This is a genomic window from Vibrio sp. B172a, assembly GCF_030248355.1.
Classification (GTDB): Bacteria; Pseudomonadota; Gammaproteobacteria; order Enterobacterales; family Vibrionaceae; genus Vibrio; species Vibrio owensii.
On the sequence record NZ_JAHGAC010000022.1, the window covers coordinates 230687 to 288357 of the forward strand.

Here is a 57671-nt window from a genome sequence, read left to right on the forward strand (position 1 = left end):
ATGAATGCAGATTCGTCATTGAAGCTAGATCTTTCTCAATACGCCAACTTAACCGAGCAAGAATACGAAGAGTGGGTGCCAACACAATGGGGAGGAGAGCGTCCTTTTGCTGATGGCGTCTATTCGCACCCAGATGGTAAAGCGCGTTTTGTCGTGACCAGTGAATCTCCAACGCGTTTAGAGAGAACAAAAGGTTGGTGGCTCAATACGGGCAGGCAACGCGACCAATGGCATACCATGACGCGCACAGGGCATATCGCACACCTTGCCGCCTCTGAGTTAGAGCCAACCGTGTACATGAACACACTCTCTGCTACTCAAAATCGCTTAAAAGCAGGACAACTCACCAAGCTGTTTCAGCCTACTTCAAACACCGGTATTTATGCCAAAGTTGCCATTGATGAAGGTTTAGGTTTTCAGGAGCTGTTTATGTCAATGCACTGGGCGGGTCGATATGGCGGTGAAAGCAGTGTTAACGCGATAGTAAACAGCGCAAAAGACCCTATTTCCGGGCAGCCTGCGTTTAAGTCATCTTATGTTGAAGTGCAAGACGCAGCGGTAAAAACCTACGGTATGTTCATCGGTACACAGTTTGATTCCGGCAAGTTTCTCTACAGCGCATTTCAAGCAGAAAGCAATTTGGGCATTTGGCGCTTTGCACACGATAAGCGACCAAAGAAGCAGAGTTTTTGTCGAACGGAAAAGAGCCGCAGAATTACGATAGATATTGCCCAGGGTTGGCTCGCGGTGGATTACGACCTTGTTGGAGACGTTCGTATCATTCGCTCTGTTTTAGTGGTGTCTAGCGAACCGATTCAAACCGGCTACACGAACTTTACTGGCTTGATTGGCAAGCCGATGGAGCTATCGCAACTGCTTACCATCACTCAATCGCAAAGCTGCGCCAAACTGGTTTGTAGTTGTTTCCGCGTCACCGATAAACAAATACATGACGCGATGGAGAAACAAGACTGCACTTCATTGACCCAACTTCAAAACAAACTCAAATGCGGCACTAACTGTGGCTCGTGTGTTTCTCAAATCAAACAAATGGTCGACAGCCATCAGCATCAAAAGGGCAAACAGCAAGCGAACCAGCAAAGTCTGGCTATTCAAATAAAGTAAGTCATAAAGAGGATAAGCACATGGAAGCGCCTTATCAAAAGTCTTGGTTTAAGAAAGGACAAGCGAGTCAGAAACAAGAACGCTCGTCTCGTTTTTCTAAGCATGACCAAGCAAGCAAACTGAACCAACTTTTAGAAGACCATTCAGTAGACCTCGACGCGAACCACAAAGGTTTTGTCTCGATCGTCGGAGCAGGACCGCACGATCCAGACTTGCTAACCTTGAAGGCTGTGAAAGCGATTATGTCGGCAGAGGTTCTGCTGTACGACCGTTTGGTTAACAAAGATATTTTGGAGTTGGCTTCGGCACAAGCCGATTGGATTTACGTGGGTAAACGATGCGGACAACCTAGTATTGGTCAGGAAGAAATCTGTGATTTGATGGTGTCGCTCGCTCAACAAGGAAAGCGAGTTGTACGCTTAAAAGGGGGAGATCCATTCGTATTTGGCCGTGGAGGCGAAGAGGCCTTAGCACTAGTCAAACACTCAATTGCTTACGAAGTCATCCCCGGCATTACCGCTGCGATTGGGTGTTCTGCAAACAGCTTGATTCCGCTGACTCATCGTGGCGTTGCTCGCAGCGTTACCTTTGTGACGGGGCAAGTGGTAACAGGCGCATTTGAAGCGTGGAGCCAATTGATGCAAAGCGGACAAACGTTAATCTTCTATATGGGGTTAGAAAAGTCATCGCAAATACAAACGGGTTTGATCAACTCCGGTTTGAGAGCAGATTTCCCTGTCGCGATCATCACTCATGGTTGCAGCCCTCAACAACGAGTGCACGTTACACAACTCAATCAGCTCAATGATTTATCGATTACACTTAAAGGCGTGAGCCCAGCATTGATTGTGATGGGAGAAGTTGTCAAACTGCGCGAACAACTAATAGAAACCGTACAGTCAGTGACGGAATACGAGGGAATATGAGCAGCATTTTGGAATGTATTAGAACAGTCGGTCGTGGCGAACGTGGTAGAAAACCACTGAACTTTGACCAAGCGTTTCGAGTTATGGATGAATACCTAAACGGTGAGTGCGACGACGATCAGATGGCGATGTTATTGATGCTGATCCGCGTACAGAACGAAACTCAACAAGAAATCGCTGGCTTTGTGAAAGCATTCCAATCCCGTATGCCAGCTATTGGTGCAGATATTGATTGGCCATGTTATGCGGGCAAACGTGAAGCAGCAGGTCAGCCTTGGCATCTGTTGGCAGCGAAGATCCTCGCCGATAATGGTCATAAAGTGTTGATGCATGGCTATCACGACCGTCAATCTGGACGTTTACACGCAGAAGATTACCTCGACAAGTTTGCTATCGAGAAAGCGGAATCAGCCGAAGACGCAAAGCGTGTCTTAGAAACACAAAACATTGTGTATCTGCCGCTGAGTGCGTTTGCGGCTCAAGCAGAAACCATGATCGGTTGGAAGAATCGCTATGGGCTTAGAACGCCGATTAATACCGTGGTTCGAGCACTGAATCCGGGGCAGGCGACGGTTGGTATTCGTGGTAGCTTCCATCCGGGATTCCAACAACTTCATGCTGAAGTCGAATACGAGATTGGTCAAACCGCTCATGCCGTTGTTTCATTTAAAGGGCAATCTGGTGAGTCAGAATACAACCCGAAAGTAAGCCAAACAGTGTGGTTAAGCCAAACAAGCGGCGTGACATCGCATTACTGGACGGAGCAAATGCTATCTGAGGTGCCAATGCCTGCGAACTGCCCGTTTGGGACGTCAGAAGACGACATGAACCAAATGGCGAATACGGTTCTCGCTACGATGACAGTGGTCTTGTTTGCACAAATGCACGACAGAGAAAAAGCATTCGAACGCGCCTTCTCTTACTGGCAAGTCTATTGCGGCCAGCAATAACGCACTATTGTCAATTAATGTAAAACCAACGACGCAAAGTTGTTGAATCTGAATCCATTATCTATTGTTTGAAGAAGGTAAAAGATCCTAGCTCGCCAATGATGTGTTTCACCACCTTGCTCCGTATCAGAGTGGTGAAACCGCAGTTTTAGCCTCAATCGCGTTCGTTTTTAGCTTCGCGTTTGAGAATGAGAAAATCCCATATGGTAAGACACAGAGGACATGGATAATGGTTCTAAAGCATACCACTCCTAGTGAAAAGGCTTCTCATCCGATCCCGCAAGAAGCCTTCGATTGGTACGACGAATACGCCCACGGAAAAATCTCGCGCCGTGAGTTTCTAAATAGGCTGGGTGGCCTTGCTGTGCTTGGCTTTAGCATGACAGCACTGGTCGACGCGCTAACCCCGAATTATGCACTCGCAGAGCAAGTTTCATTTAACGATCCTGACATCAAAGCAACTTACGAAACCTTTCCATCTCCAAATGGGCATGGAGAAGGGCGTGGTTATTTGGTGATGCCACAGAAGAAGACCTTAAAATCGTCGACCGTGTTGGTGATTCATGAAAATCGAGGTCTGAACCCTTATATCAAAGATGTCGCAAGACGACTTGCAAAGGACGGCTTTATTGCTTTCGCTCCAGACGCGCTTTATCCACTCGGCGGCTATCCGGGGAACGACGATGAAGGTCGCGCCATGCAGAAAGAGATGGACAGAGCCAAGATCGAACAAGACTTTATTGCAGCCGCTAACTTCCTCAAACAATACGAGGGTGGCAACGGTAAATTGGGCGCGGTTGGATTCTGCTTCGGTGGATACATTGTCAACATGCTTGCCGCGGTAATGCCAGAAGAGCTCGATGCAGGTGTGCCTTTCTATGGAACACCAGCGGCGCAAGAGATCCAAAAGCAAGTCAAAGGACCGTTAATGATTCACTTTGCAGGGCTCGATAAGCGTGTTAACGACACATGGCCTGCTTATGAGCAGCAATTGATCGCGACCGACGCACAGTATCAAGCGTTAATGTATGAAAACGTCAACCACGGTTTCCATAACGACTCAACGGCACGCTACGCACCGGAAGAAGCAGCGCTCGCTTGGGAACGTACACTCGGCTTCTTTAAAGAACATCTCGCCTCTAGTTAAAACGCTTCAACCTTAGTTGGCACATTCCTTGTTATGTCTCTCTTAGTGAGTGAGATATAAACAAGGAATGTGCATGACTCAATCAACGTCAAAAACACCCATCATAGTATGCTGTGATAGCCTCGAAGAGCAGGCTCGATTGTCCGGCTTATTGAGCAAAGATTACGACAACATCATGGGTTGCCAATTGGCACAACTAGAAACGCTTATGCAGCGAGAACCGTCAGCAAGCGTTGTGGTTGGATGGCAGCAACCAACCGCGGAACTGCGTTTGATCGTCGATTTCTGCCGCAGAAAATCGGCACCACTTCTTATCGTCTTAAAGCAATTATCATCCAATGATATCAATCGGTTATCAGAAAAAATGGACTATGTTCTTATGCCGCACGATAGTGAGTTTGCACTTCAACCTTGGATTGAACATGCGACATTAGTGAGAGCGAAGTTCGAAAGTATGCAATCGGAAATTGAATTACTGACCAATAAGATTGAAGAGCGCAAGCTGGTGGAAAAAGCCAAAGGTCTGCTGATGAAGATGCACAGCGTTGATGAAGATCAGGCTTATAAAGCGCTTAGAAATTCAGCCATGCAATCCAGCCAAACGCTCGCACAAGTTGCCAAGAATTTGATAACTACTTTGGAAGTGCTTGATTAGTTTTTCTACCACTTTGGGGTTAGGGTGCGTTTTCTAACGTGGTGCGTGTTGCACTATCAGCAAGCAATAACAGGGAATTAGAAATGGTAGAATAAACTAATTCATTGTATTTACTGTGAAAAATAAGTTGGCACAGTAATTGGATTAGAAGAATTGGGTTTATTGTTGAATCGCTTATCTCAATTATCAACGGCGGTAATTGTAGACTTAGCAACGGCGCTACTGCTCTTCGGAGTAGTGGCGCTTTTTTTATGGGAGCAAACCAATGAAATGGAGTTCGATGCTGAAAGTGTCAGCAATTTCGTTATCGGTATTCACCACGGTCAGCGTAAAGGCAGAGTTGGGTGAGCCAGAAATTGAAGACCTGAAGTTTGGTTTTATTAAGTTAACCGATATGGCACCGCTGGCGGTTGCTTATGAGAAAGGCTTTTTTGAAGACGAAGGCTTGTACGTCACTTTAGAAGCGCAAGCAAACTGGAAGGTGCTTTTAGACCGAGTCATCGATGGTGAGCTTGCGGGCGCGCACATGCTTGCTGGTCAGCCATTGGGCGCGACGATTGGTGTCGGCACAAAAGCAGAAGTGATTACCGCGTTCAGTATGGATTTGAACGGCAACGCAATCACGGTTTCCAATGATACTTGGGAGCAGATGAAGCAATACATTCCAAAGCAACCAGATGGCAAGCCAGTTCACCCAATCAAAGCGGACGCACTGAAGCCTGTGGTCGACAGCTATCTGGATAAAGGCAAACCGTTCAACATGGGCATGGTGTTCCCTGTATCGACGCACAACTATGAGTTGCGATACTGGTTAGCGGCAGGGGGGATTCATCCAGGCTTTTACGCACCAGACTCAGGCGATAACAGTGGCCAGTTGGATGCTGATGTTCTTTTGAGTGTTACACCGCCACCACAAATGCCAGCCACAATGGAAGCGGGCACGATCAAAGGGTACTGCGTAGGCGAACCATGGAACCAACAAGCCGTATTCAAAGGCATTGGTACGCCAGTCGTGACCGACTACGAGATCTGGAAGAACAACCCAGAGAAAGTATTTGGTGTTTCCAAAGCTTGGGCTGAGAAGTATCCAAACACGCACATTCGCGTAGTGAAAGCCTTGATTCGAGCGGCACATTGGTTGGATGAAAACGACAATGCCAACCGCCAAGAAGCAGTGAAGATGCTATCAAAAAGCGAGTACGTCGGAGCCGATGCCGAAGTTATCGCCAACTCAATGACCGGCACATTTGAATACGAGAAAGGCGACAAACGAGACGTGCCAGATTTCAACGTGTTCTTCCGTCATAACGCCACTTATCCGTATTACAGCGATGCGATTTGGTACCTGACCCAAATGCGTCGCTGGGGACAGATCTCAAGCGAGAAATCCGATGATTGGTACATGGATGTCGCAAAAGAGGTTTACCGTCCGGACATTTACCAACAAGCGGCTCAAGCACTGATTGAAGATGGTGTGTTGAGCAAAAAAGACTTCCCGGATTTTAGTGCTGAAGATGGTTTCCGTGCGCCACAAACACACTTTATCGACAACATCGTTTATGACGGCCGTGAGCCAAATAAATATCTAGAGAAGTTTTCTATCGGGCTTAAAGGAAAAGACAAGGTTTAACCATAACGATAAACGCCACAGGCGAGGGGGATTCGCTTGTGGCAACAAGGATGTAAATTTCTTAGGAGTGAGTATGTCTAGTAATGTCATTTCCCTGTTTCCTGCTAAGCAGGTAGTGAACCGAAGTCGGCTGGTGCTTTTGCCCGTCATTGGCTTGCTGATCTTTTTGGCAATGTGGCACTTAGCAGCGAGAGAAGTGCAAACTTCATTAGGTACGCTACCGGGACCTGTGCAAACTTTTCAGCAGTTCAGCAACCTTGTCGATGACCATTGGCAAGAGCGAGAAAAGGAACAAGCGTTTATCGAACGTCAGGAAAAACGTAATGCTGCGAAGTTAGCCAAGAATCCGGACGCGGAAGTGAAGATTCGTCCCTACACAGGTAAACCGACGTTCTTCGACCAAATCATAACAAGCTTAGTGACCGTAACTGCGGGCTTTTTGCTGGCGACGGTTATCGCGATTCCGCTTGGCATCGTGCTTGGTCTTAATCAAGGGCTGTATCAAGCGTTCAACCCAATCATTCAACTGCTCAAGCCCGTATCACCTTTAGCTTGGCTGCCCATCGTTACCATGGTGGTAAGTGCCACTTATGTGAGTGATGACCCGATGTTTGCTAAGTCGTTCATCAACTCTCTGATCACTGTGGCGCTGTGTAGCTTATGGCCGACGCTGATTAACACCGCTGTGGGGGTAACGAGCGTTGATAAAGACTTAATCAACGTGAGTAAAGTGCTTCAACTTTCGTGGTGGCAGCACATTCGCACTATCGTTTTACCTTCTGCCATTCCAATGATCTTCACAGGTTTACGTCTCTCTTTAGGTATCGCTTGGATGGTGTTGATTGCGGCAGAGATGCTCGCGCAAAACCCAGGGTTAGGCAAATTTGTGTGGGATGAGTTCCAAAACGGCAGCTCGGCATCATTGGGTCGTATTATGGTTGCAGTCATCACAATCGGCTTTATTGGATTGATGCTCGATAGAGGCATGTTGCAACTTCAAAAGTGGCTGTCTTGGAATAAACAACAAGCGTTGAGATAAGGGAAAAGATCATGGAAAAAGCATTATTAGATCTAACGCGTTTAGGGATGCGATTCCCAACGCCAGATGGCGAGTTCATCGCGCTTAAGAACGTCGATTTACAAATCAATAAAGGTGAGTTTGTATCCCTAATTGGCCACTCTGGCTGCGGTAAATCAACGGTATTGAACTTAGTTGCGGGTCTACACATGCCAACAGACGGCGGCGTGATCGTCGATGGGCGAGAGGTGGCAGGGCCGGGACCAGACCGCGCAGTGGTGTTCCAAAACCATTCATTGTTGCCTTGGCTCACCGTATATCAAAACGTTGAGCTCGCAGTAAAACAAATTGCCGGCAAAAAGGGCAAAGCGTGGATTCAGGAGCAAGTGAATCACTATTTGGAGTTGATTCAAATGCAGCATGCCGCGTACAAAAAGCCGGATGAAATCTCGGGCGGTATGAAGCAGCGAGTCGGCATCGCGAGAGCACTGGCACTTCAACCAAAGGTTTTGCTGATGGATGAACCATTTGGCGCGTTGGATGCGTTGACACGTGCACACCTACAGGATGCACTGATGAAGATCCAAGCCGAGCTAAACAACACTGTCATCATGATTACCCACGACGTGGATGAAGCGGTGCTGCTATCCGACAAAATCGTGATGATGACTAACGGACCGGCGGCAACCATTGGAGAAGTGTTAGAAGTAAATCTACCTCGCCCTCGTGAGCGTGTCGCACTGGCGGATGATGCGCAGTATCAAAAGTGTCGACAAGCGGTGTTGAAGTTCCTTTACGAGAAGCAATCCAAAGTCGAGATTCCTGCTTCGAAAGAAGACAAACCCAAAACCGCAGCGCAAACGGCATAAGGAGGCAACGATGAACAGTCCTTTAACGATTCCAGTAAAGAACGCATTGAGCCACATCGTTGTGGTAGGCAACGGTATGGTCGGGCAACACCTCGTCGAGCAATTAGTGCAGAAAAACGCGCATTTGGAGCACCGAATTACTGTGATTGGTGCAGAGCGCTTTATCGCGTATGACCGTGTACAGTTGTCCTCTTTGTTTGCGGGTAAGTCTCATGATGATTTGATGCTGAGCAACCAAGAATGGTACGACATGCATGGCATCCAACTCGTACTTGGCAGCCAAGTAACAGGTATCGACAGAGAGCAAAAGCGCATTCTGCTTGATGGTGAAGATGTGCTGGGTTACGACGAACTTGTGCTCGCGACTGGTTCTTACCCATTTGTGCCGCCAATTGAAGGTAAAGACCGAGACAACGTGTTTGTCTATCGCACGCTTGATGATCTTTCACAAATCAAAAAGGCATGTGAAGGCGCAAGAACAGGCGCAGTGATTGGCGGCGGCTTGTTGGGTTTAGAAGCGGCAAACGCACTCAAACTATTGGGGCTAGAAACTCACGTCATTGAGTTTGCACCTCGCCTCATGCCTGTGCAGTTAGATGATGGTGCTGGCTTAGTGCTAAAAGAGAAGATTGAAGCGCTAGGGCTAACCGTGCATACCTCAACGGGGACGGAGCGAATCTGCGATGGTGAAACGGCTAAGCATCGTATGGTGTTTAAAGACAAAGATCCTCTCGAAGTGGATGTGATTGTCTTTTCCGCAGGGATTCGCCCTCAAGATGAGCTGGCAAAAATGGCTGAGCTAGAAGTAGGCGAGCGAGGCGGTATTGTGATTAACAACCAATGCCAAACCAGCGATGAGAATATTTATGCGATTGGCGAATGTGCTCTTTGGGAGCAGAAGATCTTTGGTTTAGTCGCACCCGGTTACACCATGGCAAGAACTACTGCCGATGTCTTGACTGGTATGCCAAGCGAAGGTTTTAAAGGCGCAGACATGAGCACCAAGCTCAAGCTACTTGGGGTGGATGTGGCGTCTATCGGCGATGCACAAATGCAAACCGAAGGCGCACAGGAAATGGTGTTGCAAGATGCGGTTGCAGGCATCTACAAAAAGCTGGTGGTTGATGCGAGCGGCACCCAATTGCTTGGTGCGATTCTCGTCGGTGACAATAGCGACTACGATGCGCTCTTACAGTGTTATTTGAACAAAACGGTCCTGCCAGACCACGCTGCGAACCTGCTATTTGATACCGGAATGCTGGACGGAGAGATGCCAGACAGCGCCATCATCTGTTCTTGTCACAACGTCACAAAAGGCGACTTAGTTGCCGAGATTCAAGCTGGCACTACCAACCTGACGGACCTTAAAGCCAACACCAAAGCTGGTACTGGCTGTGGTGGCTGTAGCAATATGGTGAAGTCGGTATTGGATACTCAATTGGCAGCCATGGGGGTAGAGGTTAACAACCACCTTTGTGAGCACTTTGAGCTCAGTCGCCAAGAGATGTTCCATATTTGCCAAGTGGAACAAATCAAAGACTTCGACACCTTAATTGCACTGCATGGCAAAGGGCATGGGTGTGATATCTGTAAGCCGACAGCAGCATCTGTGTTTGCTTCTTTGTGGAATGAACACATCATGGAGCCTCAACATCAATCTCTGCAAGATTCTAACGATGCCTTTATGGCAAACCTGCAAAAAGATGGCTCTTACTCAATTGTACCTCGTGTTCCGGGCGGCGAAATTACACCAGATAAACTCATCGTGCTAGGCGAAGTTGCTCAGCAATACGATCTGTACACCAAAATCACTGGCGGTCAGCGCGTGGATTTATTTGGTGCGCAGTTAGAGCAACTCCCAGAAATCTGGCAAACCTTAATTGATGCTGGTTTTGAAACAGGGCACGCCTACGGTAAATCGGTGCGCACCGTGAAATCTTGCGTGGGTTCTACTTGGTGTCGTTATGGTGTTGATGATTCAGTTGGATTAGCCATTGAGTTAGAGAACCGCTACAAAGGATTGCGAGCGCCCCATAAGCTTAAGTTTGCCGTATCGGGCTGTACTCGCGAGTGTGCAGAAGCGCAAAGTAAAGACATTGGGGTGATCGCCACTGAAAACGGCTGGAATCTATACGTTTGCGGGAATGGCGGCATGAGACCAAGACACGCAGATTTGTTTGCATCCGACTTATCCAAATCCGAGTTGATCACCATGATCGACCGAGTATTGATGTTCTACGTCAGCACCGCAGATCGCTTGCAGCGCACGTCGGTGTGGATGGAGAACATGGAAGGGGGCTTAGATTACCTTAAACAAGTGATTTTGGATGACTCTCTAAATCTATGTGATTCTTTGGATGAACAGATGGCGCGCGTCGTAGATACTTATCAATGTGAGTGGAAGAGTACGTTGGATAATCCTCAAAAATTGCAACGCTTCCGTCCTTTCTTGAACAGCACGTCGGGCAGCAAAGTCTTACCGTACCAACGTGTGCGTGGTCAGCGTATACCCGTGAAACAGGAGGTGTAAATGACAGCTTTAACCAAAGTGAAATTGTGTCAGCTTGATGACCTAATGCCGTTCATCGGTGCCACGGTGTTGATTGAAGGCGAGCATGTCGCGTTATTCTACATTCCTGATAACGGTGTTTACGCCGTTCAAGATTGGGACCCAATTGGTAAGGCTTATGTGATGAGTCGAGGGATTGTCGGTGATATTGATGGTGAGATGTGTGTTGCATCGCCACTGTATAAACAGCACTTCAGTTTAAAGAGTGGGCAGTGTTTGGAAGACGAATCGCACGGTCTAAAAACGTGGCAAGTAACGATCGACGATAATCAGGTTTGTTATTTAGTCGAAGAATGATCCTAGAAATTTGCCTGCTCGATATGAGTAAATTCTTAGCGTAAGAGATAAGCGAATAAAGCTCCAGAGACAGCACAGTATGGCTCTGGAGCTTTTTACTATTTGGAAGGATTCACTTGGAGTTCGGTATAGCCAGTCGAGTCGTCCATCGCTCTGGTAAACTCAAGTTTTGAGTAAGAATGGATGATCAATTCTGCGGTAGTATCAATCACTGTGCCTTCCAACAAATGCCCACCCCAAACTCGTCCTTCACGATCAGACACCGAGATATGAACGTGTTGATGTTCAGGCGTTAGGGTTCCCATCAACGAAACGATTTCAAATGGCTCTTGTTTGGTTAACGTACTCTCTGCACCTGCCAAACGAAGGTTGAGGTCAGAGACACAGCCAACGCATGAAGCAATCGAGCCTGCTTTGATACCATACTGCTCGACCAATTTCGCTAGGTTCAGCTTTAAGTCCATGCCTTTGGTAAGACGTACCGCTATCACTTCAATCGACATGTCACTTCCTAATCAAAACCAGCAAGCAGGAAAGCGCCGTATCCAAATCGGAATAACGTTTGGCTTTGCCAAGCACGCGCATGCCTTGCATGTTGTTGAGAACAAAACGAGCAAGCTCTTCTGGTTTCAGCGTTTTCGGCACTAAGGTTTCTTTTTGCGCATTGATCAGCGCATCCGCAATGATGTCGATAAGATGGTCAAATAAGAAATGCCCTTTACGCAGTACGTCATCGTCTTCACCTGCATGCTCAATCAACGCATTTTGAATAAAGCACCCACAGTTGCGTTTGCGTTGCAGCTCAGCAAAAGATTTAAGGAACGATTCCAACTCAGGTAAAGACGCGTCGTCTTTTTCCAAATCATTGAGTGACGGTAGCGAGACCTTTTTTAAGTAAGTATCGAGCGCTTCGTAGTAGAGCTGTTGCTTGTCACCATAGGTGTTATAAAGACTGAAGCGGTTGATGTTCAACTCGTCGGTGAGATCCGAGATCGACGTGTTCGCAAAGCCCTTGCGCCAAAACACATCCATAGCCACGAGAAGCTTTTCATCTCGGTCGAAGTTGGCTTTTCTTGCCATAAGTTACCTGCCTGGGTCTGCTTATCGGGTAATTAAATTGCTTTGGAGGGATGGTACAGAGAACCTCTAGCGTTCGAACTGAACCAATATGATGAATACCCATCTATTCTTGGGTATCAGCCTCCAAATTCATGTGAACTCACAAACGGCATCAAAAATCTCGCTCAGCAAACAGACCCACAACTGTTTGAAAATTTTTGATAGTGAAGTTCTTGACTGATCGTTTATAAACTGGCTACAGTATATCCTAACCAATCGGTTAGAAAAAGATAAAAGGATGTGAAATGAAGCTCTATGAAACCGCAATGACTCCAAGTTGTAAGCGAGTTAGCATTTTTCTAAAGGAAATCGGTGGCGAGGTTGAGCGAATTGCGCTGAACGTTCGTGAGGGCGATAACCTATCTGAACCGTTTAAATCGAAAAGCGTGAATGGCAAAGTGCCTCTGCTGGAACTGGATGATGGTACGACGATCTGTGAAAGCGTGGCGATTTGTCGCTACCTAGATGAAGCGTTTGAAAATGATCTTGCGCTGTTTGGTGCTAACCAGCTCGAACGTGCTCAGGTGGAAATGTGGCATCGCGTTGTCGAATTCCAAGGTTTGTACACGGCTTTTCAGGCGTTTCGCAATATCACCGCAATATACCAAGACCGTGAAAACTGTGTGGCTGCGTGGGGTGACGAGTCGAAATCCCGCGTATTAGAATTCCTGCCAATTCTCGACAAGCGTCTGTCAGAGAGCGAGCACATCGCCACGGACAACTTCACCATCGTAGACATTACCGGCTACATTTTTGTTGGTTTTGCCGTAAATGGTTTGAGTATTGAAGTGTTCGAAACCTACCCGAATATTGCGCGTTGGTTTGAACAAGTATCGGTGCGTGAAGCGTTTCAAGGCTAACTTCTAGCGTGATTTTTCTAAGCAGCAAGGCTTTTGTAGACTTGCTGCTTTTTGTCGTTTTAAGCGCAAAGATCTTCAATTTGTTCAGGTTTTCTCTTCTTTTTCTGCCTTTCTCCTATAATTAACTCTGTTAATGAAACAACATCAATTGGCTCTCACGGCGTTTTGGAACCTTGAGTTCTTAGTTTGTAGACGTCCCAATCATTATTGGACTTCACCAAGTAATGAAGGACACCAAGCGACAAGGAGAGGTTATGCGTGTTCGAAGTAAAACCATCAATGGCGTGTTGTGTACGCTGCTCGTAGCGTCCGTGTGCGGACTCGTTGCCATGTATCAGAACCATAGTCAGCAGCATCAACAAATCGAGTTGCTGCGTGGGCAATTGATGGAAAAAGAAAACCAAATCGTCATCTCGAATGAGGCGTTGTCTTACACTCGTTATCAACATCAACTTTTAGCGGAAGATTACAGCCGTTTCAGAGATGCCCAATCCATGAGTAGCGTACTGCAATAGAACAAACAGGCAAGGAGAGGTATGAAGTCCATATTGTTGGTCGACGACAGCAAAACGGTCCTGCTCTACATGACCAGTGCATTGCAAAAGCAAGGGTACGAGGTCATTGCCGTTGAAGATGGTGAGTCTGCGTTAGAAGTGCTGACTCACCGAACTGACATTCAGTTTGTCCTCAGTGATTTGATGATGCCGGGCATCAGTGGTATTGAGCTTTGCCGTGAGCTTAAATCGTCGGCGTTTTCCCGTTATATCTTCTTTGTGCTTCTCTCTTCCCGTAACGATCAAGAATCCATCATCAAAGGCATGGATGCAGGCGCCGATGACTTTGTCGACAAGAAAACGTCTGTAGAGGAACTACAAGCGCGTATCCGAGCGGGCTTTCGTACCTTAGAACTGCACAATACGCTCATGACAAAAAACCAAGAGCTCGATTTAGCGTATCAAACCATTCAGCAGGATTTGGACTCTGCTGGAGAGTTAATGGGGCAACTGTTGCCAGTGGAAGAACAAATTCACACGGCACAATTTAGCTTCACTTATGTTCCTTGTACCAAGATCGGTGGGGATATGTTGGGCTATGTCGAGCTCGATGAGTCCCACGTTGCGTTTTATGTCTTCGATGTTTCCGGGCACGGTATTTCTTCGGCGTTAATGGCATTCTCGATTCAACAAACTTTGTCACAACGTAACAAATCGGAGTCGATAACGTTAGACTGGAGCGACAACGAGTACCGCATCAGTGAGCCTGCTGCCGTGATTGAAAGGCTTAATCGACGCTACCAGCAAACGCAAAACAGCAAGCTCTATTTCACTATCGAATATGCCGTGTTGAACACCGAAACTGGTGAACTGAACTATTGCACAGCAGGGCACCCTAAATTTGTTTGGCAACAGACGGAACACAACTGCTTGGAACTTGTTGGCGACAACAACTTCATCGTCGGGGCATTGGAGCCGATGATGTACCAAGGTGGAAGTATCCAACTCAAGCCTAATGACGCGCTTTGGTTTTTCTCCGATGGCTTATTGGAAGCCAAGCAAGGCGAGGAGCTTTACGGCATTGACCGGCTGCTATCCAACATCGAAGAGAGTAAAGCGATGCCAGAAAAGGCACAGACCAATGCCGTTTTGGAGCAAGTGCAAAACTGGCAAGGAAAACCAGAAATCGACGATGATGTGAGCTTGTTGAAAGTGCAATGGTTGGGCTGTGCACAATCGCAAGCTGTTAGGTCGACAAGTTCGGTATTCCAGAAATCCTATCAAGCGTCTTTAGAAGCTTCACGCCAAGCGAGTCTCGAATTGGTTGAGTTCCTTCAACAAACTTCGGTTTCTTCTCACGTCACGCAAACTCTAGAGTTATGCGTGGTTGAGTTGATGAACAATGCTTTCATCCATGCCTATCAAGAACAAAGCGGAAAAACGGTTGAGTTAGAATGCGAACTAACACAAGGTGAGCAGCACAACATAGAAGTGCGCGTATTTGATTATGGCAATCGCATTTCTGATGAAACCTTTCAAAGTTACACCTCAAAGCAAATTGAGACGCCAAATCTATTCGATGAAGAGAGTTGGATGCCTTCAGGACGAGGCTTGATGCTCATAGCCCAAATGACAAGCGGGTTTTCTGTATCACATCAAGGGGATCGCAATTGTTTTACGGTCGTAATGGCGTCGAAATCGTAACTTTTTGCTTGTGATACTGCTTAAATCTTCCTCTTACACGCATGTTTTTGTGCGCGCTAATCGATTGCCTAAACTTTATTTTTTCTGCCCGTTTTGAGTTAACCCTGCGTTAACTTTCCCCGTCGTATATTCGCCGTCAACCGATGGAGAGTCAGGGCTTCTGCCTCTTGTCATCGTGATTTTTCTCTCGTTTGTAGTTGGGAAATAAAAAATGAAGGCGAAAGGTTTTACCTTAATTGAGTTGGTCGTGGTCATTGTCATCTTAGGTATTTTATCTGTGACGGCAGCGCCTCGATTCTTGAATTTGCAAGATGATGCGAGAAACGCGGCAATTGCTGGGTTAAGAGGGGCGATGAATGGTGCGATGGGCATTGTTTACGGCAAAGCGGCGTTGATGGGTGTAGAACGCGCAAAAGAGGCTAATCTAGATACTGATGGCACAGGTACGCTTGATTTGGCTATCGCCTACGGATACCCAAAAGCGACCTTAAATGACCTATCTATTGTGGTGCAAGGCTTGAGAGAAGACTGGGCACATAAAGAAATCCCTGGCAGCGCTTCAATTCATTTCGGCATTGCGGGTTATGACAAAACTTGTATCAAGTACACGCAAGCCGGTGCGACTAGCGCAGCAACAGCCGTGGTTATCAAAGATCCGGCAGAGTGCAGTGGGTTAACAAAATGATTCTTAGAGCCACTTTTTAAAGTGGCTTTTTTGTGCTCAAAAGTTGTGCGTATTCCCTTAAAAAGTTCCCTTAAAAGCCTCTTAAAACATACCGTTATGGTGACGATAAAAATTAATCATTAAAACGGGGGCTGGCGTTAACTTAGCGTTAACCATGAGAAATTTAAGATATGACTCATATCACACACTGTGCCTCTTAAAGCGTTGGCTTTGAGATGGAATTTAACCTTGTTAATGATTAACAGGAAGTAGAGGCGAGTGTCATTAAACGTGTTGGTCAGCGAACTACGTGAATACCAACTCAATAAAAACACTTATAAAGGTCTCTTAATGTCAGATTTCAACTTGTTGTACCAACCAAAACTAAAAGATGGCGTGATCGTTGGTCTTGAAGCTTTGCTACGACCAGTCGACGTTGAAAAAACACTACCTGAATTTTTCGCCGAAGTGAAAGACAACATGGCGCTTGATCTAGCTGTGATGAAGCGTTGTTTGGAAGACATCGCGAAGTTTGACATTCAAATTCCGGTGTCCATCAACATCTACCCAACCAGTGTTTTGAATGATTACTTTGTCTTCAGTGCGATCAAGCAGCTAAAAGGAAAGAACGTTTCTTTAGAGTTGGTTGAGCATCAAGGTGTTGAGCTGAGTGACGAATTTCTTAGTCATGTGGCGCTGCTAAAAGACAACGGGATCAAGCTGTCTATTGATGATTTCGGTAAAGATTTCGCGAGAGCGGATTTGGCGCTTACTATCGGCGCGGATGAAGTCAAATTTGACCGTTCGTTGGTTCATGACATTGAGAAAAACTACAGCAAATTTAAGCACCTGTCGTTTTTGTACTCAAAGATCAAAACGCTATGTACACACAAAGTTGTTTTTGAAGGTGTTGAGAATAAGCGTCAAAAAGAACTGATCGAATTGTTTGCCGAAAAGCCAACGATTCAAGGTTTCTACTTCTATCCAGCAATGCCGCTAGAGGAGATTGTTGAGCTAGATTGCTTTTCCAACCTTGAGCAAGAGGCACCCGTAGAAGCACTGCTGCGAATGAGCTTGGATTTAGATTACAAGCTTTATAACTTTCTGATTGAAAACAATATTGAAGATGTACAGAGCGAAGAAGTGAATCGCTTTATTGAAGACCATGACATCTTGGGAGTCGTGCACAACGAAGACGTGAAAACGACTCTGAGCAACCTAAGAGACATCTATTTCAATAATACATCGATTATTGCGAATGGCGTTGTGTCGATGCTCGATTCAGCTGAGAAGCTGGTCATCATGAGAAACGAGCAAGGTGTGGTGATTTTTGATAACGCGGCACACCGAGAGTTGGTCGGAACCAGTATCGTTGGTGTGAAACCGCAAGAGATCATCCACGAAAACGAAAGCTACCGTTTGTGCTTAGAGAAAGATAAGAACTTGCTGCAAGACGAACATCTTATGTTCCACAAAGACAAAGAGTTTTTCGAGGGCATTGAGTACGACACGATTCGCGAAAAGATGGTCTACAACGGCAAGAAATTCATCATTGCAACTGTTTGTCCGTCGAATACTGGACTAATGGATGTAACCAAGGATGAGTTGACCAAGTGTTATACCCGTTCGTTCTTAAAGTACCACTTAGCGTCATACGATAATCGTATCGTGGCTTTTCTTGATATGAATGGCTTTAAAGCGATAAACGACAACTATGGACATCGCATTGGTGATAATTGTTTGGTGGATTTCGCGTGTTTATTACGTTCATCGCTGCGCGAAAAAGATGTGGTGATTCGCTACGGTGGCGATGAATTTGTGATTGTCTTTGACTCTTCAGCATACGAAGACATTGAAAATCGATTGAACGCACTAAACGCGAAAATGGCGCGTTACTTTGTAGAAAAAGGTTTTGATTTGTCATTCGCGTACGGCTTATCAAAAGTCGTGAATCACGATATTGATGCTGCGATTGAGTTAGCTGACAAGAACATGTACTCGGCAAAACGACGCTTTAAGCGCCAATTAAGTGTGGATTACGTTATCTAAAACTTTCTAACAGGGATGTTGTAAATGTTAGGAGTTTTAAATGAAAAACAAAGGTTTTACTCTCATTGAAATGATCGTGGTGATTGTGATTTTAGGCGTGTTAGCGGTGACAGCGGCTCCTAAGTTCATGGGATTACAATCCGACGCGAGAATCGCAACACTGCAAGCGACCAAAGGCGCTATTGAGTCCTCGTTTGCTATGTTTTCTGCCAAGTCAGAAATACCGTCTACTGAGATTCAACCTTGTGATTACCACAAGCAAATGCGCTGTATGGTCATTGATGGTCAGCAAATTCGTTTAACCAATGCTGATAATTATCCATGGTTTGATGTCTTTCCGAATCAAGCGTTGTCACAGTTCAAAGCTTTGGTGAATGTTGACGTTTCTCCTCTTAACGATGATTTGCACGGTGAAGACAAACTCAACTTTGAAACGGATTACGACGGCGGCTTTTGGATCTTCCCACAGTTTTATGGCGATTGGAGTGAACTCGATACACTGCGTTGCCGAATCCACTACACGCCAGCAACGGCAAGTAGAACAGGGCACAGTATTACAACACTGGAAACTGAAGATTGTTAATAACGAGCGAAACGTAAATGGAAGTCACGCACAAACATGTTCTGCTGGTGGACGACAATGTTGAACTAGCAAAAACCATTATGGAATATCTGGAGCTGCATGGTATTCACAGCGACCATGCAGCCAATGGGGTCATGGCATTACAGTTGGCACGATCGGATGAATACGATCTGGTGATATTGGATGTGAATTTACCTCATTTATCCGGCATCAAAGTCTGTGAAACCCTTCGTGCTGATGGCATCGATTTACCCGTCCTGATGCTCACCGCAAGAAGTGAACTCAGCGACAAGCTTAAAGGGTTCAGTGCTGGTGCGGATGACTACATGGTAAAGCCCTTCGCGCTAGAAGAGTTAATGGCCCGTGTTCTTGCGCTGTTGAAGCGAAGTAGCGGTACGCCAGATCGTTTAGTGGTGGACGATTTGGTGTTAGATATCACCCAGAGGCAAGCTTATCGGGCGGGAATCGCTCTAACGTTATCACCGACTTGCTACAATATTTTAAAAGTGATGATGAGCGCTAGTCCTTCACCAGTAAGTCGAAGTAAGATAATGCGATTGGTCTGGGGCGATGCGTCACCAGAGAGTAACAGCTTGAAAGTTCACATGTTTAAGCTGCGTCAGGCGGTGGATAAGGGGCAAAACACCAAGCTTATTCATACGCTTCCTAACTTTGGCTATGTGCTCAAGTCCGAGTCGCGGCATCAATAGGAAAATCATCAGTGAAGATCAAAGACAGTCTTAGAGTGTACGTCATCACCGTCTCTGCGGTGTTAGGGTTAATCCTTGCCGTTGTTGCGGGCTCTTATAGCACCTATAACCTCTATACTGGTATCGATCTTGTGACCAAAGGTGTCATGCTGGTGAAAGCGGAAACGGAAGAGCCGCAAGCAGGCAAACCCATCATCAACCCGCCATTTATCATCACGGCCAACTGGGATGATTTACCCTTGGCATTTCAACTCAAGTTTGTTGAAAAAGAACTCGCGGTAGGGAAGTTATTTAAAGCGACTGAGACTGAGTATCGCGCAGGGAGAAACGCCAACCGCTTTATCTATCTGTTGATCAAAAGTGAAGTGGATGCCCAAACCAAATTTGTCGCAGTCAAAATCAACAAAAACGCCTTCGATGATTTCGCCGACACGCTAAATATCAACTTGCTGCCTCAATTAGATTACATCGTTGTTTTTGTTACCGTACTGCTGATCTTCTTTTTGGTTGGGGTATTTACCATCATCAAGAGAATCACCAAACCGGTTGAAGAGCTGAAAAACTGGGCAATCAATATTCGAGAGAAAGACGATTTATCCAAGGTTCCGGACTTTAAGTTTTCTGAGCTCAACATGATGGCGCGAGTTATCAACTCCTCGGTTTCGGCGGTCCGAAAAAGTGTCCGTAAAGAGCAAGACTTCATTCGTTATGCCAGCCATGAGCTAAGAACGCCAATTGCGGTTATTCGCTCTAATTCGGAATTGATGAAAAAGATGATCGCCAGTGATATGCCTAAAGAGCGTTTACTGAAGAATCTACAGCGAATCGAAAACAACAGCTTAGCCATGTCCGATTTGTGTGACAGTTTGTTATGGCTCAACCATGAAAAGTCAACAGAACTCAGAGAAACGATGACCAGTCTGGGCGTATTAACCGAACAGGTCGTGAACGAGCAAAGATACTTGTTATCTGGAAAGAAGGTAGAGGTTGAAACCTCGGTCGATAGCTTTGAATGTTTGCACTTAGAAGGAATGTGCAAAATCGTGATTACCAATCTTGTGCGCAATGCCTTTCAGCACACCAATGAAGGTGAGGTCATCATCAAACAGCAAGGGCTGGAAGTACAAGTGATCAATCGAGATAAACAAAAAGACCTGACTCATGAAACGACGGGGTTTGGTTTGGGTTTGCTGATCATCAAGAAAATCTGCGACAAGTATTACTGGCAGTATGAAGAACAAGTGCTGGAAGATGGTCGCGCAGTGAAAGTGACGTTTGTTTAAAGGGCAATTCTTAGCATGAAAACAAGTGTAGGCATGAAAAACAAAGGCTTTACATTGATTGAACTCGTTATCGCTATCGTGATTTTGGGTATTCTCGCCGTGGTTGCTGCGCCGAGATTCCTGAACCTGCAAAAGGATTCAAAGGTTGCGGTTATGGAGACGGTTGAAGCAGCAATGCGAGCAGGTCTAGAAATGGTGCATACGCGTGCCATTGTCGAAGGTTTGGATCAAGGTGAGCAAGAGATCGTCATCAATGGTGTTGTGGTTCCGCTTAGAGATGGTTACCCACGCGTAGACGGTAATGATTCATTCGATGACATGAACAAACAAGTCTTAGCTTGGCTCAATATTGATGCGGTGTCTTTAACTACGGCTCAAAAAGATCCCAATGCTGCTGATCTGTTTACTGACAAAAGCACGCCAAACAACCAAATCTATATTTTCTTCACTTCTGATTTGGATAAGAAAAGCGTCAACTTCCAATGCCAAGTGATGTACCAAAACATCACCACTCCAGAAGTAAGATTACTGACTGACGCTTGCTAGATATCGTTGAGGGGTTACTTCAAGACAAACCCAAAGTTTTTGATGGTTTGGAGTAGCTTCTCTTCGTAATTATCATCAAGTGCGTGCCTTAATTTGAACATGTGCACTTTTAAGCTGTTGGTGTCTGGCTGTTCATCTCCCCATACCTTCTGGATTAAGTCTTCACGACTGATGGGATTTGGAGTGGCGCGCAGCAAGACTTCTAGAATGCGATAGCCAGTAGGAGAGAGTTTGAGTTCATCGCTACCACGCATGACATGGCGCTCTTTCACGTTCATTTTTAAGTCTTTCAACTGCAGAAGGTTCACTTCGCCACTGCGTCGTCGAGAGAGCACTTTGACGCGCATTAACAGCTCTTCAAAGGCAAACGGTTTGGTGAGATAGTCATCAGCGCCAGCTTCAAAGCCAACGATTTTGTCATCTAGCGTGTCCCGCGCAGTCAGCATAATAATGGGGACATCACTGCCTTGTTCTCGTAATTTCTTACACACCTCTATGCCGGACATGCGTGGCAAATTCAGATCCAATATCACGACATCGTGGTGAGTCTTGGCTATTAACTCTAAAGCGGCTACGCCGTTCGAGACATGATCACAGCTAATGTCTTCAAGCTCAAAGTGTTCGACAGTGGTTTCTGCCAGTTCCAAGTTATCTTCGACCAAAAGCAATTGAAGTGTATTTGAGCGCGTCACATTTTTCTCCAGCAGAATGCGGTAAGCGAAGTATAGATTATTAAGCCAGAATCGCAGAAAAACAAATACTTAAATAGAAATTTTAGGTCACGATAACGGTCACTTTAACCAGTTGATAACCCACGAAATGCTAATTTAGCAACCAATTGAATGAATGGAGTTTGCAATGAGACGCTCTACTAACTTTAAGGTGGCATTGTTGGCAACGTGCAATATGCTTTTCTGGGCGTCGATTGCTGTGTCTACGGTTGCGCTATCAAGGCCGAACATTTCTATAGAAGTTCTAGTCTCACTACTTTTTATTGCAGGAGTCTTTACGTGGGCAACGATATATTGGTTGGTTCATAACTGTGTGAAACCCATTACGTGCATTACCAATGATATCGAGCGTATGAATCAGACTGGAAGCGTTGTACCTATCGCCAATATTTATGGGGAAGAATATGAGGCATTGCTTGTGGCGGTGAACAAAGCGATGAGATTGGCACAGGGTGAGAAACAAGAGCGCTAAGTGACCATAATCAAACAAATTCTGGTGCTATGCTTTAACGATGACATAAGAAAGGTAAGGGGCCATTAAACATGTCGCAAATCGAAATCAAATTGGAGCGTCCACGCGTCGAATTGCTGTTTGCCAAATATAAAGATCAAATCGGAGATGACTTTCCGGGCTATCGTAATCATGTTTATCGAACCATCACTTATGCGATGCATTTCCTCGGCAATGATGAGCAGTACGAGCAGTTAGTTGAAACGGCATTTGTTTATCACGACATTGGTTTGTGGACTGACCATGAATTGGCTTATCTCGAGCCTTCTGAAGCGGTTGCTTTGGCAGATAATGAACACTTTGAGTGGGGGTTAGATCCTGATGCTTTGCGCGGTGCGATTCATTGGCACCATAAGATTTCGCCGTATAAAGGGCCGCACCAGAAAGTTATCGAAGCATGCCGAAAAGCAGACTGGATTGATGCAACCAAAGGCAGCGTTCGTAAGGGGTTGAGTAAAGAAGTCATTGCAGAAGTGGAAGCGGCATTTCCAAACTTGGGCTTTCATGACACTTTGCTGCGCCTTGCAAAAGACTATGGCGGTTCAACGCTCGTAGGCGGCGTTAAAGTGACGTTGGGTATCGTTAAGTGGTAATTCGTCTTCTGCCTTAACCGTGAGTAAATATAAGCACGAAAATATAGATAACCAAAAAACAGAAACAACTACGAAATCAAAAATGCCGAGGTGATGCAGTTCACTTCGGCATTTGTCTTTTTGAATAGGGAGGTTATGCGCTGACTTCTTGCTGCATGATTTGTTGATTGAAAGCGAGAGGGTCTTTCAAGATGGCACGCCCAACAGCTGCCAAATCGAGCCAACCGTTGTTTACTGCTTGGTCGATGTACTCTGCGCTTTCAATTCCACCAACACCAATGATAGGAACACCCAAGTCCGCTTGCTTGAGGAAGGTGGACTCTGATACCAGATAGCCTTCGCCGCGGCGATCTTTAGGTCGATTCCATCCCCCAATGCCAGATGACACATCAATGATGTCTATGCCTGCTTTGATCAGCAACTGGCACACTTCTACCATGTCTTCTTGGGTTAATCCTTCTGGGTAAAGGTCTTGACCGGGGATTCGCACCATTACCCCAATGTTGCTATTGGCTTTGATTGCTTCGATGATCTCGACCACCAAACGAGTACGGTTTTCTAATGAGCCACCGTATTGATCATCACGCTGGTTTGTCACTGGAGAAAGAACTTGGTTCAAGCCATACCCGTGGGCACAGTGCAGTTCGACAAAATCAAAACCGGCCTTGTCCGCACGAAGCGCAGCGTCGATAAAGTTCTGACGCCAAACAAGCATGTCTTCCAACGTCATTGCTTTTGGCTGTGGCAACTCGCGATCGTAAGCGGGAACGGTTATGCCGGAAGGTCCCATTAAATCAGGGCATACCTCTAACTGCGCTTTACCGCCGCAATGAGTGATCTGAAAGCCTGCTTTTGCACCGCGAGCATGAATGACTTTTGCGATCGATTGCATTCCCTCAATGCAGTCATCGCTGTGTGCACCTAACTGGTTCGGTTCACTTCGGCCAGTAAAATCCACAAAGCTGTATTCCACCATCACAAGACCCGCACCCGATTGCGCCAGTTTGTCATAGTGTTGAATAGTGGTTTGGGTGGCAATGCCATCGGTTGTCGCGGTTTGAGAGGCCATCGGTGGCACAACCAAACGATTGTTGAGTTGGTGTTTCGCGACGTTCAATGGAGTAAAGCGAGTCATACGATCCCTCGTGATATCGAAATAAGAGCAAACATTCTATGTCACTTTGCCAAGAATATGAGTGCGAATCTTCTGTTTCAATCCGAATACTTCGAATTTCTATCTTACATTTTCATAAATTACGCTAATTTAATTTTACTCATTACCGATCTTCGCTGAACTGAAGCATCACGTTTTTGTGCGTCGACAATAAGCACGATGACAGAAGAAAGAACACCGGAACCCGATAAAAGAAGAGGTGTGTATGTGGAAGGTTCGTGAGGTCAGTCCGACAGATTTTGAAGCTATTAACCGGCTTAACTTCGAGCAGTTAACTGGGCATTGTATGTTTCAATCGAGTTCAATATCTAGCTCAATACTTGAAAGCGGAAAGAACGAGAAAAAGTCACGTAGGGCGCTCGATTTTAGCCAATCTCGGATCACCAACCTCTATTACACGCCAGAGACGTTTTGTGCACAAATTCTCGACCAAGGCGTGTTGTTCTGCCTTATCGAAAATGCGCGTAATCGGCCAGCGGGTTATCTCTGCGTTCGGATGTGCAAACCTGATGGCAAGCAAGTTTATGCGTCAGGAGTGATGGTTTCTAACCTCTATTTTTGTGTAGAGCGTTTTTATCTCTCGCGCCGAGATAACCATCCGGAACTCGGAAAAAAGCTGTTTGAACACTTCGAACAATGGCGTGCGCGAATCTTAAATGTTCAAAAGCAATAACATAAAGAATTTGGAAAAACGCAAGATAGCTTAAGCCGTTATATCGCAGCAGTACCACGTCCCGAATTCATCTCTTCCATCGTTCAATCACAAACTCTCTCAATCACCACTGTCAAAGGAGCACCATATGGTGAAAACAACACGGTTAAGCTCATCAGAGCAAGAACAGAGCGGCCTATCCAACGAGGAGAAGGTATCGCTCTACAATACGTTTACACAACTCGTCTATGAAATGTCATCGAATCTACCGCCAGTCTGTAACGTGAAATTGCTTCCCATTGCTAAAATCAAAGCAAATGGCTATAAGGCCAATACGATGGAGCCGGCGGAGCGCGATTTGCTGAAACGTTCTTTGCTCATAGATGGGATCACATCCCCGATCATTGTGAACAAAATCGACAAAGGAAAAGCGTTTACGATTATTGATGGTGTTCATCGATTTGAGCTAATACAGTCACATCCTGTTTTACAACCTATCCCTGGTTATGCGCCTTGCGTGGTATTTGATACCTGCCTACCGAATTGCATGTCCTCGTCTATCCGGCATAACAGCGCCCGAGGAACCACGGACTCTGAGGCCTTTGCGGATCTTGTCATCAACCTCGTTCAACTAGGTTGGAGTAACGAGCGTATCAACCAAGAAATAGGAATGCTCGACGGCGAAATATCAAAGATGCTTCAGGTTGGCGACCTAGGGGAGTATTCACGACAAACTAGCCTCTCTGCCTACTTGGAGTAATCTCGCTAGCACAAGAGAGCAGGGTAGATTACTGCTGATCCCAATAATCGAGTTTTCCGTTGATTGTGCCGACGTGTACGTTGTATCGCGGAAAGTTCTTAAACAAATACACTTTGTCACCATGACGTTTAGAGTTATAAAAAAGCACACGATAACCTGATGTTACATGGTTAAAGTGGTCATTAGAGTCTTGCAACCGATCATCGACTATCGGATCTCGACTGTAGATGAAATGAATGACTTGATCGCCTAGCTTAAATTGCCTTGCCTCCACCTTCCATTTAGATAACAAGTCTCCATGCTCACTCTGTTTTGAATGCATGGCAACAACCTTACCTCGATAGCACGTCATAAAAGTATCTCTCTCATCGGTTTTAAAGTTGATGGAATAGCGACATGTTGCTCCATTAATAAACGAGTAAAGAATCGTTAGAATAATGCATACAGTTAAAAGTAGAGCGAGTGACATAACGGTTCTATTTATCATTTGCTTGTTCCTCATTGTTTAATTCAATTAAGCCAGAACGAGTAGAGTAAAAATAATTCCCTGTTTTATTTTTAGTTAAGATTGAAGGTGGATTATCTCCTTCAATATGGCAAATTTGACCTGTTTTAAGTTCTTTGCATTCTAAATTCACCCATGAAAGCCACCAAAAGAACAATATATAAACACAAACAAAAATCATGAATATCGAGAGAAAGAACTTTCGCTTTTCGCAACGACAACTTTCTACGGTATGGGTCACTAACGCATCGACTTGAACATTAGAGGGTTCACCAATCAAAGAATCTTTGTCTTTATTCTTTACGTCTGTATTTTGTTTGGGTATTTGGATCCGATAGCCTTTCTTAGGCACATTAAGGATTTTTATATTGTCGATTTCTAGCACCTTCCTTAAGTTGGTTATCGCGACCGGCAGCGAATTTGGACCGATAATCTCCGCACTTCCCCAAGCCTCAAGAATCAATTCATCCTTCACGACAACGTCACCAGGGCTTTTGCATAAACGATCTAAGATGCAACTCTCAGGTATGGTAATCGAGAACGACTTGCCATTTCCCAGAATGAGCTCAGCGCCGGATTCGGTTCGCTTCAGCGTGCAGTTTCCTATTGGCACTTCAATGCTGTCTATTTGTTGAGGTCTCATAAAGCTCCACCTTTATTATTTAGTTTTGAACGCTGATAAATGGTATGAAAGTTCACCCTTATGGTGTTGGTTTAATGTTAAATATATAAGTAATTAATCATTAATTTACATGTTCGATTGTTGTTTATAGGGATCTTGCCCACAAAAAAATGGACTATTTATTCATATTTGTTAAATGTCGTCACCCTTTATTATCCAACCGATCTCAGGCATATATATGAAGAATTTCTTCGCACAATTTCAGTCAATTGGTTGCAGTCAACAAGATGAAGAAATTAGATATGGTTATTTAATGTTTAGGAATGAATCTGAAAAGTGAAGATATTTTAGGTAATCGCAATCAGGGCATGGTCGTTGAGGGGATTACTTATCGTTCCATGCATTCTAACGTTTCAATTATTAATTCTTATTTAACGATGATTAATTACCTTTATTGAGCGAGGTAGAGGATGCTTGCATTTCTAACATAGGTTTTTGCGCTTAATAAACATGATTGTGGAATGCATATCACGGAGCGAATTGAACGAGTTATTTGTACATCTTTGTTCTGCATCCAAAGGGAGTCTCGGATGATCCAAACGCCAGAAATGACGGCTTTTCTTTTGTTGATATTTCTTTATGCCTTTATGCCTGGGCCAGCAATGCTCTATAGCGTGGCGCAAACCTTAAGTTGTGGTAAGCGAGCGGGTATCCTTTCTGTTATTGGGTTGCATTTGGGAGGGTACTTCCACGTTGTCTTATCTGCGGTGTGTTTGTCATCCGCTTTCGTACTATCACCAATGGTATTTGAGGCAATGAAACATCTTGGTGCTGTCTACTTGATATGGCTTGGCATTACCAGAATCTACAAAGCTCAGACACAAGTCTGGTGTGAGAAACAACAATCTGGTTGTCAGCATGATTCCGACCAGAGGGTGTTTATTGATGGCATCATCGTAGATGTTCTAAACCCCAAAGCCGCGTTATTTTACTTAGCTTTTTTGCCTCAGTTTGTAAGTCGCGATATTGGGCCAGATATTTGGCCTCAGCTGTTACTACTCGGCATCATCACCAACATTGTATTTAGCTGTGCTGACTTATTGAGTGTCCTACTTGCATCACGATTACGTGCTGCACTGCTTTTAAAACACAATGCATGGATTTATTTGTCGAAGTGGGCAGGCTCGATATTCATTTTATTAGGGCTCTTGGCGGTAATCAACTAGATATGAGTTTTCTAAGTGAGCTCGTGAAAATTATCTTCACGATAAGGATTTTTGGGTTTTAAAACTTGGCTTTAATCTCGGTATAAAAATTTAAAAATAATTTCATCAATAATAGGAGGGCTATTTGATTTTTTCGTTTAAATATAATAGTGCAAAATAAAAAGGGAAAAGTAATGATAAATATAAACAATGTTGAATTATTAACACCAAAAGATAAAACACTATATTGGAAGAAATGGAGTTATTGTGCAGAAGCACGAATTGATCCGCTGGGTCAGATGTGTGTAGACCATATTAAGGAGCATCAGTATGAATAAGTCTCCCTCTGTTTATGGTGGTGCTTGTATTATTGCGTGCGTTTGTGTTGGTGCTGGTATGCTTGGCTTGCCTACCGCAGCATCAGGCGCATGGACATGGTGGGCGTTGCTGATTCTATTCGGCACTATGATCATCATGACGTTCTCCGGTTGGCTTCTGCTTGAAGCGTACTCTTCCTTTCCTTACAAAGCATCGTTCAGCACGGTAACTGAAACCGTGTTAGGTAAACCTATCAGTATCATCAATAACTTAGCGGTGTATTTTGTTGGCGGTATCCTGTTGTACGCCTACATTACCTCTGCTGGGTTGGTATTGGCGGATATGTTTTCAGTCAATGCCAAAGTGACCTCATTGTTGTATGTGATGGTGTTTTCTTTTTTCGTTTGGCATTCAACGCGTTGGGTGGACCGAATTTCAGTATTGTTGATCCTTTTCATGGTTATCTCGTTTGTGTTTGGGATCTCAGGATTAGCAAGCCAAATCGACCTGTCCGTATTGTTGAATTCCGGTGACGAGGGCGCGAACTACGTGCTTTACGTGGCGCCTATGTTGCCAATTGCGCTTGCTTCGTTTGGTTATCATCACTCGGTGTCTTCCTTGCGAGACTACTACCAAAGCGAACGTAAAGCGGGTAAGGCGTTGATTGGCGGAACGGTGATTGCGTTTGTGGTTTATAGCGCTTGGCTGCTCTCAATATACGGTAACTTACCTCGTGGTGAATTCAGCCATGTCATTGAAGCGGGTGGCAATGCAGATGCGCTCTTGAATCAGCTGAGCAAAGTGATTGAAGTGACGTTTATCTCACAAGTCATCAGTGCCTTCTCTGTCGCTGCTATTTTATCAAGCTTTATTGGAGTAGGACTTGGTGTGTTTGATTTCCTTGCCGACCTATTCAAATTTGATGACACCAAAGAAGGTAGAACCAAAACTTGGTGCGTAACCTTTATCCCTCCACTGGTTCTCTCTTTGCTATTCCCGTTTGGGTTTCTTATTGCCATCGGCTATGCAGCGTTCGCTGCGGCAATCTGGGCCTGTATTATTCCAGCGGCTCTGGTTGCCAAACTGAGAGCTCAGCGAAAAGCAGACGACAACAGCGAAGACTCTAACGATAAGAGTGCAGAGCCTACTTTTACGGTAAAGGGCGGAAGTGCTGTGCTGTGGGCTTCTTTGCTTTTTGGTATCGCGGTCATGGTCATCCACCTGCTGACATTACTTGATGTTATCCCCATGTTCACGGGATAAATCCAATATTCATGGCGAATGCTCGAATATAAAAGCCAACTAATATGACCTGAATTCGTTTTACGGATTGAAATGACTCCTGATGTTTTCATTAAGGTGCGGATATCTCTATCTAAATTTCAATGTCCCACTTAAATGCGTAGTCGGTGAATTTCTCATTGAAGAATGATTTTTTATTTAAGTATTTCGTCAAGCAATAACGATAGAAACAATTAAAGGACGTTAAAAATGACAATTAATTACACGAAGAATAATCACTCGAGCAGAAAATCAAAAAAACAAATAAGCGCTTTACAATACACTGGATTATTAGGTGTTTTGTTAAGTTCGGTGCCTGTGAGTGCAGCATATGTCGACGGCAATTTGAAAATTAACGGAGACTACTTTCTTTTCGGTCTTGGCTCGGGTGCCGCGATGGAAGGCAAAGATGACTATGCGGTTTCTGGTATCGGTCGTGTTACCGCAAACTGGACAGCGTTTGAAGATCAGAGTGGCAATGTTGGGCAAGTCCAGCTTCGAGTCGATCACAAACATCGTTTAACTAATGATGTACCGCTGATGTACATATTCGATAATTTAGGCGGCTACGGCATCATTCAACCTGCATTCAGCGACATTGGTCTTCGATTAACTAATTTGTACTGGCGACAAGAGTTCAACCAACAAAATACCGAACTGATGGTCGGTTTCCTCGACAGTACAGATTATGTCGATACTTACGCGCTTGGTAATCCTTATGCTGGCTTTTCAAATCTCCAATTCAGCACCGGCGTTGGTACTATCCCAATTCCGGATGAGTCCACTTTAGGTTTCACTCTAAGGCATATTACTTCGGATAATTTTTATGGCTTAGTGAGCTTTTCGGATGCGCTCGCCGATTCAACGGAGCCGTTTGACGGGTTGAGCCAGATCGTGCGTGATAACCAGTACTTTAAGTCTTTGGAAATTGGTTGGATAGGGGCGAAAGATGCTTTCTATGTTCAGAACATCCACATGACCTTATGGCACAGTGATGGAAAACAGGAACAAGAAACGGAAAACTATGGTGTGAATGTTTCTGCAACCTACCTTATGGGTGATTGGATGCCATTTGTCAGAGCGGGTGTCTCACACGGCGACGAATCACTGTACGAATCATCGTTCACGTTCGGAACCGGATACTTAGGCTTTGAAGGCAATACTTTGGGCATGGCCGTGGGATGGGCTAAGCCGAACTTACCGATGGAGATCGACGAGATAGTCAACGCAGAAGTCTACTACCGAATGCAATTTGGCGCACTGTCCTTGACTCCTAATCTTCAGTACGTCAGTGATTTAGCGTGGAATCCAAGCGAGGAAAATGCGTTGATCTTTGGCCTTAGAGCAAGACTAACGTTTTAATCTCGCGTCGTTGAGCATTTGAGTAAAAAAATGCGCGGCGACGGCCGCGCGTGTCAAAGACCACAAGATACAAAGGAGTGTGTAGCTAATTGGATTGGAGAACTAACGTGTTGTTAGCGCCTTCATTCTCTCGTTTGGTCTTAAAGTCTCAACTAAATAATGGCTAATTAATGTGCCATGAGAAAAGAAACTGGTTGGCTTCTGTGTATCGATTACCACTCAATGCTTGAGCCATCGAATACTCGGAAGCTGCCAGATTCTTCTAGTGTTAAGTTTGACGCAACATTAATAATGCCAGACACACTTTGCTCGGCGGTAAAGGTCGCGTCTTTGCCACCCATATCGGTTTGTACCCAGCCAGGATGAATCGCCAATGTTTTCACTTCTTTCTCGCGTAGGTTTTGCGCTGCTGATACCAGAATTTGGTTCAGTGCCGCTTTAGACGTACGGTAGCTGTACATATTGCCTGAGCTGTTATCACCAAGGCTTGCTACGCGAGTCGAGATGCCGACGATGGTTTTGAGTTTGCTAGCTGCAACGTTGTCTTGTAACGCTTGGATAAGTAGAGCAGGAGCAACGGTATTGATGGTTAGCACTTCTAACCATTTAGCTTGTGTCATTTCACCGAGTTTCGCGCAATCGTCACCAAGCACGCCTGCATTTAGGAGCAAGTGGTCGATAGGGCGGCCATTCAGACTATCTGCTAGCCCATTGATGTCGGATTCTTTGGTTACATCGAGCTTTAATAGCTCAATGCTTTCGTTATTTTTTGCTAGTTCATTCAGTGTATTTGCTGATTCTGGCGCGCGACAGGCGGCTAGCACATGCCAACCTTTGTTTGCGTATTGACGAACAAACTCCAAACCAAGACCACGATTTGCACCAGTGATTAAAACAGTAGACATAGGGAACTCCTAAACATTCATTGAGTATGTGGTGAGTTTAAGAGTGAACCGGAACAAAATGCGCTAGAAAGGGAACAAACTTAGCAAGATTCGATAATGTCGAATTCAATAAGCTAAGTGGTTATTTTCCCAAGAATAGGAGGCGTGTTAGCGTTTCAAAAAGACAGACGCAAAATGAATTAAGCGCTGCTGGTTTAGCTCTTTTGCATGACCGCTGACACCTGCGACTGCAACGAGCTCTCCCTCAAGATAGAGCGGGATGGCAAGGCAGTTTAAGTTCGGTTCCGCTTCTTCCAAGTCCAACGCATAACCATTGTCGGCAACCACGCTTAATTCTTTCTCTAACGACGGGGAAAGTTGGTCTTGCAAGCGCAAACGTCGTCTGAGTTCCTCATCAAAAGCCAAAAAGACTTTGCCGATTGCAGAGGTCGTTAAGCCCTCACGTTTGCCGCGTGGGCTGCGGATCGTTAGTGGGTTATCTCGTTCAATGGCATCCAGATAAAGGTATTCTTGCGCGCCACTTTGAACAGCAAGATAGGCGGTGTTATCTGTCAACTGAGCCATCTTTTTCAAAAGAGAAGCAAAGTGCCGACGAATCGATTCGTCCTTTTGTTCAAGTGGCTTGGAGAGATCACGAAATCGCAGTCCCAATGTGTAGCCCTGTTTTACTCGAGAAACGTATCCCAACTCACTCATGGTCGCGAGTAAACCGTGCACCGTGGTTTTATTAAGCGCGACAGCTTCACTGACTTGCTGTAATGACATAGGCGCATTATGTAAAGAAAGCGCTTCTAGAATGGTAAAGCTTCGTTCAACGGATTGAATTCTTTTGGGTTCTTTGGACACGTTTTTACTCGGGTAACGGTGTGAGAAATGTGAAGGAACAAAGCCTGAGAATAGCTTCTCTTGTTGAATTAGAAAAGCCCAACGATCTGTCCATCGCCGGGCTTGTAGGTATTAGAAACTTTGGTGATTAACGTTCGCTAGGGTGTGTCCAAGCGAATTTCTCGAATGGCTTGTCTGGTTGAGTATGCGCTAGCGCATTGGTGAAGTTAGAAATCAGTTTCGCCGCCAATCCGGTCAATACCTCTAACGCTTGGCGCTGCGTGAAACCAGCATCCAAGAACGCTTGTAGTCTGTCGTCACCGATATGACCGCGGTTATCAAGTAACTCTTTAGTGAAATCATGCAAGGCTTGTAATTTTGCGTCTGGAATTGGTGTGCCTTCACGTAACGCTTCAATCACTTCGTCTGGCATTTTGCCGGCTTTCATCATCCATGTGTGACCAGGAATGCAGTAATGACACTTGTTTTCGAAGTTAGAGGTCATAAACACCACTTGTTGTTCAAGCGGACTGAGTGTGGTGTTTTTCATGAAGAGTTCAAACGTTTTGTTGTAAGCCTCGTACGTAGCAGGTGCTTCTGCGAGAACCGCATGAAGGTTAGGCAACATACCAAAACCTTTTAGCGATTGTTCAACTAATGCTTTTGATTCTTCGGGTGCCGTTTCAGCTGTGTAGTAAGTGAATTCAGTCATGAGTTTTCTCTCCGTGAGATTTTTGCACTGTGTGCCTGACATTGAATGTAAGCGCGTTCGCTAAATCGAACTGCGTTATGTGGTTTATTATGGTGACCTAGATCTTAATATCAATTAGTTAACTTTTAGTAACCTGGTTTTAAACTTGCTTTGAAGCTTAGAGTTGTTTGCTAAGTTATTAATTAACATGATTAAATTTTTAAAATCTGGATTTGCCTTTTATCTAAGGCGGGCTTTAAATTGGCCAGAATAAGCATAGTGTAAGATGCAAACATGAGAAGGGATGTTGGAGGTCTGGACGAAAACTTCCAATCAATATTGACGTAATTTGTTACATATCACGGCCGGAGAGGGGGGATTTTTGCACGTATTTGCGGTGATTTGTCACGTAAATAACTGAGTGAGAACAAATATCATTCACCTAATGAGTAGTTACAATTACGTGCTAGAACAAGGCCGTTTAACTTGGTTAATATTTAGTCAATTAAGGGGGTGTGTATGAGACGATTCGAGAACATACTTTTTGCTACGCAAGGACTGCCAGGGCACAGTGACGCACTGGGTCAAGCGATCAGAATTGCGGCCAACAATCGCGTTCCGGTATCAGGTTTAATTGCCTGTCCAGACTTTCCTACCGATCTCGCTCAGTATCAACAAAGCTACGAGCAATCTTTACACGATTCGCTTCAGCAGAGCGTGAAAAAGTTACGTGAACAACACGACATTACTGAAGAGCAAGTGCCGTTTCCGCTGCGAGTACAAAGCAGTGAGCAACCAGCGGTTTGCATCATCCAACAAGCCATTACCAATCATAATGACCTGATCATTAAAGAGGCTGAGCCGCTCAGTGAAGGAGCTGAAGGTTTTAAAGCGATAGACATGACGCTATTGCGCAAGTGTCCTTGTCCGGTATGGCTTCACCGACCAATTTCTAAACCAAGAGATAAACGACGTATTGCCGTTGCCGTGGATCCGATGACGGTCAGCGACGAGCAACAAGCGCTTTCGCGCCGATTGTTGGAACTGTCTCGCTCGATTGCAGACACGTGCGACAGCCGATTGCACATTATCTCTTGCTGGGAGCACTACTTGGAGAACTATCTAGATAACCATGTCTGGATCCAAGTAGAAGAGGCGCAGCTGGCCAATGAAGTGTCTCGGGCGAAAGCAAATCACGAACAAGCACTTCAACGTTTGATCGAGGACTCCGGTATCTCTGGTGAGATGGTGATTCATCATCTGCATGGTAAACCAGATGACCAAATTCCAGAGTGTGTCGATGAAACCGAAATCGATGTTTTGGTCATGGGCACCTTAGCTCGAACCGGTATTTCAGGGTTTGTGATCGGTAATACGGCCGAGAACATTCTGCAATCTATCAATTGCTCTTTGGTGGCGATGAAGCCAGAGGGTTTTGTATCCCCAATTAAATAACCAGTCATTCGCGAATATTGAAAGGAGAAACGCTGAGGTAAGCACGATCACGACAGACTGATGACTTCTCAATGGAGGATGGTATGAAAAAACTGTGTCCTATTTGCCAAACTGAAATGGTTGAACGCTCGAGCATTCATGTGTGTCCGAGAAACGAAATCGGCGACTGTTCTTACGATGCACTTAACTTTGTGCATGAAGAGTCGGCTTACGTACTAAACCAAGCCAACACCTTTAGCGACTTGCGTTCCTACGTCGTCCCCGACAGCAAGTAGCTCGAACCATTGAGAATATAAGTCTATATTGAAATGGATGATCGTGACTTAAGTTTTCAGCGGTCTGCTTCAAAGCCTTCGCATTCTAGATAATCCGTTCACCTGTCTTGCTCGGATTGCCTTTCTAACACCCAAATCGACAATTGTGGTTGAAGCCTGAAGTATCAGGAGAGGGCGGTCTTTCCGTTGATTCTATGAGTCACCATCCAAGTGTGAACCTAACGAAATGGATGGCGATATTGAATAGCGTAATAGGGAATAAAAACACACAAGGCTCAAAAGATCGTTCGTTGATTCTTATGATCTTTCCTTTGCTGCCAATGGTCATTTTCGTCTCGCTCATTAGTTGGTATGAGCCGGGAGGCGTAAGTTGGCAAGCGGCTTGGGTTCCGGGTTTAGATGTAAACCTGAGCTTCAAGTTGGATGGCTTGTCTTTCCTATTTGCATGTTTGATCAGCGGTATCGGTGCGCTTATCCAGATTTACGCACTGGCTTACCTGAAGGGGCATTCGTCTCGATTCTCTTTCCATCTGTATTTAACACTGTTCATGTTAGCCATGCTCGGAGTTGTCACGAGCGACAATATCCTGCTCCTTTTTGTGTTTTGGGAGCTCACCACCATCACATCGTATCTTTTGATTGGCTTTAATCATGAGAAAGACAAATCCCGCAAGAATGCATTGCAATCACTTATTGTCACTGGCGCTGGTGGCTTAGCGTTATTAGCTGGTTTGATACTGCTGGGTGAAATGGCTGGCAGTTATGAGATAAGTTCCATCGTCGCGCAAAGTGCGCTGATTGCACAACATGAATGGTTTTTGCCTTCGTTGATTCTGATCTTACTCGGTGCGTTTACTAAATCGGCGCAGTTTCCATTCCACTTCTGGTTACCCAATGCCATGGCAGCGCCAACGCCAGTGAGTGCCTATCTTCATTCTGCCACTATGGTGAAGGCTGGGGTGTACTTGCTTGCCCGTGTGTCACCTATCTATTCACACAGCGAGATTTGGTTTTACACGCTCGGTATTTTTGGCGGTTTTACCGCGATATGGTGCGCGCTGCTAGCACTTAAACAAACCGATCTGAAGCTAATGCTGGCATACAGCACGAACGTCGCCTTAGGTAAATTGGTGCTATTGATTGGCATGGGTACTGAGTTAGCAATGATGGCCGCGCTGTTGTTTATCTTGGCGCACTCGTTCTACAAAGCAGCGCTGTTTATGGTGGTGGGCAATATCGATAAAGCGACGGGAACGCGTGATATTCGCATGCTTCATGGTTTGAAAGCAGTCCTTGTACTCAGTGTTATAGCCGCAATCCTTGCTGCCTTGTCTAAATCAGGTGTACCACCGCTACTCGGCTTCTTAAGCAAAGAGTACATGTACAAATCCGGTCTGGAAGTGAGTGTCAGCCTAACTACGATATTCCTTCTAGTTAACGTCACTATGGTGGCATTGGCGTTGGCGCTGATCGTTAAACCTTTCTTCGCGACGTATGAAGGTAATCCAACGCCAGCTAAGAAAGTGGAAGCCAGTAAAGGGTTATGGATGCCTGCAATGCTGCTTGCTATAGCCAGTGTGTTTGCGCCGTTATTTGGCTTAGGGTGGATCAACAACAATGTGGTTGTTCCGGGTGTTTTGTCGAGCTTGCCTGACTCCGAACCAGAGGCAGCTAAGCTGTGGCAGGGAGTGAATCTGCCGTTGGCGCTCAGCGCATTAACTTTGTTACTCGGCTTTGTTTTGTATCGAATTTACCCGCGGCTGTTGGTTAGCTGGCAGCGTAAGATGCCTGTGTTGCCAACGGCAGAATCCGTTTTCGACAAAATCATGGCTAGCATGATGCGTTTGGCGAAATGGCAAACGCAGTTATTGCAGCAAAAGCGCTTAAGCCATTATGTGTTGTTGTTCTTTATCGTGCTGGCTGGATTGCTGTTGAGTAGCCCGTTAGTGATCCCACAAGCTCGCTTTGCTGCATTAGCAAACATTAGTTTCTACGAGATCAGCATTGCACTGCTACTCATTGGTGCTGCCTTAGTCTGCACCTTTACCACGTCTCGTTTGCTGGCGGTCTCTGCCCTTAGCGTGGTGGGCTTTATGACCACTTTAGTCTTTATGCTTTACAGCGCACCAGATGTCGCGAAAACCTTATTGTTGGTTGAAACCTTGATGGTTGTATTTGTGGTGCTCTTGATACGCCACATCCCAGGTTTATTGACGGTGCCGCAACATTCTGTACGTCGAAGATTACTGCATGGGGCGATAGCAGGTGTGATTGGTATGTCGGTAACGGCGTTGTTGATAAACATCACCGCACAACCTTTAGATTCTACTCTGGCTAATTTCTTCGCAGAGAATAGCGTTCCCGGTGGGCATGGACGCAACATCGTCAACGTGATTTTGGTCGATTTCCGAGCCTTCGATACGTTAGGCGAGGTGATTGTGGTCGTAATGGCGGGTATCGCTGCGGTTAGCTTGTTGAAAACGCACTATCACAAACGCAACCGCATCCGTTCCCTTATCTTTGCGACTACCGCACACATCGTTGCAGCGCTGATGTTGGTGTTCTCACTTTACCTTTTATTACGAGGTCACAACGAGCCGGGTGGCGGCTTTATTGGTGCGCTGATCGCTGTGATTGGTTTTGCGCTACTGATGTTTGCGGAATCGCCAAAGTATGTGCGTGACCGCTTATATTACGCACCATTTAGCATTGCTCTGTTTGGCATCTTCTTAAGCTTTGTGGCTGGCCTAATGAGCTTTGCCTTCAATTTGCCGTTTTTAACGGGTTTGTGGTGGAAAGACATTCTGCCACTTGGCACACCGTTGATATTCGATGTCGGCATCTACCTCGCCATTATTGGTGGTGTCATGGGGATGTTGCTGCGCGTGAATGAGGAGTTGGACTGATGGAAATACTATGGAGTCTCGTGGTCGGTGTGTTTGTCACTGCTGGTGTCTATCTCATGCTTGAACGACACATCTTACGCTTACTATTCGGTTTGATCTTGTTGAGCAGTGCGGTGAACATCGCGATTTTCACTGCCGGACGTTTAACTCCCGGACTACCGCCATTGATTGAGGCGAATTCAGTGTTGCCACCAGAAGGTGCGGCAAACCCGCTTCCTCAAGCCTTAATTCTGACTGCCATTGTGATTGGCTTTGGCTTGTTGGTGTTCGCATTAATGCTGTTTTACCGCGCATATTCCGAAGAGGGCTCGGCCGATGTGGATGCGATGCGACGCTCTGAGGAGGATGAATGACGACGATTTGGTTAACGTTACCCGTAGTTATTTCGCTTCTTACCGCTGTCGCCATCTTCTGCGCGAAGCTTAGCAAAGCGCTGGTGGATGCGATAAGTGGCACAAGTGCACTGGCAACCTTGGTGATTGCAGCATTGTTGACGCACGATGTGATCAACGGTGGACCACAAGCAGTAGCCTTTGGTCAATGGGCGGCACCATTCGGCATTGTTTTTGTGGCGGATTATCTTGCCGTCGCCATGGTGATGGTGACGGCCATTATTGGTGTCGTGAGCGTGTTCTACGCCATGGGCGACCTGCAAGAAAAGGCGTCTTACGGCACGTTTCATGCGCTGATGCATGTCTTGTTGGCCGGCGTGTATGGCGCGTTTCTTACTGGCGACATTTTCAACCTCTACGTGTGGTTCGAGGTGATGTTGATAGCATCGTTTGGCTTGATGATCTTGGACGGGTCAAAGCATCAAGTGGATGGAGCAGTGAAGTACGTGATGCTCAATCTAATTTCGACCTTGGTCTTCTTGCTCGCGATTGGCTTACTCTATGGTGCAACAGGGACTTTGAACCTCGCGGATTTACACGCCAAAGCTGCACTGATTCCGTCAGACACCAAAACCTTGCTCGCGGTACTGTTCCTATTCGCGTTTGCAATTAAAGCGGCATTGTTTCCTGTTTTTGCTTGGCTGCCTGCTTCTTACCATACGTTGCCGAGCGCGGTTGTCGCACTATTCGCTGCGTTGCTCACCAAGGTCGGGGTGTACGCATTAATCCGAGTGTTCACCTTGATTTTCCCGTTATCAGAAAGCGGTTGGCAGCCGACTTTGATGTGGGTGGCAGGGCTTACGATGTTAACTGGCGTATTGGGGGCAGCGAGCCAGTACGACATTAAAAAGATTCTCTCTTTCCATATCATCAGCCAGATTGGTTACATGATCATGGGATTGGCGATCTACACGCCGCTTGCCATTGCGGGCGCGATTTTCTACATCGTGCACCACATCATAGTGAAAGCAAATTTATTCCTGATTGGCGGCTTTATCGAGAGTAAATATGGCTCGGGCAACCTGGGACAATTGGGCGGCGTATACAAAGCCATGCCTTGGCTCGCTTTCTTGTTTCTCATTCCTGCCTTCTCTTTAGCGGGGTTTCCACCTTTGTCGGGCTTCTGGGGCAAGTTCCTTGTCATCAAATCTAGCTTGCAAACCGAGTTGTATTGGCTTGCTGGGGCAGCGCTGTTAGTGGGTCTGTTAACGGTGTTCTCGATGACCAAGATCTGGAACGAAGTATTTTGGAAAAAGCCTCTACAAACACTCAAAGCTCAGCCAATGAACAAGTACACAAAAGGATTGTATTGCGTGCCAATAGCCACGTTGACCACGTTAAGTCTGATTATTGGTTTGGCCGCTGAGCCTTTTTACCAATTTGCAGAACTCGCCGCAGAGCAGTTGATTGAACCTCAAGCTTACGTAAAAGCAGTTCTTGGAGAGAGTGCAATAACTGACAGCGAGATAGCTGAACGCGTGGTATTGAATACATCGGGAGGGAACCAATGATTTATCTGTTTTTGAATTTGTTTCTCGCTCTGGCTTGGATGTTGTTGAACGGCAACTATACAGGCACGAACTTCATTCTTGGTTTTGTGGCCGGCTTTTTGGCATTGCGACTTAGCCAACCGTTTGGGTTGAAAACCAGTTACTTCCGACGCTTCCGTGCTTTGGTCGGCCTGTTTCTTTTCTTCTGTTATGAGATGGTGATATCCGTAGCCAGAGTTGTCTGGGATGTGGTCACGCCAACCCATTTGAGTGACCCAGATATTGTTTATGTGCCGTTAGATGTTGAGTCAGATTTAGAGATCTCCTTGCTCGCTAACATGGTTTCACTTACTCCAGGAAGCTTGAGCCTAGATGTCACACCAGATAAGAAGCACATGGTGGTGCACGCGATGTTTGCACCCGAGCACGAAAAGGTTATTCGAGAGATCAAAGACGGTTTAGAAAAACGGATTTTGGAGGTGACGCGTGGCTGATGGATTACAGGTAGGTAGTTGGTTACAGATGAGCATCACGTTCGCTTATATTGGTTTGTTGCTCAGTGTTGTGATGGCATTCATTCGTTTGGTTCTTGGTCCAACCTTGGCCGATAGAGTGATAGCGCTTGATCTGATTTCATTTGTAACAGTGGGCTTTATTGCCGTTTATACCTTAGATAGTGGACAACAATCCTTATTGGATATTGCTATCACGCTCGGTCTAGTGGCCTTCCTCGGGACGATTGCATTTGCAAGGCTGATCTTCAAAAGAAAAGGAGAGGTGTAATGGACATTATTGTAGGGGTTTTACTCTGTCTCGGAACCTTGTTTACGCTCATCGCGAGTCTTGGGATCTTGCGAATGCCTGATCTTTACACGCGAATGCACGCTGCAACCAAAGCTGGCACGGTGGGCTTAGCTTCGTTGTTATTGGCGGTGGCGATTGCGATACCGGATATCACGGTAATTTCACGAGTGATTGGCACTATGTTGTTTATCTTTATTACCGCCCCGGTAGCGGCACACTTACTGGGTAAGGCGACGCAAGAAAGTGGGTATCAAATCTGGAGAAACAACAAGAAATAGGGCTTATGTGACTTGTGAGTAGAAACAAAAACGCCGCTAAATCAGCGGCGTTTCTATGTAGGTAATTGTCTTATCTACTTGTAGCTAAGCTCGGTCGCTTTGCCTTTGAAGATTCGATACACCATAAAGGTGTAAAGCAAAATCATCGGCATAACGATCATTACGCCGTAGCCTACAATCATTAACGTCGCAGGCGAGGAGGCGGCTTCTTGTGCGGTCATTAATCCCGGCACAACTTCTGGGAAGAAGCTATACGCAAGACCGAGAAAGCTCAACGCGAAAATGACGGTGACACCAAAGAAAGGCCAACGCACACCCAGATCATTCACCATTGGAACCTGACGCAAATAGCGATCAACGAGGAAGATGGTCGCCAACACAATCAATGGGACTGGGGCAAGCAACAAGACTTCTGGGAAGCTGAACCAACGCAGGGCCACTTGTTGATTTACAATCGGGTTTACAACGCTCACTACCAAGATACCCAACGCCGCTAACCAACCAGCACGGCGAGACCAACGCGCCGAGCGTATTTGCAAATCACCTTCCGTTTTCAATACCAACCATGCGCCACCGATGTAGACGTACGCCGCCGTTACACAAAGGGCGCTTAACCATGCAAAGCCAAATGCTTCGGTTGATTGCTCAAATCCCATGATGTAACGACCCACCATGAAGCCTTGGGTTAGCGCGGTGATTAACGAGCCAATTCTGAAGCACCAATCCCAATGAGGCTTATGATCCGAGTTCGCTTTGGCGCGGAAGTCGAACGCCACGCCACGCATGATCAGTGCGATAAGCATGATGGCAGTAGGCATGTAAAGTTCCGTCAAAATCAAGCTATGTGCAGTAGGAAAGGCAATCAGCAGAATACCGACGGCTAACACCAACCACGTTTCGTTCGCGTCCCAGAAAGGGCCGATAGACGCTATCATTCGGTCACGTTGCGCTTCATTATCACTTGGCAATAGGATACCGACGCCAAGGTCGTAGCCGTCGAGCACGGCATACATAAAGACCGAGAAGCCAAGCAGCAGAAGATAAATTTCTGGTAGATAGTCGAGCATGATTAGGCCTCTTGTTGTGTCAGTGGGACTTCATGGGCTGCAACGTCTTTGCGCGCCAAATAGAACAGGGTATGGATGTACGCAACCAGCAATGCCGCGTAAATGGCTAAGTACATAATGAGCGAAGTCATCACACTACTGCTCGCAACCGTGGTGACGGCTTCTGATGTACGCAATACACCGTTGACTAACCAAGGCTGTCGGCCAATCTCAGTAACATACCAACCCGCAAGTGTGGCTATCCAACCAGAGAACGTCATGGCCAATACCGTGTACAGGTAAGGTTTAGGTAACGCTTTTTTGCGTGCTAGCTTCACCGCGCCGTACCAGCTAACCAGCAGCATAAGGACACCAACACCAACCATCACGCGGAAACCAAAAAACAAGGGCTTCACTGGCGGGTGATCAGGTACAAATTCGTTAAGTCCTTGGATTTCCCCGTCTAAGTCATGCGTAAGAATCAAACTCGCCAACTTCGGAATGCCCACTTCAAAATCATTGCTGCGAGTTTCTTCATTTGGCATCGCAAACAGAAGAAGAGGCGCGCCTTGCTCGGTCTCCCACACGCCTTCCATCGCTGCGATTTTTGCAGGTTGATGTTCAAGCGTGTTTAACCCGTGCAGGTCACCGACAAAGATTTGTACCGGGATAAATCCAGCCGCCGCGAACAACGCGACTTTTAGGCCAAGTTTGGCTGAGCGATGATCTGGCTTTTTCATTATTTGATAAGCCGAAATACCCGCAATCAAGAAGCTGGCAGTCAGCGCCGATGCCAATAGCGTGTGCAGAAGACGGTAAGGTAAAGAAGGATTGAAAATAACTTCCTTCCAACTGGTTACATGTACTATTCCGTCAATCACTTCATATCCGCTTGGTGTGTGCATCCAGCTGTTAAGCACCAGAATCCAAAATGCGGACATACTTGTCCCAACAGCAACCAGAACAGTAGCGAGAGTATGGACCCATTCCGGTACTCGTCCTCGCCCAAAAAGCATCACGCCAAGGAAAGTGGCTTCCATAAAGAAGGCGGTCATCACTTCGTATCCGAGCAATGGTCCTGCAACGTTCCCGACTCGCTCCATAAAGCCTGGCCAGTTAGTACCAAACTGGAAACTCATCGTAATGCCGGATACCACACCTAAGGCGAAAGTAAGAGCGAATATCTTGACCCAGAAGTAATAAACATCGAGCCATACGGGAGCTTGTGTGCGGTTATATCGCCACTTGAAAAACACCAACATCCACGCCAACGCGATGGTGATGGTCGGGAAGAGAATATGAAAGCTGATATTGGCCGCGAACTGGATCCGCGACAGCATGAGGGTATCTAACATCTTGGTTCCTCAAAAACGTGCCGTGCTAAAAATCGTGTCTATCTGTAATTTAGTTACGAAAAATCGGGCAGTTTGGATTCATGTATCGAGAAATACAGGTGATTCTGTTTTCTTCTAACCATGATTTATATCAACTAAGACAAAGAAAGGAGTGTGGGAAATTGTCTCAAAATGCCGCTAATAGTCGCGAGAAGTGAGTAAAAGAAAGCAAATGTAACTGAAGTTGCATGAATTAAGATTAGTTCGAATTATCCTTATGATGGTTTCGATAATTCTGAAATAAAATTACAGAAACAGTGTTTTTAGTAAGGATATTTGCGTTTGTTGCTTTGGATGTCCGATTTTGGTTTGTCAGACAAAAAACGGCGCGGACTTGGAGTCATCCGCGCGAGTCAATGACTGCTAGATACATAAGAGTGCTTGGCTAATCACTCGGAGATCTTGAAAAACACAACAATCGAGTAGAACGTTAGCGTTTTCGCCAACCATTCCATTCTTTTGTGACTACGTTTAATTCTCCATTAATTAATGGCTAAATAATGCACTTAAGTGCATATTTTAGTTCCAACGTGAAAGTGCTCAGCGATTGACCCATTATTTGTCTTGCCCTAAAAAGAAGGGACAAGCAACAAGAGAAGACAAACAACAAAAAAGGACAAGCGTTAACTTGTCCTTAAAAACTATTAATTGAAATTGTCTAGAGCGTTTTCACTACAGCTTTTCGAGTTTTGGTAACTGGTAGTGTTTCATCTTCTCTACATCTGGCACGTAAGCTCGAAGCTGAGCACGCCATCCATCTACTGGTGTTTTCGCGTAGTTCACGCCTTTTTCGTCAGCGATGGCATGACATTGTTCCCCACCAAATATGATCGTAAAGCTGCCGTCTTCATTACTCTTAAAGTCTTTACGGTTTGTGCTCACAATATTGTGGTCGTTTGTCATCAAGTAGTTGTCTGAGTTGTACATGGTTAGCGAGCTGAAGGCTTTCGCCGGAACATGATCAAACGTTGCGGTGTAACATTCATTCGCCTTGGTGTTTTCAGGCGCCCAAGAAGCATACATCGCCGTCGATTCAGGGCTCAAACCCCAAGAACCAGCAATGGTGTAGGTCCATTTCTCCCAATTAGAAACATCATGAATATCGAATTGCACCGTGTCGTACATGTCAGGCAACTTGCCCCATTCTTTGAGTAGGGCAGAACGCAGCTCAGCGATGTCTTCCTCTTTGGTGTCAGTGGCATATGGAACGGCTGAGTTTGACTCAATCTTCATCTTGGGTTGAATTTCGTTCTTGATGTACGCCAAGTCATCGGCTGTTGCGTCTGTCCCTACACGAACGCCAATAAACACGTAGTCGGTCTCAATATCACCCGCTTTGTATTCATACACACCCGGTGTCCAAGTGTACTGAACAAAAGTATGGTTTTGGTCTTGGATGTGAAGGGAGACAAAACGGTCACCCATGTCTGGGATTTCAATCTTGAAGCCTTTACGCGCATCAATAACCGCAAGGGAATAGACGTTGTCGACATTCGGCGTTACTACCCAAGTATCACCCGCTTGAGATAGGCCAGGGAAGTGGATGAACTGGTTCAACTCACCACGGCTTAGCATCTTTTGTGCGAACAAATCGGCTTCTTTGCGCTGGTATTCCATTGCTGTCATGCCGTAATCAAGCGGATTTACTGCCCAGTTAGAGGAGTCGATGCTGTCGATCACTTGTTGTGTCGTTGGCAATTCAGCAGCAAAAGCAGCCGAAGAAATCAGAGCCATGGTCAGTGCTAATGACGTCTTTTTCATAATAGGACCTTTCAGGATTAAGGAAGCGTTGACCCCATATTAGGCAGAACAAGATATGTTCAGAAGTGAAGCTGTTGAATGTTAGAAATTAACTGTATTAATATCTAACACAAAGAGTGATGAAAGAGATGGCGCATGTTTGATTACAACCTACTCAAAGTATTGCGAGTGCTGCTCGAAACCAGAAATACTAGGCAAGCGGCAGAACGTTTGAACCTTAGTCAATCGGCGGTAAGCCACGCGCTCAGCCGATTAAGGGAAACTTTTGATGACGCATTGTTCGTGCGCGAGCGTTACGGATTAGTACCGACAGAGCGTTGTTACGAATTAGAGCGCCGTCTTCCTGAATTGGTCGAGCAGATTGATGGACTGTTAGCTTTTGAAGCGGCATTTGATCCTTCTAAATACCAAGGAAAAGTCTCCATCAGTTTGACCAATGCACTGACGAATGCAATTGGTGTGGATCTGTTCTCCACCTTGCGAGAGAAAGCTCCAAACGCAAGATTTGAAATTATGGATTGGCGTTCACAAGTAGAATCGGCTTTGCTATCTCGAAAAATCCACGTCGCTTTGGATTACGGTCCAGAAGGGTATTCCAAACAGATCAAACAAGAGTTGATGCCCAAGAACCACTTTATGTTTTGTGTCAGGCAAGGGCATCCGCTCACTCAACTTGATGTTGTCACCATTCATGATTTAGCCAAGTATCCAATGGTGTTGATTCGTACCCCGGATTGGCAAACAAGACACGAAACGGCAGAACAGACCATGTTAAAAGCCGGTCATGTTCCGGATATTTTGTTGAAATCGGATTCGCCGGAGGTTAACTTTAATGCCATCCGACATTCTGATGCCTTCTTCCCAGTCGCCAGTGTCATGACGACACTTCCAGACGATATCGTCGCTATTCATCCTAACGTTACTTCCAGCACAGGCTTACCCAAGCAAAATATGGATGTGTACGCCTATTACCTCTATCAAACTCAAGATACCCCTTTGATTAACTGGCTTCTTTCAGAGATAAAACTTCTTCTACAACACCGATTCGAGAATAACCAACGACCGACATAAAAGGGCGGAAGGCGAACATTACGCTTCAACAATCGAGGTCTACATGAACAAACTAATCGTATTTACAGGTGGCCCAGGTGCGGGCAAAACCTCTGTAATAGAAAAGCTGATTGAGCTTGGTTACGCTTGCGCGCCAGAAGTGGGGCGCAAAGTGATTAAACAGCAAGTTGCTCTGGATGGTGATGCTTTACCGTGGAAAGACAAAACAGCCTTTCGTGATGAGATGGTACGTGAAGAGAAAAAACACCATCAAGCCTTCGAAGAACTCAATGAGCTTGTCTTCTTTGACCGCTGTATTGTGGATTCATACGGTTATAGCCAATTAGAAAACTTACCCATTCTACAAGCATTAATGGATGCGTGTCAGCGTATACGTTACGCCAACCCTGTCTTTATCTTTCCGCCTTGGGAAGCCATTTTTGCTAATGATGAAGAACGAAAACAAGACTTTGCGGAAGCCGTAAGGACTTATCAAGCCATGATAGAGGCATATCATCAATATGGTTATGAGTTGATAGAAGTGCCGACGATGAGTATCGAACAACGCGTGGATTTTATTCTCGAACGCTTAAAAGATCGGCCGTTGATATAGAATTCATAGAAGTTGCGAGTGGTAGAGTGAACTAAACCGGGATCACGCAATCATATAGAGGGTAAGAGGAATCTACCCTTTTTTACAGTAAGGTTTATTTAAGCAAAATAGGCGCTTAGCGAGACTAGAAAAGCTTAGAAACAAAGTTCTCAAATACGCAATGTTTAAATTTTGAGATTCAGATGTTATAACATAACAATTACTGTTTCCGATTATCCCAAGTACTATGAAGTTTGTTCGTTATTCACTCATTGCTGTCGCTGCTACCGCATTCTCTCTTGCAGCCTATCTCACCTATCAAGCAGAAACGAAACCAGAAGAAATCACCATTAAGGTCACGCCTTATTCCGAGCTAGAGAGCGCTCACGTACACGAGGCTCAGACAGACGACACGGCACCAAACGCCGAACTGGCAACACAAGATCACGACAACATTGCACGTATTCACTACTTCGTTAAAGTAGGTGACACACTCAGCACGATCTTCTCCTCATGGGGCGTCCCATACGAAACCACGCAAAAGCTTCTTGAAGCCGATTTAACCTCCTTGAAACTGGATACCATAAAACCAGGTGACCACCTTGAGTTTGTGGTAGATAGAGACACCAAGACGCTGCAACAAGTGATCTTCCACGAAAGCCTTGTCGAACGTTCGATTTACACGCAGAACGACGATGGCACATTCGCTTATGACTTTGTTGAAGAGCCGGGTGAATGGCGCGAAGAAATGTATTCCGGTGAAATCAACGGCAGTTTCTCATCTTCTGCGCACCGACAAGGATTAACTACTACCCAGATTGCCAACATTACGCGTGTACTTCGTGACAAAGTGAATTTTGCCCGCGAGCTGCGTGCTGGTGATAGCTTTCATGTGCTGGTACGTCGTCAGTACGTTGATGACCATTTAACCGGCAATACCGAAGTGCAGGGCATTGCTATCAAGATGCGTGGTAAAGACGTAGAAGCGTTTTTGGCTGAAGATGGTCGCTTTTATGACCGTGATGGAAACAGCTTAGAACAAGCCTTTAACCGCTATCCAATCGACAAACAATTCCGACGTATTACGTCTCCGTTTAACCCGAACCGAAGACACCCTGTAACAGGCCGCATTCAACCGCATAATGGTACCGATTTCGCGACGCCTGTGGGTTCGCCAGTTTACTCAACGGGTGATGGCAAAGTGATTGCTGTTCGTAACCACCCTTACGCAGGCAAATACTTGGTGATTGAGCACAACAGTGTGTACAAAACTCGTTATCTGCACTTGAGCCGTTTCTTAGTCAAGAAAGGCGATCATGTTAAGCGTGGACAAAAGATTGCGCTTTCGGGTGCGACAGGTCGTCTAACAGGCCCACACTTGCACTTCGAAGTACTGGTGCGCAACCGTGCTGTGGATTCGATGACCGCCGATTTGCCGTTGGCGAGTTCGATTCCAAACAAAGACAAACCTGCGTTCCTAGCACGAGTTTCTGAGTTTGATGACATGGTTGCTACCGAGCAAAATGCAAGCAACGCAAAAGCGAACAAGGGTAAAAAGATGTCTTAGACTCTTTGCATAGTTAAATGAACAAAGGCAGGCTTCGGCTTGCCTTTGTGTTTTAAGAGCCATGTGTTTTATGGACCATGTTGTTTTATGAACTGGCTTATTTTAAGCAGCATGTTGGTTTAGAGAGAATAGACAGACATTCACCACCTCAAACGCTACCTTGGTTGCGCGATGTGATACAGTTCGATTCGCATTCCTGCTGAAATTGACCAAAATACAAGTAGTAACGAGTGGAGGGTGAATGCAAATACCAACCGTAGGCTTTGACCATAAAAAATCGAATCAAGCAGAGATTGAAATCTTCGATCTAGAAAGCTTGCATGGCCAAGAGTACAAAAGCCACTCACCTCAAAAAACGCATCGCATTACCTTCTTTATGATGGTTTACATCGAAAAAGGCAGCGGCGTGCACATGGTGGATTTTAAGCAGTATCCGTTTGAATCTGGCAGCATCCTCTTTGTTCGTCGCGAGCAGGTGCAAGCTTTCGATTTGTCCAACAAACCCTCTGGCAAAGTGATCATTTTCACCCAAGCGTTTTTAGACCAAGTGCATGCCAACATGCGTTTACCTAACTACACTCCAACGCATTTAAACCAAGCTCGTTCGCCACTATTGAGCTTAGACGAAGCCACCTGCCAGAGTGCCAAACTGCTTATTGGCGAGGTTATCAAGGAAATTGAAAGTCAGCATTCCGACCCATTGATCGTCATGTATCTTTTCTCTTCTTTCGCTCTAATGCTGCATCGCCTAAGACCTGAAGAGAGGCACGATAAGTTAACCAAAGAGCAGAGCTACAAGCTTGCACGTTTCTTTGATTTGCTCCAGGCGAATTATGAACATATCCGTGATGCTAACTGGTATGCGGGGCAGATGGGATCAACGTACAAAACGTTAAATGTTATTTGCAAGCTGGCAACGAACTTAACCGCGAAACAAATGATCGACGCGTTTGTCACAATAGAGATTAAGCGCCGCTTGGTGGTGAGTAACGTTACGACGCAACAGTTAGCTTTTGACTTTGGTTTTGAAGATGCGAGTAATTTTGTTAGATACTTTAAAAATCAAACCGATATGACACCAAGCCAATTCCAGAAGCAATACGCCGAACCACAGTTATGATGTTGAGTATGAACACCTTTTTGTGTTCATGTTCGATATTGACCATTTTCCGACGCACATCCACACAGACGAGTCTTTGATTCATTCCTATTATTGTTCTCAAGCCAACAAGAGGAAAATAATATGAACAAATTGACTCGCTTTTTCGCTAGCTCTGTTATCGCATCCACCGTTTTTGCTAGTGCTTCTTTCGCTGTAAATGCCGATGAATTGTCGAATCGTGATAAAGCCGTCGCGGTTATCTCAAGCATCGAAACTGGCGACCAAAACGCGATTTCATACATAAACCCAAACAAGTACATTCAGCATAATCTTGCGGTTGCAGATGGTTTAGCGGGCTTTGGCGAAGTAATGAAGATGCTGCCAGAGGGCATTGCTAAAGCGAAAGTGATTCGTACCATTCAAGATGGCGAATACGTGGCATTGCACACGGAATACGACTTTTTCGGACCGAAAGCGGGCTTTGATATTTTCCGTTTTGAAGATGGTTTGATCGTCGAGCATTGGGATAACTTACAAGACGTAGCGAAACCTAATCCAAGTGGTCGCACTCAATTTGACGGTGCAACAGAAATTACAGATGTAAACAAAACGGACGAGAACAAAGCGATCGTTTCTGATTTTGTACAAACCATTCTGATGAAAGGGGATATGTCTCAGATCAGTAAGTTCATCGGTGAGAAAGATAGTGACTACATCCAACACAACGTTGCGGTGGCCGACGGTTTGAGTGGTTTAGGCGTTGCACTCAAGCAATTAGCGGAAGCGGGCATGCCGATGGTATACAGCAAGAACCACTTGATTATCGGTGAAGGGAACTTCGTGTTATCAGTGAGTGAAGGTCAGTTCATGAACCAACATGTCGCGTTCTATGACTTATTCCGTGTCGACAATGGCAAAATTGTAGAGCATTGGGACACGATTGAAGCGATTCCACCGAAGTCAGAGTGGAAGAACGGCAATGGCAAGTTCGGCTTTAAATAACATCTAACGACAATATGCACGAAAAAGAGAGTCACATTGTGGGCTCTCTTTTTTCGTTTAAGCGAGTTACATACCCAATAATAGTTCGAAAATAAATCAATGTGATACAGGTGTAAAATAAAAACAGCTTAACTTTGGTTTTTATTTGTACAGAAATTAAAGACATTAAGTGATAACTGGATTATTAAGGTATTTATGAAACATGAATAGAATTAAGACTCTATTTTTTCTCTTTCGTTTTTTTGTTGTAGCGCGTGAAAAATGTGTGACTTTAATTCCAAATAATATTTTGAAAATCGATTTATTTGATTTTCTTCGCCTTTGTTATCTTTCTATTTGTGCTGACTATTAAATTGGATGAATTATACTTCTTACTTATTTGTTGTAAGAAAAATACTACAACAAAGTCAGTTAAGTTAATGTTTTTACGGTTTTATTTAACTCGGTGTGAGTTATTTTTGTTGAATGTGAAACGAGGCTTTTGTTGCTAACTTGCTGTTAGAACTCTAAAAGTTGCTGTCTATTTTCTCAAAATAACGCCTTTCTTTTGATTGTGAAAAAGCTACTATGAATTAAATTAAAATAAGCTAATTAAGTTTATTCTTTAACATGAATTTAAACCTGATTGATATAATAATTAGCTTTATAAAATGGGGTGGTTATTCGCTATGAAAGATAAAGTTTGATATTTATCCCAGAAGTAAGAACGAATTTTTGCCTTGGTTATTTTTATTTATAAATTAAGTGTGCTTGCAAAAAATAATTGAACCGTTAATTGCAGGTCTTTTGTGCAGTACCTAAATAATTAATATAAGACTAAGGACTTAATTATGTATCTAAGAAAGAGCAGTGCTACGCAGACAAACTCCATTGGTTATCGCACGTTAGGGTTAACAATGCTTTGTTCTGGTTTATTGTTGAATCCGATCTCCCAAGCCATGGCGGCGGAATTCAGCACCGATGCGGTTGCACAATCAGAAAGCGAATACTGGAGCACCTATAAGTTAGACATCAAAAACACTGGCTCAGACAGCGCAGACATGCGTGAGGCGGTGATTGAGTTCGTACTGCCTGTCGCAATTAACGACATTGGTTGGGCATCAAATCACCTTTCATACCCATCATGGGAGATCGCTCATACAACACAAGCTGACGGCGTGTTGAACGCTGTAACACTCAAATTCCCAGCAGGATCTTGGGTAGACAGTGAGCTGGCATCTGGTGAGTCGGCAGCGTTAACCATCTCTTTTGGCGGCGAACTGAAGGATCTCAATGCGTTTGAAGATTCCGTGGTGGTGAAAGTCGATGGTGAAGTTGTTCCTCCACCAGAGTTCTCGTTGGATATCTTAGCGCCGGCACAATACTCTGTTGTTTACACTGGCTCGAATGTAGACATCATCACGAGCGTAGAGGGTGAAGGTGCAAGTAAGCTAGAGTTCTGGGTCAACAATACCAAGCTGGCAGAGCAACCTGTAGTAGAAGGAACGACCGAGTATCAACAAGCTTGGCTACCAGCGGAAATTGGCGCCGCTTCAATTGCTGTCATGGCGTTCAACGAAAGTGGCGAAAAGCTGACTGATCAATCGGTACAAGTCACGGTGGAATCAGAATCTACCGCGCCGAACCCTCCTGTGATTGAGTTTATCTCGCCAGATTCAGGCTCTTCTCACCAAAAAGGTGACACGATTTCGATCTCAGCTAATGTTACCGATGCGGATGATGACTTAGCGACGGTTAAGTTCTTTGCTAACGATGCTGAAGTATGTCAGTTAGACGCGAAAACGACACAAGATTTCTCTTGTGATTGGACTGCACAAACAGCGGGTTCAGCAACGCTTCGCGCAGAAGCTCAAGATGACGAACAACATGTTACTCGCAAGAGCCTAACCATTACTGTGACGGACACGAGCACCAGTTGTGGCGATGTTCCTCAATATGAAGATGGCGTGCCATACAAGGTGGGTGATGAAGTTACCAATATCGGCAACATCTATTCATGTACCGTAGCAGGTTGGTGTGGAAACCCAGTTTGGACGCCGGGGACAGGCCACCCAGATTATCCAGATGCGTGGAAAGACGCGTGGGACGAAGTAGGGCAATGTGATCCTAACCCAGTTCCAGTGGTGGATGTTCAATCCCCTCAAGATGGACAAAAAATTGCACCAAACCAAGCGTTCGATGTGATTGTCGATGCGACTGACGATACTGAAGTTGCTCGCGTTGACGTTCAGTTGAATGGTCAAGTGGTGGCAACATCAAGCACTCCATCACAAGGCGATACCTACACCATTACAGTTCCTGCACAAGACGAAGGCCAATACACGCTAACCGTCGTTGCTTACGATGACCAAGGCGCAAGTGCAGAAGCGGCACCAATTTCTCTGGCGATCACCGATAAAGATTTGGTAGTTTCGCTGTCTTCTCCTGTTGATGGTTCGAGCTACTTTGAAGGCCGTGCGATTTCAATCAAAGCAGACGCGAAGAGCTACCAAGGGGATATTACTTCAGTAAGCTTTATCGCAAATGGTAATGAGCTATTCAAAGACACTGAAGCGCCATACGAATACGAATGGCTAGGTGCACAGAAGGGCGCTTACGCGATCACAGCCAAAGCAGTAAACACAGCAAGCCAAGAGCAAACTTCGGCAACGTCTAACATTACGGTGAAAGAAAGCACTGGCGGCGGTGGTTTAGTCGATAACCCAGATCGCTCGATCAGTTACCTAACATCTTGGGGTTTGAATGACTACGAGCAGTTGTTCAACTCAGAGGGTGATGGTTACCTCTTGTCATTTGGTAAGTGGGACGCGAGCGGTAACATTACGATCTCCGATGGCATGCTAACGCCACCTGATTACAATCCGGATTGGATGCCAACGCAGTACCTAGCTTGGTCAACACTTAAGCATGACAATGAAAACGTAACTATGATGGTGGCGTTCGGTGGTCAAACGTACGAAAGCATTTGGTCAGCGATCAGTACGCCACAAAGCCGTGAAGCGGTCGCAACTGGATTGGTTGATTTGGTACATACGCCATTCCCTGTGTACAAAAAGAATCTGACACCAGAAGAGATGGAAGGTGAATGTCTTGCATCAAAACCTGATGGTAGCTGTGATTACAGTAAATACCAGCTAGCAGGCTACGTACACATTGACGGTCTAGATTTTGACTTCGAGAAAGCCGCTCGAATTACGGATAAAGAGAACCAAGATCTGACTGCTCTGATCAAACTGATCCGTGAGAAAGTAGGCAATACGAAAGTGCTGTCTCTGACGACTTACCACGTAGGTGCAGACCCAGTTGAGTGTATGGATGCGAGTGTGTTCGAAAATTGCTCTTACATTGAACCATCAGGCCGTTCATCTCACCACGGTGAAGTTATCGATTTGCTGAAAGCAACCAAGAACGACTTCGATTTCTTCAACGTAATGACATATGACGCAGGTCGAAACTTCCTCTACGACGTCGCGATGGCGAACTATGCTGAATATATTGGAGACAAGTCGAAGATTGTTTTAGGTAACACGATCAACAGCCAATGGGCGCCAGGTGGCAACTTTGTAGAAACGCGTCAAAACAACCTAGACCGTGCTAAGTGGCAGAAAGATAACGGTTACGGTGGTTTCTTTATGTGGACGCTAGGTTCAAACAACCAAGGTTTGAGCATGGCAGAGCAAGTTGACTACTTTAACGACATGATCAGTGTAAGCAAGTAGTACTCACCTCATCTTGTAATCTACTTGAACGACGGAAGGCTCTCATGCCTTCCGTTATTTCTTCAATCTTCATCATGGGAACGCTTCTCGCTCGCCGTATTCTCATGCAAATTCCAATTGAAATTCAGTGGTGACAATATGTCAAAACTAGATTCTGGTCAGCACCAGAAAGCGATTCCGCACGCCCAAAATAAGGCATTCAAACCTAAAAATGACTCACCCCAACACCAAAGCAATACGTCACAACACTATGACGCGTTCAGTAAATGGTTACATTGGATAATGGCGGTGATCATCATCTACGCCACCATTGCGGGTTATGGCATGTTGTTTGTGATGGATATGCCGCAACTGTTTCATGTGTTGTCGACGCTCAACATGTCATTCGCGACCATTGCGGCGGTATTGCTCATCGTGCGTTGGTGTTGGTCATTCTTTCGAAAGACACCAGAGTTACCAAGCACGATACCCAGCACGCAGAAGAGCATTGCTAAATTGGCTCATGGCACTATCTATCTTGTGATGTTTGTTGTCTTTGTCAGTGGCTTTTTGATGCTTAAGCACGAGTACCCATTCTTTTGGCTGTTTACCATTCCAAACCCAATTTCTAATGCCGAAGTGAATGAGTTTTTCTTTATGGTTCATCGAGTTGGTTGTGCCACATTAGCGACGCTGGTGGCGTTGCACGTTGCGGCGGCATTGAAACACCACTTCGTGAGTAAGAATGATGTGTTAAGAAGCATGGCGTTGAGTACGTCCAAGCAAAATTGATAGTAGGGAGACGGGCGCTTTAACGCAACATTGAATAAAGCGGTTCACACCAAAAGAAAAAAGGCTTGGTGAGCCTCCAAGCCTTTGTTTCGCGTTATCAAGCCGTTTTGGGCTAAATAACTACTTTTTAAAGGTGAGATTCAGAGTGAGTGGAACTCGGTCTGAAATCTTAATACCACCAACCGTTGCTGCTAGGTTTGTTAAGTTTTCAGTTGGGATACCAAAATCCGAAGCGCCAATAATGACAGGCGCACTTGAGCTAACCATCACAGTATCGCCAGCATTGAGTACCACAACAGGGAATTCTACCGACTTGGTCTTACCAAACAGTGTCACTTCAGCAGGTACTTTAAGCTTGTGAGAGCCTTCGCCTAGTATCGACCAATCGACTTTTCCGACAACTTTTACAGGGGCATGTTTTGCCGATTCGAAGAAGATTTCGTTGAGTCGCGTATTACGGATTGGAATGCCGGTTTCAATGCTGTTTAGGTCGACAGACACATCAAATTGTCCTTCGCTGTTAAGCGTGCCTTTGAGGGCATCGATGGTCGCGGGTTCAACAACAAACTGATTTTTGATGGTAGCAAAGCTGACTGAGGAGAATTCTGAATCTAGCGTGTAGTTATCAGCAGCGAACGATGCACCTGAAAATAGCGCAAGCGCGATGCTTAGGGTGGATAAAGTCTTTCTCATTATTATTAACCTTATATACGTTGAACAACGGTTCTACTTGATAGTAGTTCGGATTTATAAAAGTTAATAAGGAATTAAATCGATTGATTTCGATGATTTTTTCGATGTGATTGTGCGCTCAATAATGAGGATTTGATATCAATGTAACTGATGCCATTTACGCTTTTTATGTCAAAAATGTGCTAATTAGCAATGACTTATTAAGGTGTTGGTAAATCTATACGACCAATATGGTTATTCTATAAAAGTGTGATGCTGATATAAAAAAAAGGCTCATTTTATTAAAGTTGTTGCACCTGATGCGGATAACGTAACTGAATAGTTAAAACCAGTATCGCGGGAGAGTGGTTTGGCAAAGAGATAATGCCAAACCATCGGCTTAATTAACCCCGTTGATGGAAATTAATCGCTTGCGTTGAGACAACCATAATGAAAAGAATCATCCTATTAGCCGTTTGTGCCATGTTTGGCATTGCTGTCATGGCGAGTATGGCGTCTACCTACTTTATCTCAAGTCAGAAAATCGATGACATCATCTTGCACAAATCTCAGGTTCAGGCTGAGTTCTTAGCTGAGAATGCAAGTTACATCCTAGAGAACTCAAATCATCCGATCCAAGATCTTCAAGCGTTAGTTGACCAGCTAAAGCAACGCTCAGATGTAAGCTATGCCATTGTAATAGATAGCAATGTTTCTGCTGTTGCACACAGTGATAAACAAAAGCTAAACAAGAAGTACGAAGATGACTATACAGTGGCGGGTGCAACCAAAGGTGTGCAGCAATACTCGAAGTGGTACGCGGATGTGCAGCAAGTGTGGGTGTTCGATATCATGGCTCCAATCTACGTGAATGGCCAGCTCTACGGCACGTTCGATATTGGTATTCCAATTACGGAAGTGAGCCAAGCAACGAACGGCATTATTAGCTACCAACTTGGTTCAATGATCGTGATTTTTGTACTTTGCGTGGTACTACTTTCACTTCTGCTAAGCCATTTAATGAAGCCGTTATCAGTATTGAAAAATGCACTGCATGACATTTCGCAAGGGGAAGGAGATCTGACTGTTCGTTTGCCAACAAAAGGCAATGATGAAGTGGCTCAGATTTCATCAGCATTTAATGTCTTTGTCGAAAAGGTTCATGGCATTATTTCGCAAGTGGTGAATACTGGTGTTGCATTGAATGGCTCTGCAACTGCCTTACGTGAGCAATCTCAACAGGCGTTGACTCGTGGGCAGGAGCAAAACGAGCAAACCATGCTGGTGGTGACGTCAATGAATGAAATGATTGCGACAGTTAATGAGATTGCATCGAACGCAGCAGGTGCAGCGAGCGCAGCAAGTACTGCAACGGATGAAACGCAAGAAGGCTACAAGACGCTACAAAAGACCACTACGGCAATCACAAACCTTGAAACTGAGATGAACAGCACGTCCAGCATCATCGTCAGTTTGGCAGATAATACTCAATCGATCGGTTCAATCCTTGAGGTGATTCGTGGTATCTCAGAACAGACCAACTTGTTAGCACTTAATGCTGCAATTGAGGCTGCTCGTGCTGGTGACGCAGGTCGTGGTTTTGCTGTGGTAGCTGACGAGGTGCGTAACCTTGCGACGAAAACCGCACAGTCAACCGATGAGATTGACCTGATGATCAAACGCTTGCAAGACGAAGCGCAAAATGCCGTGAGTTCGATGGGGAACAGTAAAGCTCTGATCGAAGAAGGAACTGCGGAGACGGAACTGGCGCGACAAGCACTAGAAGCAATTTCTAAACAGGTAATGACCATTTTGGATATTAATACTCAGGTTGCAACGGCAACAGAACAGCAATCGACGGTAGCTAACGAGATCAACATGAACATGGATACGGTGAGCAACTCAGTGAAGCTCGGTCTAAATGCAAGTGAGCAATTAGAGCAATCGAGTCAACAACTGGCTGAGCTTTCGCAAACGCTTGATCATTACGTCGGCTCGTTCAAAATCTAACCCACAACAAGCATGCAAAAGGCGACCATCGAGTCGCCTTTTTGTTTGCTGA

The 57671-nt window shown here is 45.3% G+C and carries 55 protein-coding genes (1 of these 55 cut by a window edge); 42 read left to right on the top strand and 13 right to left on the bottom strand.

The genetic code is table 11. The features are described from left to right. The 10 genes from KIT90_RS19715 to nirD form a co-directional block, all read left to right on the top strand. On the top strand, window positions 1-1125 hold the final stretch of the coding sequence (locus tag KIT90_RS19715; protein WP_285378204.1) for a nitrate reductase. Its footprint begins 1539 nt before the window's first position; the window shows 1125 of its 2664 coding nt (coding positions 1540-2664); its start codon lies off the left edge, out of view; it ends in the stop codon at window positions 1123-1125. 20 nt (window positions 1126-1145) lie between these two features. Continuing rightward, window positions 1146-2051: a uroporphyrinogen-III C-methyltransferase gene (cobA, locus tag KIT90_RS19720; protein ID WP_285378206.1), complete on the top strand. Its 906-nt coding sequence runs from the start codon at window positions 1146-1148 to the stop codon at window positions 2049-2051. After that, on the top strand, window positions 2048-3001 hold the full coding sequence (locus KIT90_RS19725; protein WP_285378208.1) for a glycosyl transferase family protein: 954 nt from the start codon (window positions 2048-2050) through the stop codon (window positions 2999-3001). The genes cobA and KIT90_RS19725 overlap by 4 nt, the downstream gene beginning before the upstream one ends. Window positions 3002-3230: 229 nt before the next feature. Further along, on the top strand, window positions 3231-4148 hold the full coding sequence (locus tag KIT90_RS19730; RefSeq protein WP_285378210.1) for a dienelactone hydrolase family protein: 918 nt from the start codon (window positions 3231-3233) through the stop codon (window positions 4146-4148). Between the two features lie 73 nt (window positions 4149-4221). Next, entirely contained in the window at window positions 4222-4803 is a 582-nt protein-coding gene (locus KIT90_RS19735; RefSeq protein WP_285378212.1) for an ANTAR domain-containing response regulator, read from the top strand. Window positions 4804-5068: 265 nt separating this feature from the next. After that, window positions 5069-6433, top strand: coding sequence for a CmpA/NrtA family ABC transporter substrate-binding protein (locus KIT90_RS19740; RefSeq protein ID WP_005375887.1), 1365 nt, complete (start codon window positions 5069-5071; stop codon window positions 6431-6433). A gap of 73 nt (window positions 6434-6506) precedes the next feature. Further along, window positions 6507-7472 (top strand): ABC transporter permease, encoded by a 966-nt coding sequence (locus KIT90_RS19745; protein WP_005375889.1) that lies wholly within the window; start codon window positions 6507-6509, stop codon window positions 7470-7472. Window positions 7473-7483: 11 nt separating this feature from the next. Next, the gene (locus tag KIT90_RS19750; protein WP_285378214.1) at window positions 7484-8320 is read left to right on the top strand and encodes an ABC transporter ATP-binding protein; all 837 of its coding nucleotides are present in this window, start codon (window positions 7484-7486) and stop codon (window positions 8318-8320) included. 10 nt (window positions 8321-8330) lie between these two features. Beyond that, a complete protein-coding gene (nirB, locus tag KIT90_RS19755; protein WP_285378216.1) occupies window positions 8331-10850 on the top strand; it encodes a nitrite reductase large subunit NirB in 2520 nt (839 codons plus the stop codon). Beyond that, complete coding sequence (gene nirD / locus KIT90_RS19760; RefSeq protein ID WP_285378218.1) at window positions 10851-11186, top strand: nitrite reductase small subunit NirD; 336 nt, start codon at window positions 10851-10853, stop codon at window positions 11184-11186. A gap of 98 nt (window positions 11187-11284) precedes the next feature. Here the strand turns inward: nirD and KIT90_RS19765 are convergent, their stop codons facing one another. Next, window positions 11285-11689, bottom strand: a complete 405-nt coding sequence (locus KIT90_RS19765; protein WP_285378219.1) for a PPC domain-containing DNA-binding protein — start codon at window positions 11687-11689, stop codon at window positions 11285-11287. A gap of 1 nt (window position 11690) precedes the next feature. After that, window positions 11691-12266 (bottom strand): TetR/AcrR family transcriptional regulator, encoded by a 576-nt coding sequence (locus KIT90_RS19770; RefSeq protein ID WP_285378221.1) that lies wholly within the window; start codon window positions 12264-12266, stop codon window positions 11691-11693. A 284-nt stretch (window positions 12267-12550) separates the two neighbouring features. Here KIT90_RS19770 and KIT90_RS19775 point away from each other — a divergent pair, with 284 nt between their 5' ends. From KIT90_RS19775 to KIT90_RS19815, 9 genes are all read left to right on the top strand, one after another. Then, window positions 12551-13165 (top strand): glutathione S-transferase, encoded by a 615-nt coding sequence (locus KIT90_RS19775; RefSeq protein WP_005450075.1) that lies wholly within the window; start codon window positions 12551-12553, stop codon window positions 13163-13165. Between the two features lie 254 nt (window positions 13166-13419). Then, the gene (locus KIT90_RS19780) at window positions 13420-13680 is read left to right on the top strand and encodes a hypothetical protein (protein WP_005443088.1); all 261 of its coding nucleotides are present in this window, start codon (window positions 13420-13422) and stop codon (window positions 13678-13680) included. A gap of 21 nt (window positions 13681-13701) precedes the next feature. Next, on the top strand, window positions 13702-15363 hold the full coding sequence (locus tag KIT90_RS19785) for a SpoIIE family protein phosphatase (protein ID WP_285378223.1): 1662 nt from the start codon (window positions 13702-13704) through the stop codon (window positions 15361-15363). Between the two features lie 211 nt (window positions 15364-15574). Beyond that, on the top strand, window positions 15575-16048 hold the full coding sequence (locus tag KIT90_RS19790; RefSeq protein WP_020197318.1) for a type II secretion system protein: 474 nt from the start codon (window positions 15575-15577) through the stop codon (window positions 16046-16048). A gap of 330 nt (window positions 16049-16378) precedes the next feature. Beyond that, window positions 16379-18076 carry a GGDEF domain-containing protein gene (locus tag KIT90_RS19795; RefSeq protein ID WP_285378225.1) on the top strand — a complete coding sequence of 566 codons (1698 nt, stop codon included), beginning with the start codon at window positions 16379-16381 and terminating at the stop codon, window positions 18074-18076. Window positions 18077-18116: 40 nt separating this feature from the next. Then, window positions 18117-18659: a prepilin-type N-terminal cleavage/methylation domain-containing protein gene (locus KIT90_RS19800; RefSeq protein WP_009704587.1), complete on the top strand. Its 543-nt coding sequence runs from the start codon at window positions 18117-18119 to the stop codon at window positions 18657-18659. 17 nt (window positions 18660-18676) lie between these two features. After that, complete coding sequence (locus KIT90_RS19805; RefSeq protein WP_020197321.1) at window positions 18677-19369, top strand: response regulator transcription factor; 693 nt, start codon at window positions 18677-18679, stop codon at window positions 19367-19369. Window positions 19370-19380: 11 nt separating this feature from the next. After that, a complete protein-coding gene (locus KIT90_RS27950) occupies window positions 19381-20652 on the top strand; it encodes a HAMP domain-containing sensor histidine kinase (RefSeq protein WP_041053241.1) in 1272 nt (423 codons plus the stop codon). Between the two features lie 15 nt (window positions 20653-20667). Continuing rightward, on the top strand, window positions 20668-21198 hold the full coding sequence (locus tag KIT90_RS19815) for a type II secretion system protein (protein WP_009704584.1): 531 nt from the start codon (window positions 20668-20670) through the stop codon (window positions 21196-21198). Between the two features lie 14 nt (window positions 21199-21212). On the opposite strand, the gene KIT90_RS19820 is transcribed toward KIT90_RS19815, so the two are convergent. Then, entirely contained in the window at window positions 21213-21890 is a 678-nt protein-coding gene (locus tag KIT90_RS19820; RefSeq protein WP_009704583.1) for a response regulator transcription factor, read from the bottom strand. Between the two features lie 166 nt (window positions 21891-22056). On the opposite strand from KIT90_RS19820, the gene KIT90_RS19825 reads away from it, so the two are divergent. Continuing rightward, complete coding sequence (locus KIT90_RS19825; RefSeq protein WP_078609339.1) at window positions 22057-22401, top strand: hypothetical protein; 345 nt, start codon at window positions 22057-22059, stop codon at window positions 22399-22401. A gap of 71 nt (window positions 22402-22472) precedes the next feature. Further along, window positions 22473-23033 carry a hypothetical protein gene (locus tag KIT90_RS19830; protein ID WP_009704581.1) on the top strand — a complete coding sequence of 187 codons (561 nt, stop codon included), beginning with the start codon at window positions 22473-22475 and terminating at the stop codon, window positions 23031-23033. A gap of 133 nt (window positions 23034-23166) precedes the next feature. Here the strand turns inward: KIT90_RS19830 and KIT90_RS19835 are convergent, their stop codons facing one another. After that, entirely contained in the window at window positions 23167-24168 is a 1002-nt protein-coding gene (locus KIT90_RS19835) for an NADH:flavin oxidoreductase (RefSeq protein ID WP_285378231.1), read from the bottom strand. A gap of 244 nt (window positions 24169-24412) precedes the next feature. Between KIT90_RS19835 and KIT90_RS19840 the strand changes: the two genes are divergently transcribed. Continuing rightward, the gene (locus KIT90_RS19840) at window positions 24413-24880 is read left to right on the top strand and encodes a hypothetical protein (RefSeq protein ID WP_285378233.1); all 468 of its coding nucleotides are present in this window, start codon (window positions 24413-24415) and stop codon (window positions 24878-24880) included. A 127-nt stretch (window positions 24881-25007) separates the two neighbouring features. Next, window positions 25008-25619: a ParB/RepB/Spo0J family partition protein gene (locus KIT90_RS19845; RefSeq protein WP_285378235.1), complete on the top strand. Its 612-nt coding sequence runs from the start codon at window positions 25008-25010 to the stop codon at window positions 25617-25619. A 28-nt stretch (window positions 25620-25647) separates the two neighbouring features. Here the strand turns inward: KIT90_RS19845 and KIT90_RS19850 are convergent, their stop codons facing one another. Together KIT90_RS19850 and KIT90_RS19855 are read right to left on the bottom strand one after the other, a co-directional pair. Continuing rightward, the gene (locus tag KIT90_RS19850; protein WP_285378237.1) at window positions 25648-25941 is read right to left on the bottom strand and encodes a hypothetical protein; all 294 of its coding nucleotides are present in this window, start codon (window positions 25939-25941) and stop codon (window positions 25648-25650) included. Between the two features lie 154 nt (window positions 25942-26095). Continuing rightward, on the bottom strand, window positions 26096-26767 hold the full coding sequence (locus KIT90_RS19855) for a winged helix-turn-helix domain-containing protein (RefSeq protein ID WP_285378239.1): 672 nt from the start codon (window positions 26765-26767) through the stop codon (window positions 26096-26098). A gap of 569 nt (window positions 26768-27336) precedes the next feature. Between KIT90_RS19855 and KIT90_RS19860 the strand changes: the two genes are divergently transcribed. The 3 genes from KIT90_RS19860 to KIT90_RS19870 all read left to right on the top strand — a co-directional run bounded on the left by KIT90_RS19860 (window position 27337) and on the right by KIT90_RS19870 (window position 30912). After that, on the top strand, window positions 27337-27972 hold the full coding sequence (locus KIT90_RS19860) for a LysE family translocator (protein ID WP_285378241.1): 636 nt from the start codon (window positions 27337-27339) through the stop codon (window positions 27970-27972). Window positions 27973-28281: 309 nt separating this feature from the next. Further along, window positions 28282-29532, top strand: a complete 1251-nt coding sequence (locus KIT90_RS19865) for an aromatic amino acid transporter (protein WP_041053228.1) — start codon at window positions 28282-28284, stop codon at window positions 29530-29532. A gap of 330 nt (window positions 29533-29862) precedes the next feature. Beyond that, window positions 29863-30912, top strand: a complete 1050-nt coding sequence (locus tag KIT90_RS19870) for a carbohydrate porin (RefSeq protein WP_373417705.1) — start codon at window positions 29863-29865, stop codon at window positions 30910-30912. A gap of 212 nt (window positions 30913-31124) precedes the next feature. On the opposite strand, the gene KIT90_RS19875 is transcribed toward KIT90_RS19870, so the two are convergent. The 3 genes from KIT90_RS19875 to KIT90_RS19885 all read right to left on the bottom strand — a co-directional run bounded on the left by KIT90_RS19875 (window position 31125) and on the right by KIT90_RS19885 (window position 33354). Then, window positions 31125-31817 carry an SDR family oxidoreductase gene (locus KIT90_RS19875; RefSeq protein ID WP_285378245.1) on the bottom strand — a complete coding sequence of 231 codons (693 nt, stop codon included), beginning with the start codon at window positions 31815-31817 and terminating at the stop codon, window positions 31125-31127. Between the two features lie 147 nt (window positions 31818-31964). Then, window positions 31965-32663 carry an IclR family transcriptional regulator gene (locus tag KIT90_RS19880; protein ID WP_041053224.1) on the bottom strand — a complete coding sequence of 233 codons (699 nt, stop codon included), beginning with the start codon at window positions 32661-32663 and terminating at the stop codon, window positions 31965-31967. Between the two features lie 127 nt (window positions 32664-32790). Beyond that, window positions 32791-33354, bottom strand: a complete 564-nt coding sequence (locus KIT90_RS19885) for a carboxymuconolactone decarboxylase family protein (protein WP_039839501.1) — start codon at window positions 33352-33354, stop codon at window positions 32791-32793. Window positions 33355-33852: 498 nt separating this feature from the next. Here KIT90_RS19885 and KIT90_RS19890 point away from each other — a divergent pair, with 498 nt between their 5' ends. The 8 genes from KIT90_RS19890 (at window position 33853) to mnhG (ending at window position 40933) form a co-directional block, all read left to right on the top strand. Further along, complete coding sequence (locus KIT90_RS19890; protein WP_005443034.1) at window positions 33853-34788, top strand: universal stress protein; 936 nt, start codon at window positions 33853-33855, stop codon at window positions 34786-34788. 83 nt (window positions 34789-34871) lie between these two features. After that, a complete protein-coding gene (locus tag KIT90_RS19895; RefSeq protein WP_114320712.1) occupies window positions 34872-35063 on the top strand; it encodes a hypothetical protein in 192 nt (63 codons plus the stop codon). Window positions 35064-35362: 299 nt separating this feature from the next. Further along, the gene (gene mbhE / locus KIT90_RS19900) at window positions 35363-37969 is read left to right on the top strand and encodes a hydrogen gas-evolving membrane-bound hydrogenase subunit E (protein WP_285378305.1); all 2607 of its coding nucleotides are present in this window, start codon (window positions 35363-35365) and stop codon (window positions 37967-37969) included. After that, a complete protein-coding gene (locus KIT90_RS19905; RefSeq protein ID WP_285378249.1) occupies window positions 37969-38322 on the top strand; it encodes a Na+/H+ antiporter subunit C in 354 nt (117 codons plus the stop codon). The genes mbhE and KIT90_RS19905 overlap by 1 nt, the downstream gene beginning before the upstream one ends. Further along, the gene (locus tag KIT90_RS19910) at window positions 38319-39872 is read left to right on the top strand and encodes a proton-conducting transporter membrane subunit (RefSeq protein ID WP_285378251.1); all 1554 of its coding nucleotides are present in this window, start codon (window positions 38319-38321) and stop codon (window positions 39870-39872) included. The genes KIT90_RS19905 and KIT90_RS19910 overlap by 4 nt, the downstream gene beginning before the upstream one ends. Continuing rightward, window positions 39869-40345 carry a Na+/H+ antiporter subunit E gene (locus KIT90_RS19915; protein ID WP_285378253.1) on the top strand — a complete coding sequence of 159 codons (477 nt, stop codon included), beginning with the start codon at window positions 39869-39871 and terminating at the stop codon, window positions 40343-40345. The genes KIT90_RS19910 and KIT90_RS19915 overlap by 4 nt, the downstream gene beginning before the upstream one ends. A gap of 28 nt (window positions 40346-40373) precedes the next feature. After that, window positions 40374-40634 (top strand): cation:proton antiporter, encoded by a 261-nt coding sequence (locus tag KIT90_RS19920; protein WP_009699163.1) that lies wholly within the window; start codon window positions 40374-40376, stop codon window positions 40632-40634. Beyond that, complete coding sequence (gene mnhG / locus KIT90_RS19925) at window positions 40634-40933, top strand: monovalent cation/H(+) antiporter subunit G (RefSeq protein ID WP_285378255.1); 300 nt, start codon at window positions 40634-40636, stop codon at window positions 40931-40933. The genes KIT90_RS19920 and mnhG overlap by 1 nt, the downstream gene beginning before the upstream one ends. 74 nt (window positions 40934-41007) lie before the next feature. Here the strand turns inward: mnhG and KIT90_RS19930 are convergent, their stop codons facing one another. The 3 genes from KIT90_RS19930 to KIT90_RS19940 form a co-directional block, all read right to left on the bottom strand. After that, the gene (locus tag KIT90_RS19930) at window positions 41008-42000 is read right to left on the bottom strand and encodes a cytochrome d ubiquinol oxidase subunit II (RefSeq protein WP_285378256.1); all 993 of its coding nucleotides are present in this window, start codon (window positions 41998-42000) and stop codon (window positions 41008-41010) included. A 2-nt stretch (window positions 42001-42002) separates the two neighbouring features. After that, window positions 42003-43334, bottom strand: a complete 1332-nt coding sequence (locus KIT90_RS19935; protein WP_285378257.1) for a cytochrome ubiquinol oxidase subunit I — start codon at window positions 43332-43334, stop codon at window positions 42003-42005. Window positions 43335-44045: 711 nt separating this feature from the next. After that, a complete protein-coding gene (locus KIT90_RS19940; protein WP_285378258.1) occupies window positions 44046-45134 on the bottom strand; it encodes a DUF1254 domain-containing protein in 1089 nt (362 codons plus the stop codon). A 135-nt stretch (window positions 45135-45269) separates the two neighbouring features. Here KIT90_RS19940 and KIT90_RS19945 point away from each other — a divergent pair, with 135 nt between their 5' ends. From KIT90_RS19945 to KIT90_RS19975, 7 genes are all read left to right on the top strand, one after another. After that, window positions 45270-46205, top strand: coding sequence for a LysR family transcriptional regulator (locus tag KIT90_RS19945; protein WP_285378259.1), 936 nt, complete (start codon window positions 45270-45272; stop codon window positions 46203-46205). Window positions 46206-46248: 43 nt separating this feature from the next. Beyond that, on the top strand, window positions 46249-46797 hold the full coding sequence (locus KIT90_RS19950; RefSeq protein ID WP_285378260.1) for an AAA family ATPase: 549 nt from the start codon (window positions 46249-46251) through the stop codon (window positions 46795-46797). A 226-nt stretch (window positions 46798-47023) separates the two neighbouring features. After that, complete coding sequence (mepM, locus tag KIT90_RS19955; RefSeq protein WP_285378261.1) at window positions 47024-48343, top strand: murein DD-endopeptidase MepM; 1320 nt, start codon at window positions 47024-47026, stop codon at window positions 48341-48343. A gap of 241 nt (window positions 48344-48584) precedes the next feature. Then, the gene (locus KIT90_RS19960) at window positions 48585-49463 is read left to right on the top strand and encodes a helix-turn-helix domain-containing protein (RefSeq protein ID WP_285378262.1); all 879 of its coding nucleotides are present in this window, start codon (window positions 48585-48587) and stop codon (window positions 49461-49463) included. Window positions 49464-49586: 123 nt separating this feature from the next. Further along, complete coding sequence (locus tag KIT90_RS19965; protein WP_285378263.1) at window positions 49587-50447, top strand: hypothetical protein; 861 nt, start codon at window positions 49587-49589, stop codon at window positions 50445-50447. Window positions 50448-51277: 830 nt separating this feature from the next. Then, window positions 51278-54166: an Ig-like domain-containing protein gene (locus tag KIT90_RS19970; RefSeq protein WP_285378264.1), complete on the top strand. Its 2889-nt coding sequence runs from the start codon at window positions 51278-51280 to the stop codon at window positions 54164-54166. Between the two features lie 138 nt (window positions 54167-54304). Further along, window positions 54305-54937: a cytochrome b gene (locus KIT90_RS19975; RefSeq protein WP_285378265.1), complete on the top strand. Its 633-nt coding sequence runs from the start codon at window positions 54305-54307 to the stop codon at window positions 54935-54937. A gap of 120 nt (window positions 54938-55057) precedes the next feature. Here the strand turns inward: KIT90_RS19975 and KIT90_RS19980 are convergent, their stop codons facing one another. Then, window positions 55058-55630, bottom strand: a complete 573-nt coding sequence (locus KIT90_RS19980) for a YceI family protein (protein ID WP_285378266.1) — start codon at window positions 55628-55630, stop codon at window positions 55058-55060. A 429-nt stretch (window positions 55631-56059) separates the two neighbouring features. Here KIT90_RS19980 and KIT90_RS19985 point away from each other — a divergent pair, with 429 nt between their 5' ends. Next, window positions 56060-57619, top strand: a complete 1560-nt coding sequence (locus KIT90_RS19985; protein WP_285378267.1) for a methyl-accepting chemotaxis protein — start codon at window positions 56060-56062, stop codon at window positions 57617-57619. Window positions 57620-57671 lie beyond the last annotated feature (52 nt).

Coding starts and splice junctions, on each gene's coding strand:
- cobA (WP_285378206.1), top strand. CDS start 1,146: ATGGAAGCGCCTTATCAAAAGTCTTGGTTTAAGAAAGGACAAGCGAGT.
- KIT90_RS19725 (WP_285378208.1), top strand. CDS start 2,048: ATGAGCAGCATTTTGGAATGTATTAGAACAGTCGGTCGTGGCGAACGT.
- KIT90_RS19730 (WP_285378210.1), top strand. CDS start 3,231: ATGGTTCTAAAGCATACCACTCCTAGTGAAAAGGCTTCTCATCCGATC.
- KIT90_RS19735 (WP_285378212.1), top strand. CDS start 4,222: ATGACTCAATCAACGTCAAAAACACCCATCATAGTATGCTGTGATAGC.
- KIT90_RS19740 (WP_005375887.1), top strand. CDS start 5,069: ATGAAATGGAGTTCGATGCTGAAAGTGTCAGCAATTTCGTTATCGGTA.
- KIT90_RS19745 (WP_005375889.1), top strand. CDS start 6,507: ATGTCTAGTAATGTCATTTCCCTGTTTCCTGCTAAGCAGGTAGTGAAC.
- KIT90_RS19750 (WP_285378214.1), top strand. CDS start 7,484: ATGGAAAAAGCATTATTAGATCTAACGCGTTTAGGGATGCGATTCCCA.
- nirB (WP_285378216.1), top strand. CDS start 8,331: ATGAACAGTCCTTTAACGATTCCAGTAAAGAACGCATTGAGCCACATC.
- nirD (WP_285378218.1), top strand. CDS start 10,851: ATGACAGCTTTAACCAAAGTGAAATTGTGTCAGCTTGATGACCTAATG.
- KIT90_RS19765 (WP_285378219.1), bottom strand. CDS start 11,689: ATGTCGATTGAAGTGATAGCGGTACGTCTTACCAAAGGCATGGACTTA.
- KIT90_RS19770 (WP_285378221.1), bottom strand. CDS start 12,266: ATGGCAAGAAAAGCCAACTTCGACCGAGATGAAAAGCTTCTCGTGGCT.
- KIT90_RS19775 (WP_005450075.1), top strand. CDS start 12,551: ATGAAGCTCTATGAAACCGCAATGACTCCAAGTTGTAAGCGAGTTAGC.
- KIT90_RS19780 (WP_005443088.1), top strand. CDS start 13,420: ATGCGTGTTCGAAGTAAAACCATCAATGGCGTGTTGTGTACGCTGCTC.
- KIT90_RS19785 (WP_285378223.1), top strand. CDS start 13,702: ATGAAGTCCATATTGTTGGTCGACGACAGCAAAACGGTCCTGCTCTAC.
- KIT90_RS19790 (WP_020197318.1), top strand. CDS start 15,575: ATGAAGGCGAAAGGTTTTACCTTAATTGAGTTGGTCGTGGTCATTGTC.
- KIT90_RS19795 (WP_285378225.1), top strand. CDS start 16,379: ATGTCAGATTTCAACTTGTTGTACCAACCAAAACTAAAAGATGGCGTG.
- KIT90_RS19800 (WP_009704587.1), top strand. CDS start 18,117: ATGAAAAACAAAGGTTTTACTCTCATTGAAATGATCGTGGTGATTGTG.
- KIT90_RS19805 (WP_020197321.1), top strand. CDS start 18,677: ATGGAAGTCACGCACAAACATGTTCTGCTGGTGGACGACAATGTTGAA.
- KIT90_RS19815 (WP_009704584.1), top strand. CDS start 20,668: ATGAAAACAAGTGTAGGCATGAAAAACAAAGGCTTTACATTGATTGAA.
- KIT90_RS19825 (WP_078609339.1), top strand. CDS start 22,057: ATGAGACGCTCTACTAACTTTAAGGTGGCATTGTTGGCAACGTGCAAT.
- KIT90_RS19830 (WP_009704581.1), top strand. CDS start 22,473: ATGTCGCAAATCGAAATCAAATTGGAGCGTCCACGCGTCGAATTGCTG.
- KIT90_RS19835 (WP_285378231.1), bottom strand. CDS start 24,168: ATGACTCGCTTTACTCCATTGAACGTCGCGAAACACCAACTCAACAAT.
- KIT90_RS19840 (WP_285378233.1), top strand. CDS start 24,413: ATGTGGAAGGTTCGTGAGGTCAGTCCGACAGATTTTGAAGCTATTAAC.
- KIT90_RS19845 (WP_285378235.1), top strand. CDS start 25,008: ATGGTGAAAACAACACGGTTAAGCTCATCAGAGCAAGAACAGAGCGGC.
- KIT90_RS19850 (WP_285378237.1), bottom strand. CDS start 25,941: ATGCATTCAAAACAGAGTGAGCATGGAGACTTGTTATCTAAATGGAAG.
- KIT90_RS19855 (WP_285378239.1), bottom strand. CDS start 26,767: ATGAGACCTCAACAAATAGACAGCATTGAAGTGCCAATAGGAAACTGC.
- KIT90_RS19860 (WP_285378241.1), top strand. CDS start 27,337: ATGATCCAAACGCCAGAAATGACGGCTTTTCTTTTGTTGATATTTCTT.
- KIT90_RS19865 (WP_041053228.1), top strand. CDS start 28,282: ATGAATAAGTCTCCCTCTGTTTATGGTGGTGCTTGTATTATTGCGTGC.
- KIT90_RS19875 (WP_285378245.1), bottom strand. CDS start 31,817: ATGTCTACTGTTTTAATCACTGGTGCAAATCGTGGTCTTGGTTTGGAG.
- KIT90_RS19885 (WP_039839501.1), bottom strand. CDS start 33,354: ATGACTGAATTCACTTACTACACAGCTGAAACGGCACCCGAAGAATCA.
- KIT90_RS19890 (WP_005443034.1), top strand. CDS start 33,853: ATGAGACGATTCGAGAACATACTTTTTGCTACGCAAGGACTGCCAGGG.
- KIT90_RS19895 (WP_114320712.1), top strand. CDS start 34,872: ATGAAAAAACTGTGTCCTATTTGCCAAACTGAAATGGTTGAACGCTCG.
- mbhE (WP_285378305.1), top strand. CDS start 35,363: ATGATCTTTCCTTTGCTGCCAATGGTCATTTTCGTCTCGCTCATTAGT.
- KIT90_RS19905 (WP_285378249.1), top strand. CDS start 37,969: ATGGAAATACTATGGAGTCTCGTGGTCGGTGTGTTTGTCACTGCTGGT.
- KIT90_RS19910 (WP_285378251.1), top strand. CDS start 38,319: ATGACGACGATTTGGTTAACGTTACCCGTAGTTATTTCGCTTCTTACC.
- KIT90_RS19915 (WP_285378253.1), top strand. CDS start 39,869: ATGATTTATCTGTTTTTGAATTTGTTTCTCGCTCTGGCTTGGATGTTG.
- KIT90_RS19920 (WP_009699163.1), top strand. CDS start 40,374: ATGAGCATCACGTTCGCTTATATTGGTTTGTTGCTCAGTGTTGTGATG.
- mnhG (WP_285378255.1), top strand. CDS start 40,634: ATGGACATTATTGTAGGGGTTTTACTCTGTCTCGGAACCTTGTTTACG.
- KIT90_RS19930 (WP_285378256.1), bottom strand. CDS start 42,000: ATGCTCGACTATCTACCAGAAATTTATCTTCTGCTGCTTGGCTTCTCG.
- KIT90_RS19935 (WP_285378257.1), bottom strand. CDS start 43,334: ATGTTAGATACCCTCATGCTGTCGCGGATCCAGTTCGCGGCCAATATC.
- KIT90_RS19940 (WP_285378258.1), bottom strand. CDS start 45,134: ATGAAAAAGACGTCATTAGCACTGACCATGGCTCTGATTTCTTCGGCT.
- KIT90_RS19945 (WP_285378259.1), top strand. CDS start 45,270: ATGTTTGATTACAACCTACTCAAAGTATTGCGAGTGCTGCTCGAAACC.
- KIT90_RS19950 (WP_285378260.1), top strand. CDS start 46,249: ATGAACAAACTAATCGTATTTACAGGTGGCCCAGGTGCGGGCAAAACC.
- mepM (WP_285378261.1), top strand. CDS start 47,024: ATGAAGTTTGTTCGTTATTCACTCATTGCTGTCGCTGCTACCGCATTC.
- KIT90_RS19960 (WP_285378262.1), top strand. CDS start 48,585: ATGCAAATACCAACCGTAGGCTTTGACCATAAAAAATCGAATCAAGCA.
- KIT90_RS19965 (WP_285378263.1), top strand. CDS start 49,587: ATGAACAAATTGACTCGCTTTTTCGCTAGCTCTGTTATCGCATCCACC.
- KIT90_RS19970 (WP_285378264.1), top strand. CDS start 51,278: ATGTATCTAAGAAAGAGCAGTGCTACGCAGACAAACTCCATTGGTTAT.
- KIT90_RS19975 (WP_285378265.1), top strand. CDS start 54,305: ATGTCAAAACTAGATTCTGGTCAGCACCAGAAAGCGATTCCGCACGCC.
- KIT90_RS19980 (WP_285378266.1), bottom strand. CDS start 55,630: ATGAGAAAGACTTTATCCACCCTAAGCATCGCGCTTGCGCTATTTTCA.
- KIT90_RS19985 (WP_285378267.1), top strand. CDS start 56,060: ATGAAAAGAATCATCCTATTAGCCGTTTGTGCCATGTTTGGCATTGCT.